Origin of the sequence: Vagococcus sp. WN89Y (assembly GCF_052220145.1) — a bacterium.
Lineage (GTDB): Bacteria > Pseudomonadota > Gammaproteobacteria > Enterobacterales > Enterobacteriaceae > Kosakonia.
In genome coordinates this window covers 1-56866 of record NZ_JBQPOM010000064.1, presented here as the reverse complement: position 1 = coordinate 56866, position 56866 = coordinate 1, and the positions used below count along the sequence as shown (strand labels likewise).

Genomic DNA, 56866 nt, shown 5'->3' with positions numbered 1-56866 from the left:
AAAACAGTTTCCGCGATGTGAATATCGCTTTTGCCAATGAGTTATCGCTCATTTGCGCCGATCAGGGGATTAACGTCTGGGAACTGGTGCGCCTGGCGAATCGCCATCCCCGCGTGAATATTCTTCAGCCAGGACCTGGCGTTGGCGGGCACTGCATCGCCGTCGATCCCTGGTTTATTGTCGCGCAAAATCCTGAGCAGGCGCGGCTTATCCGTACTGCGCGTGAAGTGAATGATTACAAACCACACTGGGTGCTGCATCAGGTAAAAACCACTGTTGCAGACTGCCTGGCGGCGAGCGGTAAGCGCGCCAGCGATATCAAAATCGCCTGCTTCGGGCTGGCTTTTAAACCTAACATCGACGATCTGCGCGAAAGCCCGGCGATGGAAATTGCCCGTAGCATCGCCCAGTGGCACGGTGGCGAAACGCTGGTGGTTGAACCGAATATTCACCAGCTACCGGCAGCGCTTGCCGGGCACAGCCAGCTTGTGTCGACCCGCGATGCGCTGGCACAAGCAGATGTGCTGGTGATGCTGGTCGATCATAATGAATTTAAAGCAATCGACGGTAGTCACATCACTCAGGATTATATTGTCGACACCAAAGGCGTCTGGCGCTAAGGAAACGGCATGACGCTTCACGGTACGGTGGAAGAGCTGGCGTGGGAAAGTGCTTTTTTTGGTCTGCGTAGCGCGATTGTGCGCCTGCGCCCCGAAGCACCGTTACTGAGCCATGCGGATTTTGCCTGCTGGCAACGCGTGCAGGTGAAGCTCGACGCCTCGCAAACCCAGGCGCTTGATGCGTTACAGCAGCTCGGTTTCCAGCTGGTGGAGGGCGAAATTGACCTCTCCGTTCGCGTGCCTGCGCAGGGGCGCGATCCTGGTGCGGAGGTCGCCGGGCTGGCCGATATTCCGGCGCTGCGCCAGATGGCGGCTGACATTTTTGTGCAGAGCCGCTTTCGCGCCCCCTGGTATCCGCCGGACGCCAGCGGGCGTTTTTATGCCCAATGGATTGAAAACGCGGTAAAAGGCGAGTTCGATCACCAGTGTTTGCTGTTTCGCCGGGACAACGGCGATATTTCGGGTTTTGTCTCCATGCGTCAGCTTAACGCGCAGGAAGCGCGAATTGGCCTGCTGGCCGGGCGCGGCATGGGGGATAAACTGATGCTGACGGCGTGCCACTGGGCACGGCTGCGTCAGCTCACTGTTGTGCGCGTGGCGACCCAGCTTGGGAACACCCCGGCACTTAAACGTTATATTGATAGCGGTGCAAATGTGGCAAGCACTGCCTTGTGGTTATACAGGTGACGTTATGATTCCCTTTAATGCACCACCGGTGGTGGGAACGGAACTCGACTATATGCAGTCGGCGATGGGCAGCGGAAAACTGTGCGGCGATGGCGGTTTTACCCGCCGCTGCCAGCAGTGGATGGAGCAGCATTTTCACAGTGCGAAAGTGCTGTTGACGCCATCCTGCACCGCGTCGCTGGAGATGGCCGCGCTGCTTTTGGATATCCAGCCGGGCGATGAAGTCATTATGCCAAGCTATACCTTCGTCTCAACCGCTAACGCGTTTGTACTGCGCGGGGCAAAAATCGTCTTCGTGGATATTCGCCCGGATACGATGAACATTGATGAGACGCGTATCGAAGCCGCCATCACTGACAAAACCCGCGCTATTGTGCCAGTGCATTATGCGGGTGTTGCCTGTGAAATGGACACCATTATGGAGATTGCCAAACGGCATAATCTTTTTGTGGTGGAAGATGCTGCGCAAGGGGTGATGTCGACCTATAAAGGCCGCGCGCTGGGCACTATCGGCCATATTGGCTGTTTCAGTTTCCATGAAACCAAAAACTACACTGCGGGTGGTGAAGGCGGTGCGACGCTGATTAACGATCGCGCGCTGGTTGAGCGTGCCGAAGTCATTCGCGAGAAAGGCACCAACCGCAGCCAGTTCTTTCGCGGGCAGGTAGATAAATACACCTGGCGTGATATCGGTTCCAGTTATCTGATGGCGGACTTGCAGGCCGCTTACCTGTGGGCGCAACTGGAAGCGGCTGAGCGTATTAATCAGCAGCGGCTGGCGCTCTGGCAAACTTACTATGATGCACTGACGCCGCTGGCGTGCGCCGGGCGTATTGAGTTGCCGTCCATTCCTGCCGATTGCCGCCATAATGCGCACATGTTCTACATTAAGCTGCGTGATGAGGCCGATCGCGGCAAACTGATCGCTTTTTTGAAAGAGGCGGAAATTCTCGCGGTGTTCCATTACATTCCGCTGCATGCCTCTCCGGCCGGGGAAAAATTTGGCGAATTCCACGGCGAAGATATTTATACCACGCGTGAAAGTGAGCGTTTGCTTCGCCTGCCGCTATTCTACAATCTGTCATCCGTCAATCAACGCACGGTAATCAGCACACTTCTGAGCTACTTCAACTGATATGTCGCTGGCAAAAGCATCGATATGGACTGCTGCAAGCACGCTGGTCAAAATTGGCGCGGGCTTGCTGGTGGTCAAACTCCTTGCGGTGGCTTTCGGGCCATCGGGTGTCGGGCAGGCCGGTAACTTCCGCCAGCTGATCACTGTGCTGGGCGTGCTGGCGGGTGCCGGTATTTTTAACGGCGTGACGAAGTTTGTTGCCGGGCATCACGACGATCCTGCGCGCCTGCGCGTGGTGGTAGGAACGTCGTCGGCAATGGTGCTGGGGTTTTCCACGCTGCTGGCGCTGATTTTTCTGCTGGCCGCAGCACCTATCAGCCAGGGATTATTTGGTCATACTCAGTACCAGGGGCTGGTGCGTCTGGTCGCGCTGGTGCAGATGGGCATCGCGTGGGCGAACCTGCTGCTGGCGGTGATGAAAGGCTTTCGCGATGCGGCCAGCAATGCGCTGTCGTTGATAATTGGTAGCGTTATTGGTGTGCTCGCATGGTATTTGTGCTTCCGGGTTGGCGGCTATCAGGGCGCATTGCTCGGCCTGGCACTGGTACCGGCTCTGGTTGTTTTCCCCGCGCTGGCGATGTTGCTGCGCCGGGGTTCGATACCGCTCGCCTTTTTTAAGCCCCGCTGGGATAAGGCGCTGGCCGGGCAACTGAGTAAATTTACCCTGATGGCGCTTATCACTTCGGTCACGCTACCGCTGGCTTATGTGATGATGCGAAACTTGCTGGCGGCGCACTATAGCTGGGATGAGGTCGGGATCTGGCAGGGGGTCAGCAGTATTTCAGATGCCTACCTACAATTTATAACAGCTTCATTTAGCGTGTATCTGCTGCCAACATTAGCCAGACTGACGACAAAACAGGAGATCTCCCGCGAAATCGTTAAGTCGCTCAGCTTTGTGTTGCCCGCCGTCGCAGCGGTAAGCCTCTGCGTCTGGCTGCTGCGCGATGTGGCTATCTGGGTTTTGTTTTCCGACAAGTTTATCGCCATGCGCGATCTCTTTGCCTGGCAGCTGGTCGGCGATGTACTGAAAGTGGGTGCTTACGTTTTTGGTTATCTGGTGATCGCTAAAGCTTCGCTGCGCTTTTATATTCTGGCGGAAGTGAGCCAGTTTGCGCTGCTGACGCTGTTTTCTCGCTGGCTGATCCCGGCACACGGCGCTGCCGGGGCTGCGCAGGCCTATATGGCCACATACATTATTTATTTCGCCCTCTGTTGCGGCGTTTTTTTGATTTGGCGTAAGAAGTCATGACTGCACTTATTCACGTACTGGGATCGGATATCCCGCATCATAATCAGACCGTGCTGCGGTTTTTTAACGACCATCTTGCGGCATCAGGCGAGCACGCGCGCGAGTTTATGATAGCCGGGCGTGACGAGGGGCAGAGCGCAGCGTATCCGGCGCTGACGCTGCATTTCTATCCGGGCAAGAAAGCGCTGGCAAACGCCGTGGTGCAAAAAGCCAAAGCCCAACGCCAGCAACGTTTTTTCTTCCACGGCCAGTTTAATTTTAGCCTGTGGCTGGCGCTTCTACGCGGGGCCATCAAGCGCGACCAGTTTTACTGGCATGCCTGGGGCGCGGATCTGTATGAAGTGTCGCGTAGCCTTAAGTTCCGTCTTTTTTACCCGCTGCGTCGCTTAGCCCAGCGCCGCAGCGGCACGATTTTCGCCACCCGTGGCGATCTGGCATGGTTTGCGAGCCGTCATCCGGGCGTACCGGGTGAGTTACTCTATTTCCCGACGCGTATGGACCCGGCGCTGAATTCGCTGGCGCACAAGCAACAACGTGACGGCAAGTTAACGATTCTGGTCGGCAATTCCGGCGATCGTAGCAATGAGCATATCGCCGCGCTGCAAGCGATACACCGCCAGTTTGGTGATACGGTCAATATTATTGTGCCGATGGGTTACCCGGCCAATAACGACAGCTATATTGATGAAGTCCGTCGCGCTGGCCTTGCGCTTTTTAGTGCGGAGAATCTGCGCATTCTCAGCGAAAAGATGGCCTTTGATGATTATCTGCAGCTGCTCGGTCAGTGCAGTCTGGGCTATTTTATCTTTGCCCGCCAGCAAGGTATTGGCACGCTCTGTTTGCTGATTCAGGCCGGTGTTCCTTGCGTACTTAACCGCGAGAACCCGTTCTGGCGCGATATGGTCGCCGAGAATATACCGGTGCTGTTTACCACTGACGCGCTGAGCGAGCCGGTGATCCGTGAGACACAGCGGCAACTGCGGGCGGTGGATAAAAATGCCATCACTTTCTTTAGCCCGAACTATATCGCGCTGTGGCACAAAGCGCTGCGCATCGCCACGGGGAATGCAGCATGAGCCCACTGGAGTTTTGCGGTTTGCTGGTTATCTGGCTGGTGGCGACGCTGTTTATCGCCACCCTGACCTGGTTTGAGTTTCGCCGCGTGCGTTTTAACTTTAACGTGTTCTTCTCCCTGCTTTTTTTGCTGACCTTTTTCTTTGGCTTCCCGCTCACCAGCATCCTGGTGTTTCGCTTTGATGTTGGCGTCGCGCCGCCGGACGTGATGATGCAGTCGCTGCTGGCCGCCGCCTGCTTCTATGCCATTTACTATGTGACGTATAAAACGCGCCTGCGCGCAAAAGCAGACGTGCAGACGCGCCGCCCGTTGTTCACCATCAACCGGGTGGAAGCGCATCTCACCTGGGTGATGCTGGTGGCTATCGCCCTGGTGAGCGTCGGTATCTTCTTTATGCATAACGGCTTTTTGTTGTTCCGTTTGCACTCCTACAGCCAGATTTTCTCCAGTGAAGTCTCCGGCGTGGCGCTAAAACGCTTCTTCTACTTCTTTATTCCCGGCATGCTGGTAGTGTACTTCCTGCGCCAGAACAGCCAGGCGTGGCTCTTCTTCCTGGTGAGCACCGTGGCGTTTGGTCTGCTGACTTATATGATTGTTGGCGGTACGCGCGCCAATATTATTATCGCCTTTGCTATCTTCTTGTTTATTGGCATCATTCGCGGCTGGATTTCGCTATGGATGCTGGTTGCGGCGGGCGTGCTGGGGATTGTGGGTATGTTCTGGCTGGCGCTGAAACGCTATGGGCTGAATGTCAGCGGGGACGAGGCGTTTTACACCTTTTTATACCTGACGCGCGATACCTTCTCGCCGTGGGAAAACCTCTCTCTGCTGCTACAAAACTATGGCAACATTGAGTTCCAGGGCCTGGCGCCGATTGCGCGCGACTTCTACGTTTTCATTCCGACCTGGCTGTGGCCCTCGCGCCCCGGCATTGTGCTGAACTCGGCAAACTATTTTACCTGGGAAGTGCTGAACAACCACTCAGGGCTTGCGATTTCACCCACGCTTATCGGCTCGCTGGTAGTGATGGGCGGCGTCTGGTTTATCCCGCTCGGCGCGGCAGTTGTGGGGCTAATCATTAAATGGTTCGACTGGCTGTACAATCTGGGCAATCGGGAAACGAACCGTTATAAAGCCGCTATTCTGCACAGCTTCTGTTTTGGCGCTATTTTCAACATGATTGTGCTGGCGCGCGAAGGGTTAGATGCCTTTGTCTCCCGCGTGGTGTTCTTCCTCGTGGTGTTTGGCCTCTGCCTGCTGATGGCGAAATTACTCTACTGGCTGTTTGATAGCGTTGGGTTAATACATCAACGCGGCGAACGCGCGGGAAAACCTCTCTCACAGGTGTAAAGAAAAAAGATGACGGACAAAACGGCAGCGCCGCTGTATGACCTGCGGGGTCTGAAACTGATCGGCTGGCGGGATATGCAGCACGCGCTGGACTACCTGTGCGCAGGTGGTGATATCAAACAGGGAACGCTGGTTGCGATCAACGCTGAAAAAATGTTGACGCTGGAAGACGATGCCGGGGTGCGCGCGCTTATCGACGCGGCGGAGTATAAATACGCTGATGGTATTAGCGTGGTGCGCTCCTTGCGTAAGAAATTCCCTGGCGCTCAGGTTTCACGGGTTGCTGGCGCTGATTTGTGGGAAGCGCTGATGGCGCGCGCCGGGCAGACGGGCACGCCGGTGTTTCTGGTTGGCGGGAAGCCGGAAGTGCTGGCGCAAACGGAGCAGAAGCTACGCACGCAGTGGCAGGTTAATATTGTTGGCAGCCAGGATGGTTACTTTAACACGGAGCAACGCCAGGCGTTGTTTGAACGCATTCGGGATAGCGGGGCGAAAATCGTGACCGTGGCGATGGGTTCACCGCGCCAGGAGATTTTTATGCGCGACTGCCGAGCCGTCTACCCAGAGGCGCTGTATATGGGCGTCGGCGGCACTTACGATGTCTTTACCGGGCATGTGAAACGCGCGCCGAAAATCTGGCAGCAGCTTGGGCTGGAGTGGCTCTATCGACTGCTTTCGCAGCCGAGCCGCCTGAAACGCCAGCTGCGTTTACTGCGTTACCTGCGCTGGCATTACAGCGGCAAATTGTGATCTTCGGGCGGCGTATTACGCTGCCTTTTTCCTTTCATCTGCTGTTTTATTGTGCAGTGTAGCGATTTTTTTGCTACATCGTTTGCCATTTCCCGCAATTTAAGAAACCATTCGCTCACTCATTGCAGTGCCGTGGTGTTTTGCGCCAGCCTTTTTCGGTTCGGCGCCGCATGGCCTGTTATGAGATGTGGGAACACACATAACAATAACCCGCGATGTCGGGAAAGAAGCAAATACAACAGAGGTTATATGGCTAACAATAAACCAGAGCTTCAGCGCGGGCTGGAGTCTCGCCACATTGAATTAATCGCCCTTGGCGGCACCATTGGCGTGGGGCTGTTTATGGGGGCCGCCAGTACACTGAAATGGGCGGGACCGTCCGTGTTGCTGGCTTATATTATCGCCGGGATTTTCGTCTTCTTTATTATGCGCTCAATGGGCGAAATGCTGTTCCTTGAGCCGGTGGCCGGTTCGTTTGCCGTGTATGCCCACCGCTATATGAGTCCTTTCTTTGGTTACCTGACCGCCTGGTCATACTGGTTTATGTGGATGGCGGTAGGCATTTCAGAAATCACCGCTATTGGCGTTTACGTCCAGTTCTGGTTCCCGGATCTGGCGCAGTGGATACCCGCGCTTATCGCCGTGGGGCTGGTGGCGCTGGCTAACCTGGCGGCAGTGCGCCTGTATGGCGAAATTGAGTTCTGGTTTGCGATGATCAAAGTCACCACCATCATTGTGATGATTGTGGTGGGTCTGGGCGTTATTTTCTTTGGTTTTGGTAACGGCGGCCAGTCGGTTGGTTTTAGCAACCTGACTGAACACGGCGGTTTTTTTGCCGGTGGCTGGAAAGGCTTTCTGACGGCGCTCTGTATTGTTGTGGCGTCGTACCAGGGCGTAGAGCTGATTGGCATCACCGCCGGTGAAGCGAAGAATCCGCAGGTGACGCTGCGTAGCGCCGTCAGCAAGGTGCTGTGGCGTATTCTGATTTTCTATGTGGGTGCGATTTTTGTTATCGTCACCATCTTCCCGTGGAACCAGATTGGCACCAACGGCAGCCCGTTTGTTCTCACCTTTGCCAAAATTGGTATCACTGCTGCGGCAGGGATTATCAACTTTGTGGTGCTGACCGCCGCACTCTCCGGTTGTAACAGCGGCATGTATAGCTGTGGTCGTATGCTTTATGCGCTGGCCAAAAACCGCCAGTTGCCTGCTTTTGTCGGCAAAGTGACCAAAAGCGGCGTACCGGCGGCAGGCGTGACGCTTTCTATTATTATTCTGCTGGTGGGATCATGCCTGAATTACATTATCCCTAATCCGCAGCGCGTGTTTGTTTACGTCTACAGCGCCAGCGTGTTGCCGGGTATGGTGCCGTGGTTTGTGATTCTGATAAGTCAGCTGCGTTTTCGCAAAGTGCACAAAGAGGCGATTGCCAGCCACCCGTTCCGCTCGATGCTTTTCCCGTGGGCAAACTGGCTGACCATGGCGTTCCTGGTGTGCGTATTAATTGGCATGGGTTTTAATGAAGATACCCGTATGTCGCTGTTTGTGGGTATTATCTTCATTGCCGCCGTCACGCTGGTGTATAAGGTTTTTGGCCTCAATCGCCACGGTGAGACACAGCGGGTGGGGGAATAAGCGACAAAGTGCGCAAAGCATAACCAAACGCGCAATTTCTGCAAAAAAGCACTAGACAGCCGCGCCCGAAGTCCGTACTATCCACCCCCGCAACGGCGCTACGCGCCCGTAGCTCAGCTGGATAGAGCGCTGCCCTCCGGAGGCAGAGGTCTCAGGTTCGAATCCTGTCGGGCGCGCCATTTTAAACCCGGCGCTTGAGCTGCGGTGTTTCGTGAATATCACGAAACCGCGTGAAAAGATTTACAGTGGTGGCTATAGCTCAGTTGGTAGAGCCCTGGATTGTGATTCCAGTTGTCGTGGGTTCGAGTCCCATTAGCCACCCCATTATTTTGCAGTACAAGTTTCGTGGAATGCGAAGGTGGCGGAATTGGTAGACGCGCTAGCTTCAGGTGTTAGTGTCCTTACGGACGTGGGGGTTCAAGTCCCCCCCCTCGCACCACAACTTAGATTGAACGAAAAATTCAAAAAGCAGTAAAACGGCGAGTAGCGCAGCTTGGTAGCGCAACTGGTTTGGGACCAGTGGGTCGGAGGTTCGAATCCTCTCTCGCCGACCAATTTTGAACCCCGCTTTATGCGGGGTTTTTTCTTTTCTGCTTCCCGGCGCTTTCCGCAAGCTCTGTCGTTTTTTGATAATCCCGCAAGATTACACTGTCGCCAACAGGTGACATGCAACTCATTGATTATTCATTACTAAAGAAAATCCTATAATAATTGTCGCTGTGTGGCGACACTTTTGCGCGCCAGGCCCGCTATAACGAGGGCCAACAAGCTGGAAAGCCGCGCAGAATGCCTCGATTCCTAAAAGATTAGTATGCAATGCGTTTGTTAATGCAAACCTGGCACGCTATGTGCAATAATATACGTGTAGATGCTCATTCCACCTCTTATGCTCGCCATCCGGCTTCATAAACTCAGGAATGATGCAGAGCTGTTTACGGTGCTTATCGTCCACTGACAGATGTCGCTTCGGCCTCATCAAACACCATGGACATAACGTTGAGTGAAGCACCAATTATGTTGTCTATCAGACCTGTTTCAACGCCTGCCTTTATGGCAGGCGTTTTTTTTTGCTGCAACCTGAAGCCTTGCCCTTTAGCGCGATGGCGGGAATATGTGATGGGGTATTTATTTATGTCTGAATACCGAATGTAAAATGACGACCGAATTCATTCTATGGACATATTTACCCTGTCGGCAGGAAAGGACGGATAATGAAAGAAAAATTATTGCTGGCCGTGATGCTGGCTGCCAGTTTTTCGGTCGGTGCCGCTGAAAAGCCTCTGCATTGGGGCTATGAAGGCCAGGAAAGCCCGGAGCACTGGGGCAAACTTTCACCCGATTTTACGTTGTGTGAAAGTGGTAAAAACCAGTCACCGGTCAATATCCACGACGCATTGCGTACACATCACAGCAAACTCGCGCTGGCTTTCCGGCAGGGTAAACAGCAAATAATCAATAATGGCCACACTATTCAGGTTAACGTCAGCGATGGCAATACGCTGAGCACAGGCAAAGAGACCTTTACGCTGCAGCAATTTCATTTCCATGCGCCCAGTGAAAACGAGATCGATGGTAAACAGTTCCCGCTGGAAGGCCATTTTGTCTATCAAAATAAAGAAGGTGCTTTGGCCGTACTGGCGCTGATGTTTCAGGAAGGAGAAGCCAACCCGCAGTTAGCAAAAGCCTGGCAGCAGATGCCCGCGAAGATTGAACAAGCGGCGATATTGACGCAACCTGTGGATATAAAAGCTCTATTGCCTGAAAAGTTCAACTACTACCGCTTCAGTGGCTCTTTGACGACACCACCGTGTTCTGAAGGCGTGATCTGGATGGTATTGAAACAGCCTGTAAGCGCTTCTGATGAACAAATCCGGCAATTCCACGCGGTGCTCCACCACGCAAACAATCGTCCGCTTCAGTCTCTGAATGGCCGCGTTATCATTGATTAATGCAGGGCGCTCAACAAAAGTGGTGCGCGCTGAGCATCGCCCTCTTTAAAGCCGTCGGATAAAAAAATTTGAACCCGGCGCTGAGTGTTCAGCGCCGGTTTTTGTGTGCAGAAGATTAAACTGAAGGGGGTGTTTGCAGCGTCAACAGCAGGCCGTCGCGGCGCATAGTAGCGGCTTCTTCCGGCTGATGCATACGATCGAGGCAGTCGGCAAGCCATGCGTAATCAAAAGCATCGGGACGCTGTTTCAGCGCGGCCCGGAACGCCAGGCTCGCTTCCTGCCACTCGCCGTGTTTCATCAGCGACTGGCCCAGCGTGCTCCATAAAATCGGGCGATCGCCCTGTGTTTTGATCTGCTGGCGTAGCACTTTTTCAATCTGCTCTGGATTATTAGTCTTCAGCCGTGGGATCACTTCAACCAGGCGATCGTCGTACTGGCGCTTCAGACCGTCGAGGATGATCGCTTGTGCCGTGTCGTGATCGTCACATTCAATAAGGTGCTCGGCCATCGCCACTTGCAGGCTGACCTGGTGGCGGGTTTTACGATGCTGGTTTTTCCACCAGGCCCGTAACCCTTCACTGCCCTGATCGGCGCGCACCTGATCCATCATGCCGGTCCATGCCAGTTGTTGCAGCGCATCATGATGCTCTTCGTCACCGACGCCCGCTTTCGCCATCGACGGGATAATATCCAGCAGCGACGTCCACGCGCCGGTGCGGATGTAGGCTTGCTCTGCCAGACGCAAAACTTCCGGGTGGCGCGGGGTTATCTCCAGCAGTTTATCCACACCGTGACGCGCAGCATGGTTTTCATTACGCGCCAGTTGCAAACGCACGCGGGTAATTTCTACCGGGATCGGATCTTTTTCCGCCAGCTCCGCGGCGCGTTCCAGATGCTGATTAGCGCGGATTTCATCACCACGCTGTTGGGCCGCTTCTGCCGCCAGCAGATAATTGACCACCGGCTGCTCGGCGTGATCGGCATTCTTCGACATCAGCTTTTCAACCTGCTGATAGTCGCCTTCTGCCAGTTTCAACAGCGCCTGCTCCGTCTGCTTACGGGCGCGGCGACGCTTACGGCCAACAAACCAGCCGCGCGTGTGGGCGCCGGTACGGAAAATACGACGCAGCAGCCACTCCAGCGCAAAGATCGCGACTAACAATAGCACCAGCATGATCACCAGACCGGTCACGCTGGTTTCAACATTGTAATTATCCGTCTGGATCAATACATAACCCTGATGCCCGGCAAGCATTGGCCCAAGGACGATCCCGGCGATTAACAGTGCAAAGAGTAAAAGAACTTTCAGCATCGTTATTCTCCCTGCACGTTTTGGGCGGGCGGGGTCTGCGCCTGCTCAGACTGGACGCCAGGCTGCGCCAGTAGGTTACGTACGCGGGTTTGCATCAGTTTTTCCAGAATGGGTTGGCTTTGCAAAGACTCCGGCAGATCCATCGCGATGCTTTGCTGGCTCAGCTTATCGACCTCTTCAAGGAACGCCTTCGTGGCGGCATCGTCCGTGTCGTAGTAAGCACGCACCCACGTGGAGACATTATCCAGCGCTTGCTTGTAAGTCTCTTCCTGGTGACGCGGTACGGCCTGAGCCGCTACCAGCAGGCGCGAGCGAATATTTTCACGCAGATAGATATCCTGATTCGGCGCGAGCAGCGGTACGGCGGTTTCATCGCGACGGCGAACAGTGATAAAGCTGTCCATAAAGTTCTGCCAGCTTTTTTGCAGGTTTACGCGCCATTCGCTGATAGAACCTGACAGCTCGCCGCTGTCGGCATCCATCGGGGAGTCGTCGTCGTTATTATCCGCCAGACGCAGGTTATCGATTTGATTGGAAAGCTGATTAAGTTTGAGGATTGCGCCGTCGTAGTCCACCTGGGTAACGGCAGAAAGGCTGGCGATATCGTCGGTGATCGCCCGACGCGCGCTAATCAGGCTCGGGTCATTCATATCCGCCAGGCTGGCGTCGGCGCTTTTGAGCAGCGCGGCGGCGGTCGTCACATCCTGATCGCTCCATAATTTGCGACCGGCGAGTTTCACCAGAAAATCGGCCTGCGCCAGTTGCCACGTCCTGGCATCTGCGCCCGAAATCGTCGCCACTTTCTGCTGCACTTCATCAAGCTGCTTTGCCAGCGTCTCTTGCTGGCGTTTGGCTTCTTCCAGCGCGCTAGCCTGCTGTTTGATTGTCTCTTCAAGCGCGGTACGTTCTTTATCCTGCGCCTGTTGCAGCGCGATGACCTGGTTTGCCATCTGACCGTTATCACTGTGCAGATGTGCCGTCTGCTGTTTGACCCAGCCATATAGCCCAACGCCCGACGCCAGCGCAATAGCGATGGCAATCGCGCTTAGCGCAAGGCTGGTCCTGCTAGCACGGTTGCGCTTCTCAGCGTTGACCGGCGGTGGCGGGGTGCCGTCTACCGTTTTGGTTTCTTCAACCGCGGCGGAGGAGTTTTGTTGTTCCGTCATCATGGCTTCCCATTATGAGAGTTATTGTAATGCGCGAAGCAGCGCATCGTTATCAGCATTGTCAGCGACCTGAATATCCCGCCAGCCCAGCTCCCGGGCGAGGCACGCCAGACGTTCGCTAACCACGACCAGGCGGCAGCGAAGTAACCAGTTTTCCCGATACCAGGGAGGGATAAGTGAAAAGAGTTGCTGCATCATTTCACCGCTGGTGACCACAATGGTGGTCACGCCGCGTGTATGCCAGCGCATCGCTTCTTCTGCGCCGTCATAAAATTTTGCGCCGCGCTGATAACATTCGCAGATTTCAACCTCTGCGCCGCGAGACGCCAGTGTTTCAGCCAGCAATTCGCGCCCACCATTACCCCGTAAGATTAGCGCATGTTTCCCCTGAACACTTTGTAATTCAGGTAATTGTAGTAAAACTTCGCTGACTTCCCGATCGTGCGGATAGCGAACATGCAGACCGCTTACGGTGTGTAACGCCAGCGCTGTCGTGCGCCCGATGGCAAAATAGTGTGGCTCGCCTGGCCAGACTGCCCCGATTTGCTGCAAGTGCGCATGGGCAAATGTCACCGCGTGCCGGGAGAGCACAAAAACCATATCATCGGGCGAGAGTGCGGCGAGCCGGGCGGGCAGCGAGGGTAATTCGCGGCCCGCTGAAAATTCAATGAGCGGAAAGCTCCATGCCACCCGGCCCAGTGTGCGCAGACGGCTCACTAATTCTTCCCCGGCAGGGGACGGGCGAGTGACAAGGATACTCATGCGGGCGCCTCTCCGTTATAAACCTCGGCCAGAATGGCACGCGCGCCATTATCCAGCAGCTCTTCCGCCAGCGAGACGCCAAGCGCATGGGCATCCGCTGGATTACCGCGACGCTCGCCGCGCACCATTAATGTGCCATCCGGCGCGCCAACCAGCGCACGCAGCCAGATTTCACCGTTAATTAGCTCCGCATAGCTGCCAATCGGCACCTGGCAGCCGCCCTCAAGGCGCGTATTCATCGCCCGCTCGGCTTTCACGCGCACGGCGGTATCGTCATGGTTCAGCGGCGCCAGCAGCGCGCGGGTGCGGGCATCGTCCAGTCGGCACTCAATACCGACCGCGCCCTGGCCCACGGCGGGCAGCGAGACTTCCGGCGGCAGCGCCGCGCGAATGCGGGATTCCAGACCCAAACGCTTCAGCCCGGCGACGGCCAGAATGATGGCGTCATAGTCGCCATTATCCAGCTTGCTCAGCCGTGTACCGACGTTCCCACGCAACGAGCGGATCACCAGATCCGGGCGGCGCTCCGCCAACTGACATTGACGGCGTAAACTTGACGTGCCAACCACGCTGCCGGCAGGAAGCTCCTCCAGCGAGTTATAGTGGTTTGACACAAAAGCGTCACGCGGATCGTCGCGCTCGCAAATCGTGACCAGACCCAGGCCATCGGGGAAATCCACCGGCACATCTTTCATCGAATGCACGGCGATATCGGCACGGTTCTCAAGCAGGGCCAGCTCAAGCTCCTTAACAAACAAGCCCTTACCGCCCACTTTAGCCAGCGGCGTATCCAGGATAACGTCGCCGCGGGTAACCATCGGCACCAGCTCTACACGCAGATCCGGGTGAAAGGCTTCCAGGTTATCCTTAACGAAGTGTGCTTGCCAGAGCGCCAGGGGGCTTTGCCTTGTGGCAATTCTTAAAACTTTGTCTACCATGCTTGTTACCGTATTTATCGTCCGTTGACCATCCTAACATTGTTGCTCTGGGGTGTCAGTGTTCCCGGTCGATTGCAGAAAGCAGAAAGGTTTAGCCCGGCGCGCGGAGCGTATTTAGGAATTTACAGATTACGTTTGCTGCTACACTGCTATGTAGCGCATCTTTCTTTACGGTCAATGTGCAAGGTGTTAAATTGATCACGTTTTAGACCATTTTTTCGTCTTTAACCCTACAAAGTCCAGGACGAAATAGGGTGACGGCTACTTTGGATTTTCTGTATACGCTTATCCTTCAGGCCGCCGGGCAGTTTGAAGCGTGCTGTTTGAAGAATAACGTGTATAAACATCAGGCGATATGTCTTGTACCTCTATATTGAGACTCTGAAACAGAGACTGGATGCCATCAACCAACTGCGCGTAGATCGCGCGCTTGCTGCCATGGGCCCTGCTTTTCAGCAGGTTTACAGTCTGCTGCCGACATTGTTGCATTATCATCATCCGCTGATGCCGGGTTATCTTGACGGTAACGTTCCCCAGGGCATTTGCCTCTACACGCCCGACGAAAACCAACTTTATTACCTGAACGAACTCGAACTGCATCGCGGTATGCCTGCGCAGGAGTCGCCAAAAGGCGAGCTGCCTATTACCGGCGTGTACTCCATGGGCAGCACCTCCTCCGTCGGGCAAAGCTGCTCGTCGGATCTCGACATTTGGGTCTGTCATCAATCCTGGCTGGATAACGAAGAGCGCCAGCTATTGCAGCGTAAATGTAGCCTGCTGGAAAGCTGGGCTGCGTCGCTGGGCGTTGAAGTCAGCTTTTTTCTGATAGACGAAAACCGCTTCCGCCATAACGAAAGCGGCAGTCTCGGCGGCGAGGATTGCGGTTCGACGCAGCACATCCTGCTGCTTGACGAATTTTACCGCACCGCTGTGCGTATGGCCGGTAAACGTATTCTGTGGAATATGGTGCCGTGCGATGAAGAAGAGCATTACGACGATTATGTGATGACGCTCTACGCGCAGGGTGTGCTGACGCCAAACGAGTGGCTGGATTTGGGCGGGCTAAGCTCGCTGTCGGCGGAAGAGTACTTCGGCGCCAGCCTCTGGCAGCTCTATAAAAGCATCGACTCGCCCTATAAAGCGGTGCTGAAAACCCTGTTGCTCGAAGCCTATTCCTGGGAATATCCCAACACGCGCCTGCTGGCCAAAGATATCAAACAGCGCCTGCACGATGGTGAGATCGTGTCGTTCGGCCTTGATTCGTACTGCATGATGCTGGAGCGCGTCACTCATTATCTGACGGCAATTGAAGACACCACGCGTCTTGACCTCGTGCGCCGCTGTTTCTACTTAAAAGTGTGCGAAAGGCTGAGCCGTGAGCGCGCCTGCGTTGGCTGGCGCCGCGAAGTGATCACCCAACTGGTTAAAGAGTGGGGCTGGGACGAAGCGCGCGTTGCGATGCTGGATAACCGCGCAAACTGGAAGATTGACCAGGTGCGCGAGGCGCACAACGAGCTGCTCGATGCGATGATGCAGAGCTATCGCAACCTGATTCGTTTCGCTCGCCGCAATAATCTAAGCGTTTCCGCCAGCCCGCAGGATATCGGGGTGCTCACCCGTAAGCTGTATGCGGCGTTTGAAGCGCTACCGGGGAAAGTGACGCTGGTGAACCCGCAAATTTCACCGGATCTCTCCGAGCCAAACTTAACCTTTATTCATGTGCCGCCGGGCCGCGCCAACCGTACGGGTTGGTATCTGTACAACCGCGCGCCGAATATGGATTCCATCATCAGCCATCAGCCGCTGGAATATAACCGCTATCTGAATAAGCTGGTGGCCTGGGCCTGGTTCAACGGTCTGCTGACGTCGCGCACGCACCTTTATATAAAAGGCAACGGTATTGTTGATTTGGCGAAACTGCAGGAAATGGTCGCGGATGTGTCGCATCACTTCCCGTTGCGCCTGCCCGCGCCCACGCCAAAAGCGCTGTACAGCCCGTGCGAAATCCGTCATCTGGCGATAATTGTTAACCTGGAGTACGACCCGACAGCGGCGTTTCGTAACCAGGTGGTGCATTTTGATTTCCGCAAGCTGGATGTGTTCAGCTTTGGCGAGCAGCAAAATTGCCTGGTCGGCAGCGTCGATCTGCTCTATCGCAACTCGTGGAACGAAGTGCGTACCCTGCATTTCAACGGCGAGCAGGCGATGATCGAGGCGCTGAAAACGATTCTGGGCAAAATGCACCAGGATGCCGCGCCGCCGGATAGCGTGGAAGTGTTCTGCTACAGCCAGCATCTGCGCGGCCTTATTCGCACCCGCGTGCAGCAGCTGGTTTCTGAGTGTATTGAGCTGCGTCTTTCCAGTACGCGCCAGGAAACCGGGCGCTTTAAAGCGTTGCGCGTAGCCGGGCAGACCTGGGGATTGTTCTTCGAACGGCTGAATGTCTCGGTGCAGAAACTGGAAAACGCTATCGAGTTTTACGGCGCGATTTCACACAATAAACTGCATGGCTTGTCGGTGCAGGTAGAGACTAATCATGTCAAGCTACCGGCGGTGGTGGATGGCTTTGCCAGCGAAGGCATAATCCAGTTCTTCTTTGAAGAGACCGGTGAAGAGGGCTTTAACATCTATATTCTGGATGAGAGCAACCGCGCGGAAGTTTACCATCATTGCGAAGGCAGCAAAGAGGAGCTGGTGCGCGACGTCAGCCGGTTCTACTCGTCGTCCCATGACCGTTTCACCTACGGCTCAAGCTTTATCAACTTCAACTTGCCGCAGTTCTACCAGATCGTAAATGTCGACGGGCGCGCGCAGGTGATTCCGTTCCGCAGCCAGGCTATCAACGCCGTGACCCCGGCCAACCAGGATCACGACGCGCCGCTGTTACAGCAGTATTTTTCGTGATGGTTAGCCCGGTGCGCCGGGCTAACCTGCTTAACGAAAGCTAACCGTTTCACCTGCCTGCTGAGTGGCCGCTTGTTCCAGCAGATCCCAGAAGGTTTCGCCGCTACGGTCGCAGACCCACTCGTCGCCTTTCAGGTCGAAATGGTAGCCGCCCTGTTTGGTCGCCAGCCATACCTGGTGCAGCGGCTCCTGGCGGTTGATGATAATTTTGCTGCCGTTTTCAAAGCTCAGGGTGAGTACACCGCCGTTGATTTCACAATCGATGTCGCTGTCGCCATCCCAGTCATCAAGGCGTTCTTCAATGGTGAGCCACAGGCCGTCGGCGAGGCGATGAAATTCACTGTCGTTCATTCTGCTTTCCCGTTTTTTATGATGGAGGCAGTATAACGCGAAATATTTCCCGATGCGCTAAGCGCGCAAACTCTTGCTTTTGTGTCTTCTCCTGCGATGATAGGTAGCAGAAAGAATGAACTTACAGGCAACTTACAATGAAAGATGTTTCTCGCACGCTGGCTATACTGCTGACGCTGTTCAGCCTGACGGGTTGTGGTCTGAAAGGGCCGCTCTATTTCCCGCCCGCCGATAAGAACGCGCCGCCGCCAACCAAAGCGCAGGAAAGCACCATTCAGTCAACGACGCCGGATCGTCACGATCGCGGTGACACGGGTGCGCCAACGCAGGTGAATTACTAACGTTACCGTTCTGTATCCGCGTAAATGGAGTAGATGATGCAGTTCTCTAAAATGCATGGCCTTGGCAACGATTTTATGGTCGTCGACGCGGTGACGCAGAATGTCTTTTTTTCCCCAGAGCTGATCCGTCGTCTGGCGGATCGCCATCTCGGGGTTGGTTTCGATCAACTGCTGATCGTGGAACCGCCTTACGATCCCGAGCTGGATTTCCACTACCGAATTTTTAACGCCGATGGCAGCGAAGTCTCGCAGTGCGGAAACGGCGCGCGCTGCTTCGCGCGTTTTGTGCGTTTGAAAGGTTTAACCAATAAACGTGACATCCGCGTCAGTACGGCGAATGGCCGTATGGTATTGAGCGTTACGGAAGATGAGTTAGTGCGCGTCAATATGGGCGAGCCGAACTTCGAGCCTTCGCAGGTGCCGTTTCGCGCAAACAAAGCGGAAAAGACCTACATCATGCGCGCGGCGGAGCACACCGTATTGTGCGGCGTGGTTTCCATGGGCAATCCACACTGTGTTATTCAGGTGGATGATGTGGAGAGCGCGCCGGTCGAAACCCTCGGGCCGATGCTGGAGAGCCATGAGCGTTTTCCGGAACGCGCCAACATCGGCTTTATGCAAGTGGTGAAGCGCGACCATATCCGGCTGCGGGTGTTTGAGCGCGGCGCGGGGGAGACGCAAGCCTGCGGCAGCGGCGCCTGTGCGGCGGTTGCGGTGGGTATTCAGCAAGGTTTACTGGCGCAAGAAGTGCGCGTTGAATTACCAGGCGGGCGACTCGATATCGCCTGGAAAGGTCCGGGTCAACCGCTGTTTATGACTGGCCCGGCGGCACATGTCTACGACGGATTTATTCACCTATGAAGCAAGTTGGAGAAGAGCAACAGGAAACCCAGGCCGGGCTGGACGATAGTTCGGTGGCGGCGTATTTACTGCAGAATCCTGAGTTCTTTATCCGCAATGCGCGGCTGGTAGAACAGCTGCGCGTGCCGCATCCGGTGCGCGGTACCGTATCGCTGGTGGAGTGGCATATGGCGCGCTCTCGTGACCATATTAATGCGCTGGAAGAGAACATGTCGCTGCTGGCGGAGCAAGCCAGCGCCAACGAAGGCCTGTTCTATCGCCTGCTGCGTTTGCAAAGCCAGCTGGTGTCGGCCAGTAGTCTCGACGAGATGCTCAGCCGCTTTCACCGCTGGGCGCGTGAGCTGGGCCTGGCAGGTGTGGCCATCCGCCTGTTCCCCGACCGCTGGCGGCTTGGCGCTCCGTCCCGTTTCACCGACCTTGCGTTATCCCGCCAGGCGTTTGAGCCGCTGCGCATTCAACGGCTGGGGCATCAGCATCACTACCTGGGGCCACTGAACGGGCCGGAACTGTTGCTACTTTTGCCGGAAGCGAAAGCGGTCGGATCGGTGGCGATGTCGCTGATGGGCGAAGACGGCGACCTTGGCGTGGTGCTCTTTTCCAGCCGTGATGCACATCATTATCAGCAAGGGCAGGGAACTCAGCTGTTACAGGAGATCGCGCAAATGCTGCCGGGTCTTCTGCAACGCTGGATTGAACGCGTATGAATGAGGCTTTATTAGCAACAGAGGTGGCGCGGTTTATCCGCTACCTCGGTGTCGAACGCCAGCTTAGCCCCCTCACACTGCTCAATTATCAGCGCCAGCTTGATGCCATCATTGCGCTGGCCGATGAAATCGGTCTGAAAAGCTGGCAACAGTGCGATGCGGTGATGGTGCGTGCCATTGCGGTGCGCAGTCGGCGTAAAGGCCTGGGGCCAACAAGCCTTGCGCTGCGGCTCTCGGCGCTGCGCAGCTTCTTCGACTGGATGGTCAGCCAGGGGGCGCTTCCCGCTAATCCGGCGAAAGGCATATCCGCGCCGAAAACGCCGCGTCATCTGCCTAAAAATATTGATGTCGATGATATAAATCGTCTGCTGGATATCGATCTTAACGATCCGCTGGCGGTGCGCGACCGCGCGATGCTGGAGGTGATGTACGGTGCCGGGCTGCGTCTGTCTGAGCTGGTGAACCTGGATATCAAACATCTGGATCTGGAAAGCGGCGAAGTGTGGGTGCTGGGTAAAGGGAGCAAAGAGCGGCGCGTACCCATCGGGCGCAACGCGGTCAGTTGGGTGGAGCACTGGCTTGACCTGCGCGGGCTGTTTGGTGCCGAGGAAGAGGCCCTGTTTTTGTCGAAACTGGGCAAACGTATTTCAGCGCGCAACGTGCAAAAACGCTTTGCCGAGTGGGGCATAAAACAGGGGCTGAACAGCCATGTACACCCACATAAACTGCGTCACTCATTTGCCAGCCATATGCTGGAGTCAAGCGGCGACCTGCGCGGCGTGCAGGAGTTGCTCGGCCATGCCAATTTATCCACGACACAAATCTATACGCATCTGGATTTCCAGCATCTTGCCACGGTGTACGATGCGGCTCATCCGCGCGCAAAACGGGGGAAATAATGCGTTTTTACCGCCCTTTAGGCCATATCGCTGCGCTAACTTTTGACCTGGACGACACACTTTATGACAACCGGCTCGTTATTCAGCGAACAGAGCAGGAAGCGCTGGCGTTTGTGCGAAGCTATCACCCGGCTTTAAAAGGCCTGGAAAACACGGAACTTCATCGCCTGCGCCAGTCGCTGCGCGAAAGCGAGCCGGAAATTTACCACGATGTGACCGAGTGGCGTCGCCGTTCGGTGGAGCGTGCCATGCTGGAGGCGGGGCTGACGCCGGAAGAAGCCGCCGCTGGCGCAAACGCGGCGATGGTCAATTTTGCCAAATGGCGCAGCCGTATTGATGTGCCGCAGGAAACCCACGACACGCTCGCAAGGCTTGCGAAAAAGTGGCCGCTAGTGGCTATCACCAACGGTAATGCCCAGCCGGAGCTGTTCGGTCTGGGAGAATACTTCAAATTTGTGCTGCGCGCCGGGCCTGACGGGCGTTCCAAACCCTTTAGCGATATGTATCACCTGGCCGCCGGGCGCCTGGATGTGGCTATCGGCGACATCCTGCACGTGGGCGATGACCTGACGACGGATGTGGCGGGTGCTATCCGCAGCGGAATGCAGGCGTGCTGGATCAAACCGCAAGGCGCCGACCTGTTGCAGGCCGCCGACAGCCGTTTGTTGCCGCACATCGAAATTTCACGGTTGGCATCCCTGACTTCGCTGATATAATCACCAGCAGTATTGTATAAATCCCCAGGGTTGGCTACGCGTCACCCTTCGGCCCGCAAGTGTGCTGTGTTTGCTTGCTTACCTCGTGCGGCAAGGGTGAGCAAGTCTCGCCTTTGCGCTGGCCGAACAGGCTGGCGTAGCTGCTCCTGACTATTTTTGGCGGTGCCCATGGACGTTTCTTATCTGCTCGACAGCCTCAATGACAAACAGCGCGACGCCGTTGCCGCGACGCGCAGCAATATGCTGGTGCTGGCAGGGGCGGGCAGTGGTAAGACGCGTGTGCTGGTTCACCGCATCGCGTGGTTGATGAGCGTCGAAAACTGCTCGCCCTACTCGATTATGGCGGTGACCTTCACCAACAAAGCGGCGGCAGAAATGCGCCACCGTATCGGCCAGCTAATGGGCACCACACAGGGCGGTATGTGGGTCGGCACCTTTCACGGTCTGGCGCACCGCCTGCTGCGCGCGCACCATATGGATGCGAAACTGCCGCAGGATTTTCAAATTCTCGACAGCGAAGATCAGCTCAGGCTGTTAAAGCGTCTGATAAAAGCCATGAACCTTGATGAGAAGCAGTGGCCGCCGCGCCAGGCGATGTGGTACATCAACGGTCAGAAAGATGAAGGCATTCGCCCGCACCATATTCAGAGCTTTGGTAACCCGGTGGAGCAGACCTGGCAGAAAGTCTATCAGGCGTACCAGGAAGCGTGCGACCGCGCCGGGCTGGTGGATTTTGCCGAGCTGCTGCTGCGCGCCCACGAGCTGTGGCTCAACAAGCCGCATATTCTTCAGCATTATCGCGAGCGCTTTACCAACATCCTGGTGGATGAGTTCCAGGATACCAACAATATCCAGTACGCATGGATCCGCCTGCTGGCGGGCGACAGCGGCAAAGTGATGATCGTCGGCGACGACGACCAGTCTATCTACGGCTGGCGCGGCGCGCAGGTGGAGAATATCCAGCGCTTCCTCAACGATTTTCCCGGCGCGCAGACCATTCGTCTGGAGCAAAACTATCGCTCCACCAGCAATATCCTGAGCGCCGCTAACGCCCTGATTGAGAACAATAACGGGCGTCTGGGTAAAAAGCTGTGGACGGAAGGCATCGACGGCGAGCCGATTTCGCTTTACTGCGCGTTTAACGAGCTGGACGAAGCACGTTTTGTCGTCAACCGTATCAAAACCTGGCAGGACAACGGCGGGGCGCTTGAGCAGTGTGCGATCCTTTATCGCAGCAACGCCCAGTCGCGCGTGCTGGAAGAGGCGTTGTTGCAGGCCAGTATGCCGTATCGTATTTATGGCGGCATGCGCTTCTTCGAACGCCAGGAGATCAAAGATGCGCTCTCTTATCTGCGCCTGATTGCCAACCGTAACGATGACGCGGCGTTTGAGCGCGTGGTCAATACGCCGACGCGCGGCATCGGCGATCGCACGCTGGATGTGGTGCGCCAGGCCTCGCGCGACCGGCAGCTTACGCTGTGGCAGGCGACGCGCGAGCTGTTGCAGGAAAAAGCGCTGGCAGGCCGCGCGGCAAGCGCATTACAGCGCTTCCTTGAGCTGATTGAAGCGCTGGCGCAAGAGACCGCCGATATGCCGCTGCACGTGCAAACTGACCGGGTGATTAAAGATTCCGGCCTGTGGATGATGTACGAGCAGGAAAAGGGCGAGAAAGGCCAGACGCGCATTGAAAACTTAGAGGAGCTGGTGACGGCAACGCGCCAGTTCAGCTATAACGACGAAGACGAAGATTTGATGCCGTTGCAGGCGTTTTTATCCCACGCGGCGCTGGAAGCGGGCGAAGGGCAGGCGGATACCTGGCAGGATGCGGTACAGCTGATGACGCTGCACTCGGCGAAAGGTCTGGAGTTCCCGCAGGTGTTTATTGTCGGCATGGAAGAGGGCATGTTCCCCAGCCAGATGTCGCTGGATGAAGGCGGTCGCCTGGAAGAGGAGCGCCGGCTGGCGTATGTCGGCGTCACGCGCGCGATGCAAAAGCTCACCTTAACCTATGCGGAAACCCGCCGTCTGTACGGCAAAGAGGTTTACCACCGTCCGTCGCGCTTTATCGGCGAGCTGCCGGAAGAGTGTGTCGAAGAGGTGCGTTTACGCGCCAGCATCAGCCGCCCGGTCAGCCATCAGCGTATGGGCACGCCGGTGGCGCAGAGCGATACGGGTTACAAACTCGGCCAGCGCGTGCGCCATGCTAAGTTTGGCGAAGGCACGGTGGTCAATATGGAAGGCAGCGGCGAGCACAGCCGCTTACAGGTGGCTTTTCAGGGGCAGGGCATCAAATGGCTGGTTGCCGCCTACGCCAAGCTTGAGGCCGTATAACATTCAGAAAAACATCATGTTTTTGTAATAATCTGCTAGCCTTATACGTTGAAAGGCAAATAATGCTTTTTGACGTTTCGTTGCATGTTGACGCTTTATATGTGCTGGCGTAACATGCGCGCACGATCACGCTAAGAGGACATTCGCCTTGGACACACCCAGTAGATACTGGCTCAATTTCCTGTTTTTCAGGAACAACTCCTAAGGCTATTCCTCGTGCTGATAGCCTTAGCGGTTGTCAGCGACCTGCACTACTTCCCGTCGCGCTGAGTCAGGCTGTTTAATGGTCTGAAACGCCATCTGTTTCTTGTGTGCCCTGTGAACTGTCCGATATTTTTTGCATTGGGAGTCCCGGCCATGCTGAGCGCATTTCAACTGGAAAACAATCGTTTAACCCGCCTTGAGTCGGACGAAATCAAGCACCTCGCCAGCTCGGTTTGGGTTGATTTGGTCGAGCCGGACGATGAAGAACGTTCCCGCGTGCAAACGGAATTGGGTCAGAATCTGGCCACCCGTCCTGAACTGGAAGACATCGAAGCATCGGCGCGTTTCTTTGAAGATGAAGACGGTTTACACATCCACTCCTTCTTTTTCTATGAAGATGCGGAAGACCACGCTGGTAACTCAACGGTTGCATTCACCATCCGCGAAGGGCGTCTTTTCACCCTGCGCGAACGCGAGCTACCCGCTTTTCGTCTCTATCGTATGCGCGCCCGCAGCCAGGAAATGGTCGATGGCAACGCCTATGAGCTGCTGCTCGATCTGTTTGAAACCAAAATCGAACAGCTGGCGGATGAAATAGAAAACATCTACAGCGATCTGGAAAAGCTCAGTCGCGTCATTATGGAAGGGCAGCAGGGCGATGAGTACGATGAAGCGCTCTCGACGCTGGCAGAGCAGGAAGATATCGGCTGGAAGGTGCGTTTGTGTCTGATGGATACCCAGCGCGCGCTGAATTTCCTGGTGCGCAAGGCGCGTTTGCCGTCCGGCCAGCTTGAGCAGGCGCGTGAGATCCTGCGCGATATCGAATCCCTGCTGCCGCACAATGAGTCCTTGTTTCAGAAAGTGAACTTCCTGATGCAGGCGGCGATGGGTTTTATCAATATCGAGCAGAACCGCATCATTAAGATTTTCTCGGTGGTGTCGGTGGTGTTTCTGCCGCCGACGCTGGTGGCCTCCAGCTACGGGATGAACTTTGAGTTTATGCCTGAGCTGCACTGGAGCTTCGGCTATCCAGGGGCGATTATCTTTATGATCCTCGCCGGGCTTGCGCCGTATCTCTACTTCAAACGCCGTAACTGGTTGTAACACGCAATTTTACGGGCGGGATCTCCGCCCGTCATATCACCGTCTTTTACGCAATCCGCGCTGGGTATAAATCGCATCCATAACAAAAATGGCCAGCGCCACCCAAATAAAGCCAAAGGTCACCATCTTATCTGCGCCAGGGTGTTCGTCGTAAAACGTCACCGCCAGCACGAACATCAATGTCGGGCCAATATACTGGAAAAAGCCCAGCGTGGAGAGCCGCAGGCGTGTTGCCGCGCCGGTAAAGCACAGCAGGGGGATCGTGGTGACGATTCCGGCGGCAATCAGCAGCAGGTTCAGCGACAGCGTGTTTTGCGCCATATGGCTGGTCGGGCTATCGGTGATGCCGAACAACCATATTGCGGCGACCGGCAGCAGCCAGAGTGTTTCTACCAGCATCCCTGTTTGCGCATCGACCGCGATTTTTTTGCGGATCAGGCCATAGAAAGCAAAACTAAAGGCCAGGCCGAGCGCGATGATGGGCAGCGAGCCGAAGGTCCACAGCTGCACCAGCACACCGATGGCGGCAAGCAACACGGCCAGCCACTGCATGCGGCGAAAACGTTCGCCCAGAAACAGCATCCCCAGCAAAATATTCACCAGCGGATTGATAAAGTACCCCAGGCTGGCTTCCAGCATATGGTTATGGTTCACCGCCCAGATAAATAACAGCCAGTTGCCGCCAATCAGCAAGGCGGATAAGGCCAGCAGGAAGATTTTTTTCGGCGTTTGCAGCAGGGCTTTAACACTGCTCCACTGACGGCTGATGCTTATCAGCGCCAGCATAAAAAAGAAGGACCAAATAACGCGGTGGGTCAGGATTTCATCGGCCGGAACGTACCAGATAATCTTAAAATAAGCCGGGGCAATACCCCAAATAAAATAAGCGGCCAGGGCAAGGAAAATGCCCAGCCGCGTCTGTTTTGCATCCATCAGGAAAACTCATTACGGGAACGTTAATGCATGGTAACCGATTTTTGCAGCTGACTCACCCCACCATATAAGTGGCTGTCGCGCTGGCGATATGCAGCAAGTCTTCGTTATGCAGCTCCACGCGGGCGACGGCGACCTTATTTCCGGCACGCAGCAAAGCGGCGCTGGCGGTGAAGCGATTACCGCGACCAGGCCGCAGGTAATCCACCCGTAAATCAATGGTGCCCATGCGTGATAACCGCTGGCGCAGCTCCTCTTCGGCAATCGTTTCATGCCGGGTGAGCGTGCTGCCCACGCAGACCAGGCCTGCGGCCACGTCCAACGCTGAGGCGATTACGCCGCCATGCATAATGCTTTGCGCCCAGTTGCCGACCATCATCGGTTGGTTAGTAAAATTCACCTCGGCAAACGCTTTCTCATAACGCCCCAGCTCCAGGCCTAACGCGCGGTTAAAAGGCATATGATAAATAAACATTTCACCAACCAGTTTTAGCGCTTCTTCGGCTGTGAGAACGGCTGACATAGTTATCTGATCCGATGAGTTAATGAAATGTTGATTTTATGCTTATTGTTTGTTGAGCGCCAGTTTAAGCAGAGAGACCTGCGCAGTTTCGCAATATGTATGTAGAATACGTTTCGGAAGATTCATCAATTCAACACAATGATTTGGGAGCACAAAACCGATGCGGACCGCTCTGGGTTGGGTTTTCGCAGCATTCGCTTTGCCGTCTATGGCATTAGCCAGGGAAGCCACAATAAAAGAAGTGCATGACGCGCCAGCCGTGCGCGGCAGCATTATCGCTAACTTATTGCAAGAGCATGATAACCCTTTCACGCTCTATCCTTATGAGTCCAATTATGTGCTCTATACCTATACCAGTAGCCTGAATAAGGACGCGATTAATTCCTATAGCTGGGCGGATAACGCACGTAAAGACGAGGTCAAGTTCCAGCTAAGCCTCGCGTTCCCTCTCTGGCGCGGCATTCTGGGGCCAAGCTCAGTGCTGGGCGCGGCGTACACACAAAAGTCCTGGTGGCAGCTTTCCAACAGCGGTGAGTCCAGCCCGTTTCGTGAAACGAACTATGAGCCGCAGGTCTTCCTCGGTTTTGCGACAGATTACTCTTTCGCGGGCTGGACGTTGCGCGATGTGGAGTTTGGTTATCACCATGATTCAAACGGGCGTTCAGATCCCACGTCGCGAAGCTGGAACCGCGTCTATACGCGCCTGATGGCGCAAAATAATAACTGGCTGGTGGAAGTGAAACCCTGGTATGTGGTCGGTGAAACCAATGACAACCCGGACATCACGAAATATATGGGCTATTACCAGCTAAAAATTGGCTATCAGATTGGCGATGCTATTCTGAGCGCCAAAGGGCAGTACAACTGGAATACCGGCTACGGCGGCGCGGAAGTCGGGCTGAGCTACCCGGTAACCAAACATGTCCGTTTTTATACTCAGGTATACAGCGGCTACGGCGAATCGCTGATTGATTATAACTACAATCAAACGCGTGTCGGCGTGGGCGTTATGCTCAACGATTTGTTTTAAACATTGCAGTTTCTGTCGCAGGCGCTGAAAATAGCGCCTGTTTTTATTTCAGGCAAATGGGGTCAATGTGGCGCAGGCGGAAGTATTGAATCAGGGATCGCTGGCTAAACAGGTTTTACAGGAAACCTTTGGCTACCAGCAGTTCCGCCCTGGCCAGCAGGATATTATCGACACGGTACTCGGTGGTCGCGACTGCCTGGTGGTGATGCCGACCGGCGGCGGGAAATCCCTGTGCTATCAAATCCCGGCGCTGGTATTAGATGGCCTGACGGTAGTGGTTTCACCCCTCATCTCGCTGATGAAAGATCAGGTTGATCAGCTGCTTGCCAACGGTGTTGCGGCGGCATGCCTGAACTCGACGCAAAGCCGTGAACAGCAGCAGGACGTGATTAGCGGCTGCCGTAACGGGACGATTCGGCTGCTGTACATTGCACCTGAGCGCCTGATGCTCGACAACTTCCTTGATCAACTGCGCCAGTGGAACCCGGTGCTGCTGGCCGTGGATGAAGCGCACTGTATTTCCCAATGGGGGCATGATTTCCGCCCGGAATACGCAGCACTCGGCCACCTGCGCCAGATGTTGCCCGCTGTGCCGTTTATGGCGCTGACCGCCACGGCGGACGACACCACCCGCCGCGACATTGTTAACCTGCTTGGCCTGCACGATCCGCTGATTCAGGTCAGCAGTTTTGACCGTCCGAACATCCGCTACATGCTGATGGAAAAATTCAAGCCTCTCGACCAGCTACTGCGCTACGTGCAGGAGCAGCGCGGCAAATGCGGCATCATCTATTGCAACAGCCGGGCCAAAGTCGAAGACACCGCCGCGCGCTTGCAGAGCCGTGGCTTTAGCGCAGCGGCGTACCATGCGGGGCTTGAGAACGAGGTGCGTGCGCGGGTGCAGGAACAGTTCCAGCGCGACGATCTGCAAATCGTGGTGGCGACGGTGGCTTTTGGTATGGGCATCAACAAGCCGAACGTGCGTTTTGTGGTGCATTTCGACATCCCGCGCAATATCGAATCCTATTATCAGGAGACGGGGCGCGCCGGGCGCGATGGCTTACCGGCCGAAGCGATGCTGTTTTACGACCCGGCCGATATGGCGTGGCTGCGCCGCTGCCTTGAAGAGAAACCCGCCGGGCCACTACAGGATATCGAGCGGCACAAGCTGAATGCGATGGGAGCGTTTGCCGAAGCGCAAACCTGCCGCCGCCTGGTGTTGCTTAACTATTTTGGCGAAGGGCGTCAGGCGTCGTGCGGCAACTGTGATATCTGCCTGGACCCGCCGCGCCAGTACGACGGTTTACAGGATGCGCAAAAAGCGCTGTCGGCGATTTACCGCGTCAACCAACGCTTTGGTATGGGTTATGTGGTGGAAGTGCTACGCGGTGCCAACAACCAGCGCATCCGCGAGCTGGGGCACGACAAACTGCCGGTGTACGGCATTGGCCGCGAGCAGAGCCACGAGCATTGGGTAAGCGTCATTCGCCAGCTGATCCACTTAGGGTTTGCCACGCAAAATATTGCTCAGCATTCGGCGCTGCAACTCACAGAAGCCGCACGCCCGGTGCTTCGCGGCGAGGTGCCGCTGATGCTGGCGGTGCCGCGTATGGTGGCGCTAAAACCCAAAGTTATGCAGAAAGCAGCGGTGGGGAATTACGATCGTAAACTGTTCGCCAAGTTGCGTAAGTTGCGCAAAGCGATTGCCGACGAAGAGAACATTCCGCCGTATGTGGTGTTTAACGATGCGACGCTGATTGAGATGGCGGAGCAAATGCCGCTCTCGGCGGGCGAAATGCTGAGCGTTAACGGTGTGGGCACGCGTAAGCTCGAACGTTTTGGCCAGGAGTTTATGGCGCTGATCCGCGCGCATGTCGATGGCGACGAAGAGTAGCCAGCCTGGTAAAAAGGTGCGAGGATAGTGACTCTCAAAACGCTTTCTTCGCGAGTCATTTATGTTGATGCTATTTCTTACGGTCGCACTGGTCCATTTTGTCGCGCTGCTAAGCCCCGGCCCTGATTTCTTTTTTGTCTCCCAGACTGCCGTCAGCCGCTCACGCAAAGAGGCGATGATGGGCGTGCTGGGTATCACCGCAGGCGTGATGATATGGGCAGGCGTGGCGCTGCTCGGGCTGAACCTGATCCTGCAAAAAATGGCGTGGCTGCACAGCATTATTATGGTCGGTGGCGGCCTTTATCTGTGCTGGATGGGTTATCAGATGCTGCGCGCGGCGCTAAAAAAAGAGACGGCTTCGGGCGGCGCGCCGCATGTTGAACTGGCGACCGGCGGGCGCAGCTTTATAAAAGGCTTACTCACCAACCTCGCCAACCCGAAAGCCATCATCTACTTTGGCTCGGTGTTTTCGCTGTTCGTTGGCGAAAGCGTGGGCGCCAGCGCGCGCTGGGGCATCTTCCTGCTGATCGCCGTGGAAACCTTCGCCTGGTTTACCATTGTTGCCAGTTTGTTTGCCTTACCGGCTATGCGTCGCGGCTACCAGAGAGCGGCGAAATGGATCGACGGCATTGCCGGTGCGCTGTTTACCGGGTTTGGCATCCATCTCATTATTTCCCGCTAAACATTGTGTTCAGGCGTGGCGCGCGGAAGCCAGCAGCGCGCCCACCAGCATAAACAATGAACCAAACACTTTATTCAGCGCTTTCATCTGGCGTGGGCCTTTAATCCACGCCGCTATGCGTTGTGCGAGCGTTGCATAACCAATCATCACAATGATATCGACGACAATCGTTGTCGCGCCGAGCACCACATACTGCATAACCTGCGGCTGGTGCGGCACGATAAACTGCGGGAAGAGGGCGGCGAGAAACACAATGCTTTTCGGGTTCGTCAGGTTAACAAACACGGCTCGCTTAAACAGACGCCCGCGTGAGTGGGTCTGCGCCAGCGTGTTCAGATCGATAGCCCCGGCGGCTCGCCACTGCTGAATACCGAGCCAAATCAGGTAGGCAGCGCCCGCCCATTTCAGCACCTCGAAGGCAAGAACAGAGCGGGAGAACAGCGTTCCCAGACCGACGCCCACCAGCACGATGTGGATACCCAGGCCCGTTTGCAGCCCGGCAATGGACGCCGCTGCACCGCGATAACCGTGGCTAATCGATGTCGTCATGGTGTTAATCGCGCCCGATCCCGGCGACAGGCTCAAAATTATGGACGTCAGCAAGTAGGCGAACCACCACTCGAAGGTCATGAGAAACTCCCTGGTTGTCTGTTTTTATGCCACAATACGCTAATGTCAGCGGAATTTGCTATTGCTTAAAAAAAAACGATTTTACCGAGCTAACAGGGGCGAAATTCCGATGTTTCGGCATAAAAAATCATGGGAAACCAGAGAAAAAGCGTTCGCGGCTTTTACGATGGGGCCGTTGACGGATTTCTGGCGCTCGCGCGAAGAGGCTGAATTCACCGGCGTGGATAATGTCCCGGTGCGCTTCGTCCGCTTCTGCGCGCCAGGTAACGACCGGGTGATTGTCGTCTGTCCCGGGCGCATTGAAAGCTATATCAAATACGCCGAGCTGGCGTATGACTTGTTCCATCTCGGTTATGATGTATTAATCATCGATCACCGTGGGCAGGGGCTTTCCGGGCGTATGCTGGCGGATTCGCACCGTGGTCATGTGGTCAACTTTAGCGATTATGTCGATGACCTGGCGGCGTTCTGGGAACAGGAAGTGGCCAGCGGGCCGTGGCGTAAGCGCTATATCCTGGCGCACTCGATGGGGGGCGCCATCTCCGAGCTCTTTTTACAGCGATCTCCAAACGCGTGCGACGCTATCGCTATGTGCGCTCCGATGTTCGGCATTATTATCCGCCTGCCGGAATGGGTGGTGCGCCCGTTGCTCGACTGGGCGGAAAGCTACCCGCGTTTTCGTGAAGGCTACGCGCTTGGCACCGGAAGCTGGACAGCGTTACCCTTTGCTATCAACATATTAACCCACAGTCGCGAGCGCTACCGGCGCAATCTGCGGTTCTATGCCGACGAGCCGAGGCTGCGCGTTGGCGGGCCAACGATGCACTGGGTGCGTGAAGGTATCCAGGCGGGTGAACAAGCGCTGGCGGGCGCGGCAAAGGATGCGACGCCGACATTAATACTCCAGGCAGAAGACGAGCACGTGGTGGATAACCGCATGCACCAACGTTTTTGTGAAATTCGCGCTGCGGCAGGCCACCCCTGTGAGGGAGGTAAGCCGTTTGTCATACGCGGCGCGTACCATGAGATCCTTTTCGAAAAGGACGCTATGCGCGCGGTCGCGCTCAACGCCATCGTCGACTTTTTCGACAGGCATAACTAATTATTGAGGTTAAATTTTCTTATGTACCAGGTTGTTGCGTCTGATTTAGATGGCACGTTACTCTCGCCCGACCACACACTCTCTTCTTACGCCAAAGAAACGCTAAAGCTGCTCACCGCCCGTGGCGTCAACTTTGTCTTTGCCACCGGTCGTCACCATGTTGATGTTTCGCAAATTCGCGACAATCTGGATATCAAAGCCTATATGATTACCTCTAACGGTGCCCGCGTGCATGATACCGACGGTAATCTGGTCTTTACCCATAATCTGGATAGCGATATCGCCACCGATCTCTTTGCCGTAGTGCATAACGATGAAGAGATAGTGACCAACGTCTACCGCGACGATGAGTGGTTTATGAACCGCCACCGCCCGGAAGAGATGCGTTTTTTCAAAGAAGCGGTGTTCCAGTATTCGCTGTATGAACCTGCGCTGCTGGAGCCTGAGGGGATCAGTAAGGTCTTCTTTACCAGCATCAGTCACGAAAAATTGCTGCCGCTGGAGCAGGCGATAAATGCGCGTTGGGGCGATCGCGTCAATGTGAGTTTCTCGACGCTCACCTGCCTGGAAGTGATGGCGGGCGGCGTCTCGAAAGGGCATGCGCTGGAAGCGGTCGCCGGGGCGCTCGGTTACAGCCTGAAAGAGTGTATCGCTTTTGGCGATGGCATGAATGACGCGGAAATGCTGTCGATGGCGGGTAAAGGCTGCATCATGGGCAACGCGCACCAGCGCCTGAAAGAACAATACCCGGCGCTGGAAGTGATCGGTACCAATGCGGAAAACGCGGTGCCACATTACCTGCGCGAATTGTTTATGAAGTAATCAAACGTAAACTAAATACACAAACGTTGCGCAACTGAGTTCGCTACAATGAATGCTCACTATCTTGCGAGACATTCATTGTGGCGTTACTGATTATCACCACTATCCTGTGGGCATTCTCCTTTAGCTTGATTGGCGAGTACCTTGCTGGCCATGTCGACAGCTATTTCTCCGTGCTGATGCGCGTGGGTCTGGCGGCGCTGGTGTTTTTACCTTTTCTGCGCGCGCGTGGGCACAATCTGAAAACGCTTGGCCTCTATATGCTGGTGGGTGCGCTGCAACTTGGCGTGATGTACCTGTTCAGTTTTCAGGCTTATCTCTACCTGACGGTTTCCGAGTTTCTGCTTTTCACCGTGTTTACGCCGCTCTATATCACCCTGATTTACGATCTGCTGAGCAAACGTCGGCTGCGCTGGAGTTATGCCCTCAGCGCCGGGCTGGCGGTTATTGGCGCGGCGATCATTCGTTATGACAAAGTCAGCGATCACTTCTGGATTGGGCTTATCCTGGTGCAGCTGGCGAATATCAGCTTTGCCATCGGTATGGTCGGCTATAAGCGGCTGATGGAAACGCGCCCGATGCCGCAACACAACGCCTTTGCCTGGTTCTATCTCGGCGCGCTGGTGATTGCGGCGGCGGCATGGCTGGTGATGGGCAACCCGCAAAAGCTGCCGACAACGACGCTACAATGGGGCGTGCTGGTGTGGCTGGGCGTAGTGGCGTCCGGGCTGGGGTATTTTATGTGGAACTACGGCGCCACACAGGTAGACGCCGGTACGCTTGGCATTATGAACAATGTTCACGTTCCCGCCGGGTTGCTGGTTAACCTCGCCATCTGGCAGGAGCAGCCGCACTGGCCGAGCTTTATTATTGGGGGGGCGGTGATAATGGCTTCGCTGTGGGTCCATCGGCGCTGGGTCGCTCCGCGCTGCGCACAAACGGCAGATGATCGCAAGCGTGGTTCCGCGCTGAGCGAATAAACGCTTCGGTTACCGGCTGTCGCTGCTCGCCCTCGCGCACGGCGGCGTACAGCCGGCTCCACAACCCTTCGCCCAGGGTTTTGGTCACAACCAGCCCCTGGCGCTCAAAGCTTTCCACCACCCAGTGCGGCAGCGCGGCAATCCCCATGCGCGCCGCCACCATCTGAATTAATAACAACGTGTTATCCACGCTTTTCAGCGACGGACTGATGCCTGCCGGTTGCAGAAAGTGCCGCCAGATATCGAGCCGACTGCGCTGCACCGGGTAGATAAGCAGCGTTTCGCTGGCGATATCATCCGGCGTGATCCGCGCTTTCGCCGCCAGCGGGTGATCCGGCGCCAGTACCAGCCGCACTTCAAAATCAAACATCGGTGAGTAGTGCAGCCCGCTGCGCGGCAGAATGTCGGAGGTCATCACCAGATCCAGCTCGCCTTGTTGCAGCGCAGGCTGCGGGTCAAACGTCACGCCGGATTTAAAATCCATCTCGACCTGCGGCCAGTGCTGGCGGAAATTCTCCAGCGCAGGCGTCAGCCACTGAATACAGCTATGGCATTCGATAGCAATGCGCAGGGTTGCCTGCTGCGGTTCGTTACAGGCCTGTAGCGCGCGGCTGATCTGCGGCAGCACCTGATTCGCCAGCTGCAACAGAATTTCCCCCTGTGGCGTAAAGCGCAGCGGCTGGCTTTTACGCACAAATAGCCGGAAGCCAAGGCGCTGTTCCAGATCGCTGAACTGGTGGGAAAGCGCGGACTGCGTTTGATGCAGCGTTGCCGCCGCCGCCGCAAGCGACCCGCAATTCCGTAACGCCAGCAGCGTTTTCAGATGTTTAACCTCGATCATGAATGTCCTTCACTTCGCTATGAGCAATTTGCGCTTGAGGTTTATACAGTACCTTTACATTATGGATGTGTAAACATCTGGACGTCTAAAAATCCATTGTCTTTCGAATTGATGGTGCGTTGGCTGCGCTTACTCACACCGGTCACTTACATAAGTAAGCTCCCGGCGATTCATGCGCTTGCCGCCTTCCCTGAATTCGAAATCCTGCGGATTTGTTTAAAAGTGACATTCTTGAATCACACCTTCAGTACGCGCCGGGGGATTCAACCGTTTGTCGCCTTCAATCCTGCGGATTCACTAAAAAGAGGCTAAAAATGACCATTCTGAATCACACCCTCGGTTTTCCTCGCGTTGGCCTGCGTCGCGAGTTGAAAAAAGCGCAAGAGAGCTACTGGGCGGGTAACAGCAGCCGCGAAGAACTACTGGCGACCGGGCGTGAGCTGCGCGCGCGCCACTGGCAACAGCAACAAGAGGCCGGAATCGATCTGCTGCCGGTGGGGGATTTCGCCTGGTACGACCATGTGCTGACCACCAGCCTGCTGCTGGGTAACGTACCGGCGCGCCACCAGAACCCGGACGGATCGGTGGATATCGATACGCTATTTCGCATTGGCCGTGGCCGCGCCCCAACGGGGGAACCGGCGGCGGCGGCAGAAATGACCAAATGGTTTAACACCAACTATCACTACATGGTGCCGGAGTTCAGCAAAGACCAGCAGTTCAAACTGACCTGGACCCAATTGCTCGACGAAGTGGACGAAGCGCTGGCTCTTGGCCACAAAATCAAACCGGTGCTGCTCGGCCCGGTAACCTACCTGTGGCTGGGTAAAGTCAAAGGCGAGTCCTTCGATCGCTTAAGCCTGCTGAACGCCATCCTGCCGGTATACCAACAGGTGCTGGCAGAGCTTGCCAAACGCGGCATCGAATGGGTGCAAATTGACGAACCCGCGCTGGTGCTGGAACTGCCGCAGGCCTGGCTGGACGCGTACAAAACGGCTTACGCGGCGCTGAACGGTCAGGTGAAACTGCTGCTGACCACCTATTTTGAAGGCGTCACGCCAAACCTGGACACCATCACTGCGCTACCGGTGCAGGGGCTGCACGTGGATCTGGTGCATGGCAACGATAGTGTGGCGCAGTTGCATCAGCGTCTGCCCGCCGACTGGCTGCTCTCGGCTGGTCTTATCAATGGCCGTAATGTCTGGCGTGCGGATCTAACCGAAAAATACGCGCAAATCAACGCGATCGTCGGCCAGCGTAATCTGTGGGTTGGCTCGTCCTGCTCGCTGCTCCATAGCCCCATCGATCTGAGCGTGGAAACGCGCCTCGATGCCGAAGTCAAAAGCTGGTTCGCCTTTGCGCTGCAAAAATGCCATGAACTTGCGCTACTGCGTGACGCGCTTAACAGTGGCAACACACAGGCGCTGGAAGCGTGGAGCGCGCCGATTCAGGCTCGCCGCCACTCAACCCGCGTGCATAACCCGGCGGTGGCGAGACGTCTGGCGGCAATTTCGCCCCAGGATAGCCAGCGCCAAAGCCCCTACGCCGAACGTGCCAGGGCGCAACGCGCACGCTTTAACTTGCCTGCGTGGCCAACCACCACCATCGGCTCTTTCCCGCAAACCACTGAAATCCGCGGCCTGCGCCTGGACTTTAAAAAAGGCAAGCTGGATGCCAACAACTATCGCACCGGCATCGCCGGGCATATCAAACAAGCGATAGTCGAGCAGGAGCGCCTGGGGCTGGATGTGCTGGTGCATGGCGAAGCAGAGCGCAACGATATGGTGGAGTACTTTGGCGAGCATCTGGACGGCTTTGTCTTTACGCAAAACGGCTGGGTGCAAAGCTACGGTTCCCGCTGCGTGAAGCCGCCGATTGTGATTGGTGATATTAGCCGCCCGGAAGCCATCACCGTTGAATGGGCAAAATACGCCCAGTCGCTGACCGACAAACCGGTCAAAGGGATGCTCACCGGCCCGGTCACCATTCTCTGCTGGTCGTTCCCGCGCGAGGATGTCAGCCGTGAGACTATCGCGAAGCAGATTGCGTTGGCGCTGCGTGATGAAGTGGCGGATCTGGAAGCCGCCGGTATTGGTATCATCCAGATTGATGAACCGGCGCTGCGCGAAGGCTTGCCGCTGCGCCGTAGCGACTGGGATGCCTACCTGGCGTGGGGCGTGGAGGCTTTTCGTCTCAACGCGGCGGTTGCGAAAGACGAGACGCAGATCCACACACATATGTGCTACTGCGAGTTCAATGACATCATGGACTCTATCGCGGCGCTGGATGCCGATGTTATCACTATCGAGACGTCCCGCTCGGATATGGAGCTACTGGAGTCGTTTGAAGAGTTTGAATACCCGAACGAAATCGGCCCGGGCGTCTATGACATTCACTCGCCGAATGTGCCGAGCGTCGAATGGATTGAAGCGCTGTTGCAAAAAGCCGCGCTACGTATCCCGGCTGAGCGCCTGTGGGTGAACCCGGACTGCGGCCTGAAAACCCGTGGCTGGCCAGAAACACGCAGCGCGCTGGCTAACATGGTGAAAGCGGCGCAAAACCTGCGCCAGCAGTAAGCTACCGCGCCGCCCGTTGCATAACCGGCGGCGCGTTAATTATTTTTTACCGTGCTGCGCAAACCATGCCAGCATCCGCTGCCAGCCGTCTTTCGCGGATTCTTCATGATAGCTCGGGCGGTAATCTGCGTTAAACGCGTGCCCGGCGTCAGGGTAAACAATAATGTCTGCCCTGGCATTTGCCGCACGCAGCGCCTGACGCATGGTCTCCACGCTTTCCAGCGAAATACCCGTGTCCTGCGCGCCGTACAAACCGAGCACGGGCGCGTTCAGATCGGTTGCAATATCAACCGGATGGCGCGGCGAGTTAAGCGTTTTATCCCCTAACAACTTCCCGTACCACGCCACCGCCGCTTTCAGTTGCGGGTTATGCGCCGCATACAGCCAGGCGATGCGCCCGCCCCAGCAAAAACCGGTGATCAGTAATTGATGAGCATCGCCGCCGTTACGCGCAGCCCAGCTGGCGACATGATCGAGATCGGCGAGCACCTGGGCATCCGGCACTTTACTGACCAACTCGCTGAAGAGCGTCGGGATGTCGGCGTAATCATTTGGATTGCCCTGGCGGAAATAGAGCTCTGGTGCGATGGCCAGATACCCCTCCAGCGCCAGGCGGCGGCAAATATCGCGGATATGCTCATGCACGCCGAAAATCTCCTGCACCACTATCACAATCGGTAGCGGCCCTTCGGCATTTTGCGGGCGAGCGTGGTACGCAGGCATATTTTCGCCCTGCGTTGGGATCGTTGTTTCCCCCGCAGTGATGGCGTCTTCCGGTGTGTGTATTGTTGTTGAAGCAAGAGGTGAAGCCGCAGGTGCAAAGCCTGTTGGTCTGTTTGTTGTCATGGCATTCTCCATACCCTTTATTAGCGCTTCACTAACTATAGTCGGGAAGCGGTCGCTGCGCGCAAATCCACTCAGGCCAGGCTATCTTTGCTGCTGAATGAAGCAGTGCAATATCATAATGTGATGTTAGTCACTATTTTACAGAAACGTTATGCAAACATTTACAGTCGGAGTGATATCAATCACGAAACTTAGCCCGCGACTTCTGTAAAGTAGCTTTTTGCCTCTACTGATAAAACCGACCACAGAGGAGTCTGTCATGTCCAAGTCTGATGTTTTTCATCTCGGCCTCACCAAAAAAGATTTACAAGGGGCTACGCTGGCCATCGTCCCTGGCGACCCGGAGCGTGTGGAAAAGATCGCCGCGCTAATGGATGAGCCGGTCAAGCTGGCATCTCACCGTGAATTTACCAGCTGGCGAGCCATGCTGGACGGAAAAGCGGTTATCGTTTGTTCTACCGGTATCGGCGGGCCTTCTACCTCTATTGCCGTAGAAGAACTGGCGCAGCTCGGCATCCGTACCTTCCTGCGAGTGGGCACCACTGGCGCTATCCAGCCGCATATTAATGTTGGCGATGTGCTGATCACCACCGCGTCCGTCCGCCTGGACGGCGCCAGCCTGCATTTTGCCCCGATGGAGTATCCGGCCGTTGCTGATTTCGCCTGTACGACAGCGCTGGTGGAAGCCGCCGACGCTATTGGCGCAACGAAGCATATTGGCGTGACGGCGTCTTCTGACACCTTCTACCCAGGCCAGGAGCGTTACGACACCTTTTCAGGCCGCGTGGTTCGCCGCTTCAAAGGCTCTATGGAAGAGTGGCAATCCATGGGCGTGATGAATTACGAAATGGAGTCCGCGACGCTTCTGACCATGTGCGCAAGCCAGGGGCTACGCGCAGGGATGGTCGCCGGGGTGATTGTTAACCGCACCCAGCAGGAGATCCCGAACGCAGAAACCATGAAGCAGACCGAAAGCCACGCGGTGAAAATCGTCGTGGAAGCGGCGCGCCGACTGATATAAATCGCGCTTTTATTCTTTTTCAACGGCTTCCTGCGGGGGGCCGTTTCTGTTTTTGCGTAATGCTTCACAGGAAAGCTCTTTCAAACTGGACGTTTATACAGCACAATTCTCCGTTGTATGGATGAGCTAACAAGGGGGCGCGGTGGACACGTCAATAATTGTGATGGCAGCGGTTGCGCTGGCGGGAGTACTGGTCGGCTGGCTGGCGGCAAGCTGGCGCGGCGCGCAGCAGCAGGCGGAACTGCTTGCTGAGCAGCGCGACGTTTTCAGTGAACTTAGCGCCGCCAAACAGCAGATTAGCCAGAACGAGCACTGGCGCGAAGAGTGTGAACTGCTTAATAACGAGCTTCGAAGCCTCCAGCATATTAATAGCTCGCTGGAAGCCGACCTGCGCGAAGTCACCACCCGTCTCGAAGCGACCCAGTTGCATGCGGAAGAGAAGCTGCGCCAGATGCACAGCAGCGAGCAGCGTCTGAGCGAGCAGTTTGAAAACCTCGCTAACCGGATTTTTGAGCAGAGCAACCGCCGGGTGGATGAGCAAAACCGCCAGAGCCTCAACAGCCTCCTTACGCCGCTGCGCGAGCAGCTTGATGGTTTTCGCCGCCAGGTGCAGGAGAGCTTCGGCCAGGAAGCCCGCGAGCGCCATACCCTGGCCCATGAGATTCGTAACCTTCAACAGCTCAACGCGCAAATGGCGCAGGAAGCGATTAACCTGACGCGCGCGCTGAAAGGCGATAACAAAACCCAGGGCAACTGGGGCGAAGTGGTGCTGACCCGCGTGCTGGAGGCCTCCGGTCTGCGTGAAGGGTATGAGTATCAGACGCAGGTGAGCATTGAAACCGATAACCGTGCGCGGATGCAGCCGGATGTCATCGTCCGCTTGCCGCAGGGTAAAGATGTGGTTATCGATGCCAAAATGACGCTGGTGGCTTATGAACGCTATTTCAACGCGGAAGATGAATACGCCCGTGAAGCGGCTCTCCAGGAGCATATTGCCTCGGTGCGCAACCATATCCGTCTGCTCGGGCGTAAAGATTACCAGCAGCTTCCGGGGCTTCGCAGCCTCGATTATGTGCTGATGTTTATCCCGGTAGAACCCGCGTTTTTGATTGCTATCGACAGGCAGCCGGAGCTGGTTACCGAAGCGCTGAGAAGTAACATTATGCTGGTCAGCCCGACCACATTGCTGGTGGCGCTACGCACAATAGCGAACCTGTGGCGCTATGAGCATCAAAGCCGCAATGCGCAGCAGATAGCAGAACGGGCAAGCCGCTTATATGACAAAATGCGCCTGTTCGTGGACGATATGTCCTCAGTCGGCCAGTCGCTTGATAAAGCCCAGGATAATTACCGCCAGGCCATGAAGAAACTGAGCAGCGGGCGAGGCAATTTACTCGCCCAGGCCGAAGCGTTCCGCGGGCTTGGCGTTGAGATCAAACGCGAGATTAACCCGGAGCTGGCCGCAGAGGCGTTGGCGCAGGATGAGGAGTTTCGTTTGCGTGAGGGGCGCGCAGAGAATCGTTCAGATGCGCCCGCTGCGTGCGCAGAATCGCCTGTAAAAGCGTCCCCGACTGGTTGAAACGTAGGGCAATTGCGCCCAATCTGTTACACTTCAAATACAAATTCTTGAATAGCAGGCACTAAGATGGCGGAAGATTCAAAAGAGACGACGCACTTTGGTTTTCAGACCGTCGCCAAAGAGAACAAAGCTGACATGGTGGCGCATGTCTTCCATTCAGTGGCGTCAAAATACGACGTCATGAATGATTTGATGTCGATGGGCATTCACCGGTTATGGAAACGATTTACGATCGATTGCAGCGGCGTGCGCCGTGGGCAGAAGGTTCTTGATCTGGCGGGTGGGACCGGCGATCTGACGGCAAAATTCTCGCGCCTGGTGGGTGAAACCGGGCAGGTAGTACTGGCTGATATTAACGAATCGATGCTGAAAATGGGGCGTGAAAAGCTGCGCAACATCGGCGTTATCGGTAACGTTGAGTACGTTCAGGCCAATGCCGAAGCGCTGCCGTTCCCGGATAACACATTTGATTGCATCACCATCTCTTTTGGTCTGCGCAACGTGACCGAAAAAGAGAAGGCGCTGCGTTCGATGTTCCGCGTGTTAAAGCCCGGCGGTCGTCTGCTGGTGCTGGAGTTCTCCAAACCGGTTATCGAGCCGCTGAGCAAAGTCTATGACGCCTACTCTTTCCATGTTTTGCCGCGCATTGGCCAGATGGTGGCAAACGATGCGGAAAGCTATCGTTATCTTGCAGAATCCATTCGTATGCACCCGGATCAGGATACGCTGAAAGCAATGATGCAGGATGCAGGCTTTGAAAATGTAGATTATTACAACCTGACCGCCGGGATCGTTGCCCTGCACCGTGGCTACAAGTTTTGACAGGAGGGCGTATGCCGTTTAAGCCAATGGTGTCCTCCGCAATTGAGCGCGCGTTGAATACATTTTTATACCGCGAGGGCGCGCTGAAATCGGCGCGCGCGCGTTTGCACGGCAAAGTGCTGCGCATCGTGGTGCAGGAGTTTTCCTCGCCGTTCGTGCTGGTCTTTAGCGAGCGTCAGGTCGATGTACTGGGCGCGTGGGAAGGCGATGCCGACTGCTCCGTCATTACGCAACTGCGGGTGTTACCCAAGCTGCGCGACCGTCAACAGCTGACCGCGCTGATTCGCAGCGGCGAGCTGGAAGTGCAGGGCGATATCCAGGTAGTGCAAAACCTGGTGGCGCTGATGGATCAGGCCGAGTTTGATCCTGCCGAAGTGCTTGCTCCCTGGACCGGCGATATCGCCGCCGAGGGGATAAGCAAATTCCTGCGCGGCGGCACGCGTTTTTTGCAAAACGGTTTTCGCCGCCAGAAACATTATGTCTCTGAGGTGCTCACAGAAGAGTGGCGTGTTGCGCCGGGCGCGCTGGAAGTCGCCTGGTTTGCGGAAGAGACCGCAGCCGTTGAACGGGCAGTCGATGCGTTAGCCAAACGCCTGGATAAACTGGAGGGCAAATGACGCCTGGAGAATTACGGCGCCTCTATTTCATCATCCAGACTTTTTTAAGTTACGGTCTTGATGAACTCATCCCTAAAATGCGTATCACCCTGCCGCTGCGCTTCTGGCGGTGGACGCTATTCTGGATGCCGAACCGGCACAAAGAAAAACTTCTGGGCGAGCGCCTGCGCCTCGCGTTGCAGGAGCTTGGGCCGGTATGGATTAAATTTGGGCAGATGCTCTCCACGCGCCGTGATTTGTTCCCGCCGCACATCGCCGATCAACTGGCCATGTTGCAGGATCGCGTTGCACCGTTTGATGGCCAACTTGCTAAAAAACAGATCGAAAAAGCGATGGGCGGCCTGCCGGTTGAAAGCTGGTTTGACGACTTCGACATAGAGCCTTTGGCCTCCGCGTCGATTGCTCAGGTCCATACGGCACGCTTAAAAGAGAGCGGCAAAGAGGTCGTGATTAAGGTTATCCGCCCGGATATCCTGCCGGTCATCAAAGCGGATCTGAAACTTATTTATCGCCTGGCAGGCTGGGTGCCGCGCCTGTTGCCGGACGGGCGTCGCCTGCGCCCGCGCGAAGTGGTTCTTGAGTACGAAAAAACGCTAATCGATGAGCTGGATCTGCTGCGCGAAGCGGCTAACGCTATCCAGCTGCGTCGTAATTTTGAAAACAGCCCGATGCTGTACGTGCCGGAAATCTACTCCGACTACTGTAGCCAGGACATGCTGGTGATGGAGCGCATTTACGGCATTCCTGTTTCGGATGTTGCGGCGCTGGAGAAAAACGGCACCGATATGAAACTGCTGGCGGAACGCGGCGTGCAGGTCTTTTTCACCCAGGTGTTCCGCGACAGTTTCTTCCATGCGGATATGCACCCTGGCAATATTTTTGTCAGTTACGAGCACCCGGAAGATCCGCAATACATCGGCATTGACTGCGGTATCGTCGGCTCTTTGAATAAAGAAGACAAACGCTACCTGGCAGAAAACTTTATCGCCTTTTTTAACCGCGACTATCGCAAGGTGGCCGAGCTGCATGTGGATTCCGGCTGGGTGCCGCCGGATACCAACGTTGAAGAGTTTGAGTTTGCTATCCGTACCGTCTGCGAGCCGATTTTCGAAAAACCGCTCGCGGATATCTCCTTCGGTCACGTACTGCTCAATCTTTTCAACACCGCGCGGCGCTTTAATATGGAAGTGCAGCCGCAGCTGGTGCTGCTGCAAAAAACGTTGCTGTACATTGAAGGTGTGGGTCGCCAGCTCTATCCGCAGCTGGATTTATGGAAAACGGCGAAACCTTTTCTCGAAACCTGGATCAAAGATCAGGTAGGTATTCCTGCTCTGGTGCGGGCGCTGAAAGAGAAAGGGCCGTTCTGGATAGAGAAAATGCCAGAACTGCCGGAGCTTATCTACCACGGGTTGCAGCACGGCAAGCATTTACAACAGAGCGTTGATAAAATCGCCAACGAGTTGCAGGTCAACCACGTGCGTCAGGGGCAGTCACGCTTTCTGTTCGGCATCGGCGCGACGTTACTGTTAAGCGGAACATTACTGCTTATCAACCGGCCGGACTGGGGGCTGCAACCGTTATGGTTAATGGGCGGCGGCGTTTGCATTTGGTGGCTGGGGTGGCGCAAAACGCGCTAACTTAACGTTGCCGTGCAGCAGGCGTACAGATGCAGCGTGGGTCAGAACGTGTATACTGGGGCCTGTTTTTAATATCATCGGCTTGAGGATTATGTATGGGTGGTATCAGTATTTGGCAGCTGTTGATCATTGCAGTCATCGTTGTGCTGCTGTTTGGCACGAAAAAGCTGGGTTCGATTGGCTCCGATCTGGGTGCCTCGATCAAAGGCTTCAAGAAAGCAATGAGCGACGACGAGAAAGAGAAGCAGGATAAGTCTGCGCAGGATGCTGATTTTACGGCGAAATCCATTTCTGAAAAGCCAGACGAAGCCAAAAAAGACGAAAAACGCCACGACAAAGAGCAGGTGTAATTCGTGTTCGATATAGGTTTTGGCGAACTGTTACTCGTTTTCATCATCGGTCTGGTGGTTCTTGGGCCGCAACGGTTACCCGTAGCGGTAAGAACGGTTGCGGGCTGGGTGCGCGCATTACGCTCGCTAGCCACGACGGTGCAAAATGAACTGACGCAGGAGCTTAAGCTACAGGAGTTTCAGGACAGCCTGAAAAAGGTGGAAAAAGCCAGCCTGGAAAACCTGACGCCGGAGCTAAAAGAGTCAATGGACGAACTGCGCCAGGCAGCCGAATCGATGAAGCGCTCCTACAGCGCTGACGATGCGGAAAAAGCGAGTGATGAAGCGCATACGATCCACAACCCGGTGGTTAAAGGGAATGAAGAGCAGCATGAAGGCGTAACGCCTGCGAGCGCTGAGCATCAGGCCGATTCTGTTGCGCAAACCCCGGAAGTTCCCGAAGAGAAAAAAGTACCGGAAGAGAAAAAAGCGCCGGTGTCTGACTCCTTACCTTCTTCAAGTGATAAATCCTGAACATGGCTGTAGACGATACCCAACCGCTGATCGCGCACCTTATTGAGCTGCGCAAGCGTCTGTTGAACTGCATTATCGCCGTCGTTGTGATTTTCCTCGCGCTGGTTTACTTCGCGAATGATATCTATCAAGTGGTTTCTGCGCCGCTGATTAAGCAAATGCCCCACGGCGCAACGATGATTGCAACCGACGTCGCATCACCGTTTTTTACGCCGATCAAACTGACCTTTATGGTGTCGCTGATCCTGTCCGCACCGGTCATCCTTTACCAGGTCTGGGCGTTTATCGCACCGGCGTTGTACAAACACGAGCGCCGACTGGTGGTGCCACTGCTGGTTTCCAGCTCGCTGCTTTTCTATATCGGTATGGCGTTCGCCTATTTTGTGGTGTTTCCCCTGGCGTTCGGGTTCCTCACGCACACGGCGCCGGTCGGCGTACAGGTCTCGACGGATATCGCCAGCTATCTCAACTTTGTGATGGCGCTGTTTATGGCGTTTGGCGTGTCGTTTGAAGTGCCGGTCGCGATTGTTTTGCTCTGCTGGATGGGTGTGACCACACCTGCGGATCTGCGGCAAAAACGCCCGTACGTGCTGGTTGGCGCGTTCGTCGTCGGCATGCTGTTAACGCCGCCGGATGTCTTCTCGCAGACACTACTGGCCATTCCGATGTACTGCCTGTTTGAAGTCGGCGTGTTCTTTGCCCGCTTCTATGTGGGAAAACGGCGCGAGCCGGAAGAAGAAAACGGAACCTCCGAAGAGTAATTAAACCGCCCGCCAGGGCGGTTGTTGTATGGGGAAAGGCATGTTTGATATTGGTGTAAATCTGACCAGCGCCCAGTTTGCCAAAGACCGGGACGAGGTCGTTATACGAGCGCAAGAGGCGGGAGTGTCCGGCATGCTGCTCACCGGCACGAATCTGCATGAAAGCCAGCAGGCGCAGCAACTGGCGCAGCGCTACCGGCATTGCTGGTCCACGGCCGGGGTGCATCCTCACGACAGCAGCGGCTGGACGGAGGATACCGCTCAGGCGCTTCACCGCCTTGCGGCATCAGAACGGGTGGTGGCGATTGGCGAATGCGGGCTGGATTTCAACCGCAACTTTTCCACGCCTGCGCAACAAGAAGCGGCGTTTAGCGCGCAGCTCTCGCTTGCCGCCGAGCTGGCGATGCCGGTTTTTCTCCATTGCCGGGATGCTCACGCGCGCTTTCTCGAATTGCTCGATCCGTGGCTTGATAAATTGCCGGGCGCAGTACTGCACTGTTTTACCGGGTCGGCGCAAGAAGCGCAGGAATGCCTTGCGCGCGGCATTTCGCTTGGGATTACCGGTTGGGTTTGCGATGAGCGCCGCGGCCTTGCCTTGCGTGATGTGGTACCGTTGATCCCGGCCGGGCAGTTATTCATCGAGACCGATGCCCCGTATCTCCTGCCGCGCGATTTACCTAAGCCTGTTTCACGGCGTAACGAACCCGCTCACCTGGGCCATATTCTTGCCACGGTTGCCGGGCTGCGCGGAGACGATCCCGCGTGGCTAAGTACGGTAACGGACGGTAATGTGAAGCGGCTGTTTGGCGTTGCGTTCTGAGTCAGGCTTTGCGAAAAGCGGTGTTCTTGACGCTTTGCAGCACCTGCTTATTGAGTAAATGGAGCAGCAACATCGAGCGCGTTTCGCCATCCGGCTCTTTAAAAATCGCCTGAATGCCTTCAAGCGCGCCTTCCGTGATAACCACATCATCACCAGGATAAGGGGTGGAAGGATCGGTAACGCCTTCCGGTTTATAGATAGAAAGCTGATGGATAACGGAAGACGGAACGGTGGCCGGATTCATACCAAACCGCACAAAGTGACTGACGCCACGCGTGGCATTAATCGTTGTGGTGTGGATGACTTCCGGGTCGAATTCCACAAACAGATAGTTAGGAAAGAGCGGCTCATTGACCGTTGTGCGTTTGCCGCGAACAATTTTTTCGAGCGCAATCATCGGCGTCAGAGAACTGACCCCTTGACGTTCAAGGTGTTCCTGGGCGCGCTGGAGCTGGCCTCGTTTGCAGTAAAGTAAATACCAGGATCGCATAATGGCTCTTTTTTGTAAGTTCGGGCGCAAGAATAACAAAACCTTAGCGCGATGGCTAAAATGATTATAACTCGTACCTATAACGTGTTGTTATTCACCATAATTTAACAAAAAGTCAGCAATATTCGGACGAAAATCGTATAATAAAGCCCTTATCTGGAGGTGATAATACACTGCATGAAATACAACGACCTACGCGATTTTCTGACGCTGCTGGAGCAGCAGGGCGAGCTAAAGCGCATTACGCTTGCGGTTGATCCTTACCTGGAAATGACGGAGATAGCCGATCGCACGCTGCGTGCTGGCGGTCCGGCGTTGTTGTTTGAAAATCCTAAAGGTTATTCGATGCCGGTGCTGTGTAATTTGTTCGGTACGCCGCGCCGCGTTGCGTTGGGTATGGGCCAGGAAGATGTCAGCGCGTTGCGGGACGTGGGCAAGCTGCTGGCGTTTCTGAAAGAGCCTGAGCCACCTAAAGGTTTTCGCGATCTTTTCGATAAGCTTCCGCAGTTTAAGCAAGTGTTAAACATGCCGACCAAACGCCTTCGCGGTGCGCCTTGTCAGCAAAAAGTGATACAGGGCGATGCGGTGGATTTAACGCAAATTCCTATTATGCAGTGCTGGCCGGAAGATGCCGCGCCGCTTATCACCTGGGGTTTGACCGTAACGCGCGGGCCGCATAAAGAGCGGCAGAACCTGGGGATTTATCGTCAGCAATTGATCGGCAAAAACAAACTGATCATGCGCTGGCTCTCGCATCGCGGTGGCGCGCTGGACTTCCAGGAGTGGCAGGCGCAGCATCCGGGCGAGCGCTTCCCGGTTGCGGTGGCGCTGGGCGCCGACCCGGCAACCATTCTGGGCGCGGTGACGCCGGTGCCGGATACGCTTTCTGAATATGCGTTTGCCGGGCTGCTTCGCGGCACGAAAACAGAAGTGGTGAAGTGCGTTTCGAACGATCTTGAAGTGCCTGCCAGTGCGGAAATCGTGCTGGAGGGCTATATTGAGCCGGGCGAAATGGCGCCGGAAGGGCCATACGGCGATCACACGGGTTATTACAACGAAATCGATAACTTCCCGGTGTTTACCGTGACGCATATTACTCAGCGCGAAGATGCTATTTACCACTCCACGTATACCGGGCGTCCGCCGGATGAACCAGCGGTACTGGGCGTGGCGCTGAACGAAGTGTTTGTACCGATTCTGCAAAAGCAGTTCCCGGAAATCGTTGATTTTTATCTTCCGCCGGAAGGGTGTTCATACCGTCTGGCGGTGGTTACCATGAAGAAACAATACGCGGGCCACGCGAAACGCGTCATGATGGGCGTCTGGTCATTTTTGCGCCAGTTTATGTACACCAAGTTTGTGATTGTGTGCGATGACGACGTGAACGCCCGCGACTGGAATGATGTCATCTGGGCGATTACCACCCGTATGGACCCCGCTCGGGACACGGTTCTGGTGGAAAATACGCCAATCGATTACCTGGATTTTGCCTCGCCTGTCTCCGGGCTTGGTTCAAAAATGGGCCTGGACGCCACGAATAAATGGCCGGGCGAAACCCAACGTGAATGGGGGCGTCCTATCAAAAAAGATCCTGAAGTAACGGCGCGAATCGACGCTATCTGGGATGAACTGGCCATCTTGAACGACGAAAATAGACCCGACAGAGGGATCGCATGACAATCTTAAGCTGTAAAGTGACTTCGGTAGACGCTATTACGGATACCGTATACCGCGTTCGTTTAGTGCCGGAAGCGGATTTTTCTTTTCGCGCTGGCCAGTACCTGATGGTGGTGATGGACGAGCGGGATAAGCGTCCCTTCTCAATGGCCTCGACACCAGACCAGCACGATTATATCGAACTGCATATCGGTGCCTCTGAACTTAACCTCTACGCTATGGCGGTAATGGATCGTATTCTGAAAGACCGCGAAATCGTGATCGATATTCCGCACGGCGACGCCTGGTTACGTGAAGACGATGATCGCCCGATGATACTGATTGCAGGCGGTACCGGGTTCTCGTACGTTCGCTCGATTTTATTGACGTCGCTTGCGCAAAACCCGGATCGTGACATCACGATTTACTGGGGCGGTCGGGAAGAGAAGCATCTTTATGATTTGGCCGAGCTGGAAGCGCTAACGGTGACGCATAAAAACCTGCGTATTGTGCCGGTGGTTGAACAGCCGGAAGAAGACTGGCGCGGTCGTACCGGAACCGTGCTGGCTGCCGTTTTGCAGGATTATGGTTCGCTCGCCGATCAGGATATCTACATCGCCGGGCGGTTTGAGATGGCGAAAATCGCCCGCGATCTGTTCTGTAATGAGCGCGGCGCGCGCGCAGACAGGTTGTTTGGGGATGCTTTTGCATTCATCTAATCTATCGTCGCCCTTGTCTGCGTAGCGGTGTTGGCTGCGTTCGCTCACCCTGGTCACATAGTTATCTATGCTTCCAGGGATTCGCTTACTTGCCGCCTTGCTACGGAACCAACGGCTTGATAGAGCAATGAGTGAAAAGACTTAACAGAAAAGTGAGCGAGAAGGGCATCCGAGGTGGCTGAAAAAATCTCACGATAAAAACAAAAAACCCGCCCCTGACAGGCGGGAAACGGCAACCAAATTTTATCTGCGCCATAACGCTGTCATGGCAAAGAAAGCGTGTTAAACCCGTTCGAAAACCGTGGCGATCCCCTGACCTAAACCGATGCACATTGTCGCCAGACCAAACTGTGCGTCTTTGCGTTCCATCAGGTTCAGCAGCGTGGTGCTAATACGCGCCCCGGAGCAACCCAGCGGGTGACCCAGTGCGATCGCGCCGCCGTTAAGGTTGATCTTCTCGTCGATTTGCTCCATCAGCCCCAGATCTTTAATACATGGCAGGATCTGCGCCGCAAATGCTTCGTTCATCTCAAACAGAGAGATATCGCTCGCCGCCAGCCCGGCCTTTTTCAGCGCCAGTTTTGACGCCGGAACCGGGCCATAACCCATAATCGACGGATCGCAGCCGACGACCGCCATTGAGCGCACGAGCGCGCGTGGCGCTAAGCCCAGCTCGCGGGCGCGGCTCTCGCTCATCACCAGCATCGCGGCGGCACCATCTGACAACGCCGACGAGGTGCCCGCCGTTACTGTACCGTTTACCGGATCGAACGCCGGGCGCAGCGAAGAAAGCGCTTCCACCGTTGTTTCCGGGCGGATCACCTCATCATAATTAAACTGTTTCAGCACGCCATCCGCGTCGTGCCCGCCGGTTGGGATAAGCTCGCCTTTAAACGCGCCGGACTGCGTGGCTGCCCATGCTCGCGCGTGCGAACGCGCCGCAAAGGCGTCCTGCATTTCGCGGCTGATACCGTGCATGCGGGACAACATTTCAGCCGTCAAACCCATCATGCCTGCTGCTTTGGCCACATTACGACTCAGGCCAGGGTGAAAATCGATACCGTGGCTCATCGGCACATGACCCATATGCTCCACGCCACCGACCATGCAAACCTGCGCATCGCCGGTCATTATCATACGCGCAGCATCGTGCAGCGCTTGCATCGACGACCCGCACAGACGGTTGACGGTCGTCGCCGGGACAGAATGCGGGATCTCGGCCAACAGCGCGGCATTACGGGCGATATTGAAACCCTGCTCCAGCGTCTGCTGTACACAACCCCAATAGATATCATCGATAGCGCTGGCCTCCAGCGCCGGGTTGCGCGCCAACAGGCTGCGCATTAAATGCGCGGAGAGATCCTCCGCGCGCACGTTGCGAAATGCTCCGCCTTTTGAACGGCCCATCGGGGTGCGAATCGCATCGACAATGACAACTTTTTCCATTGTGACTCCTTAAGCCGTTTTCAAAGCGCCCACCGGGCGTGCAGGTTCAACCGCAGGGTAATAAGGTTCGTTGTGGCTCGCTTTCTCGCGCAGCCCCGCCGGGACGTCATAAAGCGGGCCAAGATGCTGATAGCGCTGCGCCATATCGAGGTACTTCGCGCTGCCCAGCGTGTCGAGCCAGCGGAACGCGCCGCCGTGAAAAGGAGGGAAGCCCAGGCCGTATACCAGCGCCATATCCGCTTCCGCCGGGCTTGCGATGATGCCTTCTTCCAGGCAACGCACGACCTCATTGACCATCGGGATCATCATGCGGGCAATAATTTCTTCATCGCTGAAGTTCTGTTTGCCCTTGCTGACACCGGCCAGCAGCTCATCGACCGCGCTATCTTCTTCTTTCTTCGGTTTTCCTTTGCTGTCTTCTTTATAGCGCCAGAAACCGACACCGTTTTTCTGCCCGAAACGCTTCTCATCAAACAGCGCATCGATGGCATCGCGATAATCTTTTTGCATACGCTGCGGGAAGCTTGCCGCCATCACCGCCTGCGCATGATGCGCGGTGTCGATGCCCACCACATCCAGCAGATACGCCGGGCCCATCGGCCAGCCGAACTGCTTCTCCATCACTTTATCCACTTTGCGGAAATCCGCGCCGTCGCGCAGCAGCTGGCTAAAACCGGCGAAGTAGGGGAACAGCACGCGGTTAACAAAAAAACCGGGGCAATCGTTGACCACGATTGGCGTTTTGCCCATCTTGCTCGCCCAGGCCACCACTTTGGCGAGGGTTTCGTCCGAGGTTTTTTCTCCGCGGATCACCTCAACCAGCGGCATCCGGTGCACCGGGTTAAAAAAGTGCATACCGCAGAAATTTTCCGGGCGTTTCAGCACGCTTGCCAGTTCGCTAATCGGAATGGTCGAAGTGTTGGAGGCGAGCACCGTGTCCGGGCGCACGTGGTCTTCTGTTTCCGCCAGCACGGCTTTTTTCACTTTCGGGTTTTCGACCACCGCTTCAACCACTACATCTGCACGCTCAAAACCGGCGTACTCAAGCGTGGGCTGAATAGTCGCAATGACACCTGCCAGCTTCAGACCATCTATTTTGCCGCGCTCAAGCTGTTTATTCAGCAGCTTGCCCGCTTCATTGATACCGAGGGTGAGGGATTTTTCATTAATATCCTTCATCAATACCGGCACGCCTTTCCAGGCAGACTGATAAGCAATGCCGCCGCCCATGATCCCGGCGCCCAGCACCGCCGCCTGCTTAGGCGTCTCAACGTTTTTGGTCAGTTTCTTTGCTTTGCCTTTGACGTATTGATCGTTGAGGAAAATACCGACCAGTGCACGGGCTTCGTTGGTATGCGCCAACGGTACAAAGCTTTGATTCTCAAGCGCCAGCGCCGCGTCCCGACCGAGCGTTGCCGCAGCTTCGATGGTTTTTACCGCGGTAATCGGTGCCGGGTAGTGTTTGCCGGCCGTTTGCATCACCATGCTTTTCGCAATGGTAAAACTCATGGTCGCTTCGATTTTGCTGAGTTTGAGTGGCTCCAGCTTCGGCTGGCGTTTCGCCTTCCAGTCAAGCTCGCCCTTGATAGCCTGGCGCAGAATCGCCACCGCGCCCTCGCGCAGCTTTTCAGCTTTTACGATGCCATCGACCAGGCCGATTTTCAGCGCTTGCTCTGCGCCAACGTCTTTACCCGCGGCAATAATTTCCAGCGCGCTATCCGCACCGAGCAGGCGCGGCATACGCACCGAGCCACCGAAGCCTGGCATAATGCCGAGCTTCGTTTCCGGCAGACCAATGCGTAAATCTGGCGTTGCCAGGCGATAATCGGTAGCCAGCACGCATTCGCAGCCGCCGCCCAACGCATAACCATTCACCGCAGAAATCGTCGGCACCGGTAAATCTTCCAGACGATTAAAGACGCTATTTGCGAAGTGCAGCCACTGGCTCAGTTGCTCTTCCGGGACGAGGAACAACGAGAGGAATTCGGTGATATCGGCACCGACAATAAAGGCTGCTTTGTTTGAACGCAGCAGCAGCCCTTGTAAATCTGTACGTTTTTCCAGCACGCTCAACGCGTCGCCGAGGCTGGCGACCGTGGCGGTATCCAGCTTATTGACTGACCCGTCGGCATCAAACACCAGTTCGGCGATGCCATCTTCCAGCCAGTCGAGATAGAGGTTATTACCTTTGTAGAGCATGTCAGTCTCCTGAATCCGCAAGGGATCTGGTCATACCAGATGAGAGGGAGTGTGGTTTTTATGTTAAAAAATTGCAAATAACTGTTTAAGGAAATGCTGAGTGGATCACGCTCAGCGGAAATCACCCTGCGATATTCAGGTGTGCTAATATGCCTGGATCTGAGGTCGCAAAAACAGAAGGAAAAATGATGGACTCACTGGCAGCGCTTTATAAAAATCATATAGATACCTTGCAAGAACGCACCCGTGATGTACTGGCGCGCTTTAAACTCGACGCGTTACTTATTCATTCCGGCGAACTGTTGAACACCTTTCTCGACGATCATGCTTACCCCTTTAAAGTCAATCCGCAGTTCAAAGCCTGGGTGCCGGTAACCCAGGTACCTAACTGCTGGTTATTGGTTGATGGCGTCAATAAACCGAAGTTATGGTTCTACCTGCCGGTGGATTACTGGCACAACGTAGAGCCGCTGCCGACTTCCTTCTGGACCGAAGAGGTTGAGGTGCATGCGCTGCCAAAAGCGGATGGGATCGGCAGTTTGTTGCCTGCTACGCGTGGCAACATCGCATACATTGGCCCGGTGGCCGAGCGCGCGCTGAACCTCGGCATTAGCGCTGACAATATCAACCCGCAAGGGGTTATTGATTATCTGCACTACTACCGTGCTTATAAAACGGATTACGAGCTGGCCTGTATGCGCGAAGCGCAAAAAACGGCGGTGATCGGCCATCACGCAGCGTATGAAGCGTTCCAGTCCGGTATGAGCGAGTTTGATATCAACCTGGCGTACCTCACCGCAACGGGCCATCGCGATACCGATGTGCCGTACAGCAACATTGTGGCGCTGAATGAGCACGCTGCCGTGCTGCACTACACTAAGCTCGATCATCGCGCTCCGGCGGAAATGCGTAGCTTCCTGCTGGATGCGGGCGCAGAGTACAACGGTTATGCGGCTGATTTAACGCGCACCTGGGCGGCGAATAGCGACACTGACTACGCGCAGTTAGTGAAAGATGTTAACGACGAGCAACTGGCGCTTATCGGCACCATGAAAGCAGGCGTTAACTACGTCGAGTACCATATCCAGTTCCATCAACGGATTGCCAAACTGCTGCGTCGCCATCAAATCGTGACGGATATCAGCGAAGAAGCGATGGTGGAACAGAACATTACCGGGCCATTTATGCCGCACGGTATTGGCCATCCGCTGGGTTTACAGGTTCATGATGTTGCAGGCTTTATGCAAGACGACAGCGGAACGCATCTCGCTGCGCCAGCGAAATATCCTTACCTGCGCTGTACTCGCGTGCTGCAACCGCGCATGGTATTGACCATTGAGCCGGGTTTTTACTTTATCGAGTCGCTGCTTGTGCCGTGGCGCGACGGGCCGCTGAGTAAACACTTCAACTGGCAGAAAATCGACGCGCTGAAACCGTTTGGTGGTATTCGTATCGAAGACAATGTGGTAGTCCACGAAAACAGTATCGAAAACATGACGCGGGATTTGAAACTGGCGTAATGGAGAGCTGGCTTATCCCGGCAGCGCCGGTCACCTTTTGCGAGGAGATCAAAAAGAGCCGCTTTATCACGCTATTGGCCCATACTGACGGCGTGGAAGCGGCAAAGGCGTTTGTCGAAAGTACCCGGGCGGCGCACCCCGACGCTCGCCACCACTGCGTGGCGTGGGTGGCCGGGCCGCCTGATGATTCTCAGCAATTAGGGTTCTCCGATGATGGCGAGCCCGCAGGCACCGCCGGGAAACCGATGCTCGCACAACTTATGGGCAGCGGCGTGGGTGAAATCACCGCGGTGGTTGTGCGTTATTATGGCGGCGTGCTGCTGGGTACCGGCGGGCTGGTGAAAGCTTATGGCGGCGGCGTGCAACAGGCGCTTAATCAACTGTCAACCGTCCGCAAAATGCCGCTGACTGAATATACTTTGTGGTGCGATTATGCACAGCTGGCCGGTGTCGAAGCGCTGCTTGGGCAATTTGATGGAAAAATTGTCACAAGCGACTATCAGGCATCCGTGCATCTGCGAGTGGCGCTTCCTCACAGCAGAGTAGAAGCGTTTTCGGCAAGGCTTGCTGATTTTAGTCGTGGCACATTGCAATTGTTAAACCCTAAAGAATAATCCCTACCTGATTTTCTGAACACCTAAGGAAGCGGCAGAGATGCATTTTCGCGCCATAACCCGAATCGTTGGACTGCTGGTTATCCTTTTTTCCGGAACGATGATCTTACCCGGACTGGTAGCCCTTATTTACCGTGATGGCGCGGGGCGCGCATTTACCCAGACATTTCTTGTGGCTGTGGTGATTGGCTCCATGCTGTGGTGGCCGAACCGCCGCCAGAAAGGCGAGCTGAAATCCCGCGAGGGTTTCTTGATAGTGGTGCTGTTCTGGACCGTGCTGGGGAGTGTCGGTGCGCTGCCGTTTATCTTTTCAGAAAGTCCTAATCTGACGGTGACGGACGCGTTTTTTGAGTCCTTCTCAGGCCTGACGACAACGGGTGCGACCACGCTGGTGGGGCTGGATTCCTTACCCCATGCCATTTTATTTTATCGCCAGATGCTGCAATGGTTCGGCGGGATGGGGATCATTGTGCTCGCCGTTGCAATACTGCCGATTCTGGGCGTCGGCGGGATGCAGCTTTATCGCGCCGAAATGCCCGGTCCCCTGAAAGATAATAAAATGCGTCCGCGTATCGCTGAAACCGCCAAAACCCTATGGCTTATCTATGTGCTCCTGACGGTTGCCTGCGCGCTGGCGCTCTGGTTCGCCGGTATGCCAGCCTTCGATGCGATAGGGCACAGCTTCTCAACCATTGCGATTGGCGGTTTTTCCACGCACGATGCCAGCATCGGCTATTTTGATAGTCCGACCATCAACACCATCATCGCCATTTTCCTGCTGATTTCAGGCTGTAACTATGGCCTGCACTTTTCTTTGCTCAGCGGGCGTAACCTGAAAGTTTACTGGCGCGATCCGGAATTTCGCATGTTTATTGGTGTGCAGTTGACGCTTGTCGTCATTTGTACCGTGGTGCTTTGGTTCCATGACGTCTACAGTTCAGTAGTGACCACCGTTAACCAGGCGTTTTTCCAGGTGGTGTCGATGGCGACGACCGCGGGCTTTACTACCGATAGCATCGCGCGCTGGCCGCTGTTCCTGCCTGTGCTGCTGTTGTGTTCAGCGTTCATTGGTGGCTGTGCGGGTTCGACCGGTGGCGGCTTGAAAGTTATCCGTATTCTGTTGCTGTTTAAGCAAGGGAACCGTGAACTTAAACGCCTGGTACACCCGAATGCGGTGTACAGCATCAAACTTGGCAACCGTGCGCTGCCGGAACGTATCCTTGAAGCGGTATGGGGGTTCTTCTCCGCTTATGCGCTCGTGTTTATTGTCAGCATGCTGGCGATTATCGCAACGGGCGTGGACGATTTCTCTGCTTTCGCCTCCGTGGTGGCAACGCTCAATAACCTGGGGCCGGGGCTTGGCATTGTGGCGGATAACTTTGCCAGTATGAACCCGGTGGCGAAGTGGGTACTCATCGCGAATATGCTGTTTGGTCGTCTGGAGGTCTTCACCCTGCTGGTGTTGTTTACTCCAACGTTCTGGCGTGAATAAAGGTTGTTTTACGTGAAAACATTGATTCTTTTCTCGACCCGCGACGGGCAAACGCGGGAAATTGCATCTTATTTGGCTTCTGAACTGAAAGAGATCGGTGTGGATACCGATGTGGTGAACCTGAACCGTGCCCAGGAGATAAGCTGGGATAAGTATGAGCGGGTGGTTATCGGTGCGTCGATTCGCTATGGGCATTTCCATCCGGCGCTGGAACGCTTCGTAAAAAAGCATCAACATGTCCTGAATCACTTGCCGAGCGCGTTTTACTCCGTGAATCTGGTCGCGCGCAAGCCTGAAAAATGTACGCCACAAACGAACAGCTATACGCGCAAGTTTTTGATTGCGTCGCCGTGGCAACCGGACCAATGCGCGGTATTTGCAGGCGCGTTGCGCTACCCACAATATCGGTGGTTCGACCGGCTGATGATCCAGCTCATTATGAAAATGACCGGCGGTGAAACAGATTCCAGTAAAGAAGTGGTGTACACCGATTGGCAGCAGGTGGCGAGTTTTGCGCAGGAAGTCGCCCAAATGAAGCAGAAATCGGCTGATTAACCGGCGCTGTGTGTGAAAAATAAACGGTTGAAAACTTTTTTCAAATTAGGGGTTGCCAGCGGAAATTATCTCCCTATAATGCGCCTCCACTGACACGGCACAACGGCAAACACATCGGCCTGTCAGGCGAAGAAATCTGAAATTAATCAG

54 protein-coding genes and 4 tRNA genes (1 of these 58 cut by a window edge) are annotated in these 56866 nt (G+C 55.5%); 45 read left to right on the top strand and 13 right to left on the bottom strand.

What is annotated here, in order from left to right; all coding sequences use genetic code 11:
* The 13 genes from wecC to ACTU3N_RS18325 all read left to right on the top strand — a co-directional run.
* Positions 1 to 620: the 3' end of a UDP-N-acetyl-D-mannosamine dehydrogenase gene (wecC, locus tag ACTU3N_RS18385; protein WP_443087569.1), read on the top strand. It extends 643 nt beyond the left edge of the window; the window shows 620 of its 1263 coding nt (coding positions 644-1263); the start codon falls outside the window, past its left edge; the stop codon is at positions 618 to 620.
* Positions 621 to 629: 9 nt separating this feature from the next.
* A complete protein-coding gene (rffC, locus tag ACTU3N_RS18380) occupies positions 630 to 1307 on the top strand; it encodes a dTDP-4-amino-4,6-dideoxy-D-galactose acyltransferase (protein ID WP_443087568.1) in 678 nt (225 codons plus the stop codon).
* 4 nt (positions 1308 to 1311) lie between these two features.
* Complete coding sequence (gene rffA / locus ACTU3N_RS18375) at positions 1312 to 2442, top strand: dTDP-4-amino-4,6-dideoxygalactose transaminase (protein WP_443087567.1); 1131 nt, start codon at positions 1312 to 1314, stop codon at positions 2440 to 2442.
* A 1-nt stretch (position 2443) separates the two neighbouring features.
* Positions 2444 to 3694 carry a lipid III flippase WzxE gene (gene wzxE / locus ACTU3N_RS18370; RefSeq protein WP_443087566.1) on the top strand — a complete coding sequence of 417 codons (1251 nt, stop codon included), beginning with the start codon at positions 2444 to 2446 and terminating at the stop codon, positions 3692 to 3694.
* A complete protein-coding gene (locus ACTU3N_RS18365) occupies positions 3691 to 4770 on the top strand; it encodes a TDP-N-acetylfucosamine:lipid II N-acetylfucosaminyltransferase (RefSeq protein ID WP_443087565.1) in 1080 nt (359 codons plus the stop codon). The genes wzxE and ACTU3N_RS18365 overlap by 4 nt, the downstream gene beginning before the upstream one ends.
* Complete coding sequence (gene wzyE / locus ACTU3N_RS18360; protein ID WP_443087564.1) at positions 4767 to 6119, top strand: ECA oligosaccharide polymerase; 1353 nt, start codon at positions 4767 to 4769, stop codon at positions 6117 to 6119. Before ACTU3N_RS18365 ends, wzyE begins: the two co-directional genes overlap by 4 nt.
* A gap of 9 nt (positions 6120 to 6128) precedes the next feature.
* A complete protein-coding gene (wecG, locus tag ACTU3N_RS18355) occupies positions 6129 to 6869 on the top strand; it encodes a lipopolysaccharide N-acetylmannosaminouronosyltransferase (RefSeq protein ID WP_443087563.1) in 741 nt (246 codons plus the stop codon).
* 249 nt (positions 6870 to 7118) lie between these two features.
* Positions 7119 to 8504, top strand: a complete 1386-nt coding sequence (gene thrP / locus ACTU3N_RS18350) for a bifunctional threonine/serine APC transporter ThrP (protein WP_443087562.1) — start codon at positions 7119 to 7121, stop codon at positions 8502 to 8504.
* A 102-nt stretch (positions 8505 to 8606) separates the two neighbouring features.
* Positions 8607 to 8683, top strand: a tRNA-Arg gene (locus ACTU3N_RS18345).
* A gap of 69 nt (positions 8684 to 8752) precedes the next feature.
* Positions 8753 to 8828: transfer RNA gene (locus ACTU3N_RS18340), tRNA-His, on the top strand.
* A gap of 28 nt (positions 8829 to 8856) precedes the next feature.
* Positions 8857 to 8943 (top strand) — tRNA-Leu (locus ACTU3N_RS18335).
* A gap of 38 nt (positions 8944 to 8981) precedes the next feature.
* Positions 8982 to 9058, top strand: a tRNA-Pro gene (locus ACTU3N_RS18330).
* Positions 9059 to 9715: 657 nt separating this feature from the next.
* Entirely contained in the window at positions 9716 to 10453 is a 738-nt protein-coding gene (locus tag ACTU3N_RS18325; protein WP_443087561.1) for a carbonic anhydrase, read from the top strand.
* A 115-nt stretch (positions 10454 to 10568) separates the two neighbouring features.
* On the opposite strand, the gene hemY is transcribed toward ACTU3N_RS18325, so the two are convergent.
* The 4 genes from hemY to hemC are packed head-to-tail and all read right to left on the bottom strand — an operon-like array spanning position 10569 to position 14631.
* Positions 10569 to 11765: a protoheme IX biogenesis protein HemY gene (hemY, locus tag ACTU3N_RS18320; RefSeq protein WP_443087560.1), complete on the bottom strand. Its 1197-nt coding sequence runs from the start codon at positions 11763 to 11765 to the stop codon at positions 10569 to 10571.
* Between the two features lie 2 nt (positions 11766 to 11767).
* Positions 11768 to 12934 (bottom strand): uroporphyrinogen-III C-methyltransferase, encoded by a 1167-nt coding sequence (gene hemX, locus ACTU3N_RS18315; RefSeq protein ID WP_443087559.1) that lies wholly within the window; start codon positions 12932 to 12934, stop codon positions 11768 to 11770.
* Between the two features lie 18 nt (positions 12935 to 12952).
* Positions 12953 to 13693 carry a uroporphyrinogen-III synthase gene (gene hemD / locus ACTU3N_RS18310; protein WP_443087558.1) on the bottom strand — a complete coding sequence of 247 codons (741 nt, stop codon included), beginning with the start codon at positions 13691 to 13693 and terminating at the stop codon, positions 12953 to 12955.
* Positions 13690 to 14631 (bottom strand): hydroxymethylbilane synthase, encoded by a 942-nt coding sequence (hemC, locus tag ACTU3N_RS18305; RefSeq protein WP_443087557.1) that lies wholly within the window; start codon positions 14629 to 14631, stop codon positions 13690 to 13692. Before hemC ends, hemD begins: the two co-directional genes overlap by 4 nt.
* Positions 14632 to 14991: 360 nt before the next feature.
* On the opposite strand from hemC, the gene cyaA reads away from it, so the two are divergent.
* Positions 14992 to 17535 (top strand): class I adenylate cyclase, encoded by a 2544-nt coding sequence (gene cyaA, locus ACTU3N_RS18300; protein ID WP_443087556.1) that lies wholly within the window; start codon positions 14992 to 14994, stop codon positions 17533 to 17535.
* Between the two features lie 30 nt (positions 17536 to 17565).
* On the opposite strand, the gene cyaY is transcribed toward cyaA, so the two are convergent.
* A complete protein-coding gene (gene cyaY, locus ACTU3N_RS18295; protein WP_443087555.1) occupies positions 17566 to 17886 on the bottom strand; it encodes an iron donor protein CyaY in 321 nt (106 codons plus the stop codon).
* A gap of 137 nt (positions 17887 to 18023) precedes the next feature.
* Between cyaY and lptM the strand changes: the two genes are divergently transcribed.
* The 8 genes from lptM to corA all read left to right on the top strand — a co-directional run bounded on the left by lptM (position 18024) and on the right by corA (position 25046).
* The gene (gene lptM, locus ACTU3N_RS18290) at positions 18024 to 18227 is read left to right on the top strand and encodes an LPS translocon maturation chaperone LptM (protein WP_443087554.1); all 204 of its coding nucleotides are present in this window, start codon (positions 18024 to 18026) and stop codon (positions 18225 to 18227) included.
* Positions 18228 to 18260: 33 nt separating this feature from the next.
* Entirely contained in the window at positions 18261 to 19088 is an 828-nt protein-coding gene (gene dapF / locus ACTU3N_RS18285) for a diaminopimelate epimerase (protein ID WP_443087553.1), read from the top strand.
* Positions 19085 to 19792, top strand: a complete 708-nt coding sequence (locus ACTU3N_RS18280; RefSeq protein ID WP_443087552.1) for a DUF484 domain-containing protein — start codon at positions 19085 to 19087, stop codon at positions 19790 to 19792. Before dapF ends, ACTU3N_RS18280 begins: the two co-directional genes overlap by 4 nt.
* A complete protein-coding gene (gene xerC / locus ACTU3N_RS18275; RefSeq protein WP_443087551.1) occupies positions 19789 to 20691 on the top strand; it encodes a tyrosine recombinase XerC in 903 nt (300 codons plus the stop codon). The genes ACTU3N_RS18280 and xerC overlap by 4 nt, the downstream gene beginning before the upstream one ends.
* Positions 20691 to 21407, top strand: a complete 717-nt coding sequence (gene yigB / locus ACTU3N_RS18270; RefSeq protein ID WP_443087550.1) for a 5-amino-6-(5-phospho-D-ribitylamino)uracil phosphatase YigB — start codon at positions 20691 to 20693, stop codon at positions 21405 to 21407. Before xerC ends, yigB begins: the two co-directional genes overlap by 1 nt.
* 168 nt (positions 21408 to 21575) lie before the next feature.
* Positions 21576 to 23738: a DNA helicase II gene (gene uvrD, locus ACTU3N_RS18265; RefSeq protein ID WP_443087549.1), complete on the top strand. Its 2163-nt coding sequence runs from the start codon at positions 21576 to 21578 to the stop codon at positions 23736 to 23738.
* A gap of 148 nt (positions 23739 to 23886) precedes the next feature.
* The gene (gene ysgD, locus ACTU3N_RS18260) at positions 23887 to 23943 is read left to right on the top strand and encodes a YsgD/CorL family protein (protein ID WP_369407361.1); all 57 of its coding nucleotides are present in this window, start codon (positions 23887 to 23889) and stop codon (positions 23941 to 23943) included.
* 152 nt (positions 23944 to 24095) lie between these two features.
* Entirely contained in the window at positions 24096 to 25046 is a 951-nt protein-coding gene (corA, locus tag ACTU3N_RS18255; RefSeq protein WP_443087548.1) for a magnesium/cobalt transporter CorA, read from the top strand.
* A gap of 36 nt (positions 25047 to 25082) precedes the next feature.
* Here the strand turns inward: corA and rarD are convergent, their stop codons facing one another.
* Together rarD and yigI are read right to left on the bottom strand one after the other, a co-directional pair.
* Positions 25083 to 25979, bottom strand: coding sequence for an EamA family transporter RarD (gene rarD / locus ACTU3N_RS18250; RefSeq protein WP_443087547.1), 897 nt, complete (start codon positions 25977 to 25979; stop codon positions 25083 to 25085).
* Between the two features lie 55 nt (positions 25980 to 26034).
* Positions 26035 to 26502 carry an acyl-CoA thioesterase YigI gene (yigI, locus tag ACTU3N_RS18245; RefSeq protein ID WP_443087546.1) on the bottom strand — a complete coding sequence of 156 codons (468 nt, stop codon included), beginning with the start codon at positions 26500 to 26502 and terminating at the stop codon, positions 26035 to 26037.
* Between the two features lie 160 nt (positions 26503 to 26662).
* Here yigI and pldA point away from each other — a divergent pair, with 160 nt between their 5' ends.
* The 3 genes from pldA (at position 26663) to rhtC (ending at position 30108) form a co-directional block, all read left to right on the top strand.
* Entirely contained in the window at positions 26663 to 27532 is an 870-nt protein-coding gene (pldA, locus tag ACTU3N_RS18240; protein WP_443087545.1) for a phospholipase A, read from the top strand.
* 67 nt (positions 27533 to 27599) lie between these two features.
* A complete protein-coding gene (gene recQ / locus ACTU3N_RS18235; protein ID WP_443087544.1) occupies positions 27600 to 29426 on the top strand; it encodes an ATP-dependent DNA helicase RecQ in 1827 nt (608 codons plus the stop codon).
* Positions 29427 to 29487: 61 nt separating this feature from the next.
* A complete protein-coding gene (gene rhtC / locus ACTU3N_RS18230; protein WP_443087543.1) occupies positions 29488 to 30108 on the top strand; it encodes a threonine export protein RhtC in 621 nt (206 codons plus the stop codon).
* A 9-nt stretch (positions 30109 to 30117) separates the two neighbouring features.
* On the opposite strand, the gene rhtB is transcribed toward rhtC, so the two are convergent.
* Positions 30118 to 30738, bottom strand: a complete 621-nt coding sequence (gene rhtB, locus ACTU3N_RS18225) for a homoserine/homoserine lactone efflux protein (protein ID WP_443087542.1) — start codon at positions 30736 to 30738, stop codon at positions 30118 to 30120.
* A gap of 109 nt (positions 30739 to 30847) precedes the next feature.
* Here rhtB and pldB point away from each other — a divergent pair, with 109 nt between their 5' ends.
* The 3 genes from pldB to ACTU3N_RS18210 all read left to right on the top strand — a co-directional run bounded on the left by pldB (position 30848) and on the right by ACTU3N_RS18210 (position 33642).
* Complete coding sequence (pldB, locus tag ACTU3N_RS18220; RefSeq protein ID WP_443087541.1) at positions 30848 to 31840, top strand: lysophospholipase L2; 993 nt, start codon at positions 30848 to 30850, stop codon at positions 31838 to 31840.
* Positions 31841 to 31861: 21 nt separating this feature from the next.
* The gene (gene yigL, locus ACTU3N_RS18215) at positions 31862 to 32662 is read left to right on the top strand and encodes a sugar/pyridoxal phosphate phosphatase YigL (RefSeq protein ID WP_443087540.1); all 801 of its coding nucleotides are present in this window, start codon (positions 31862 to 31864) and stop codon (positions 32660 to 32662) included.
* A gap of 80 nt (positions 32663 to 32742) precedes the next feature.
* Positions 32743 to 33642 carry a carboxylate/amino acid/amine transporter gene (locus ACTU3N_RS18210; protein WP_443087539.1) on the top strand — a complete coding sequence of 300 codons (900 nt, stop codon included), beginning with the start codon at positions 32743 to 32745 and terminating at the stop codon, positions 33640 to 33642.
* Here ACTU3N_RS18210 and metR read toward each other — a convergent pair.
* Positions 33530 to 34483 (bottom strand): HTH-type transcriptional regulator MetR, encoded by a 954-nt coding sequence (metR, locus tag ACTU3N_RS18205; RefSeq protein ID WP_443087538.1) that lies wholly within the window; start codon positions 34481 to 34483, stop codon positions 33530 to 33532. The two genes, ACTU3N_RS18210 and metR, sit on opposite strands and share 113 nt — an antisense overlap.
* Here metR and ACTU3N_RS18200 point away from each other — a divergent pair.
* Both ACTU3N_RS18200 and metE read left to right on the top strand, forming a co-directional pair.
* Complete coding sequence (locus tag ACTU3N_RS18200; RefSeq protein ID WP_443087537.1) at positions 34466 to 34795, top strand: hypothetical protein; 330 nt, start codon at positions 34466 to 34468, stop codon at positions 34793 to 34795. The genes metR and ACTU3N_RS18200 overlap by 18 nt on opposite strands.
* A 2-nt stretch (positions 34796 to 34797) precedes the next feature.
* A complete protein-coding gene (gene metE / locus ACTU3N_RS18195; protein WP_443087536.1) occupies positions 34798 to 37059 on the top strand; it encodes a 5-methyltetrahydropteroyltriglutamate--homocysteine S-methyltransferase in 2262 nt (753 codons plus the stop codon).
* A gap of 39 nt (positions 37060 to 37098) precedes the next feature.
* Here the strand turns inward: metE and ACTU3N_RS18190 are convergent, their stop codons facing one another.
* Positions 37099 to 37905, bottom strand: a complete 807-nt coding sequence (locus ACTU3N_RS18190; RefSeq protein WP_443087535.1) for a dienelactone hydrolase family protein — start codon at positions 37903 to 37905, stop codon at positions 37099 to 37101.
* 259 nt (positions 37906 to 38164) lie between these two features.
* On the opposite strand from ACTU3N_RS18190, the gene udp reads away from it, so the two are divergent.
* The 9 genes from udp (at position 38165) to tatD (ending at position 46025) form a co-directional block, all read left to right on the top strand.
* Entirely contained in the window at positions 38165 to 38926 is a 762-nt protein-coding gene (gene udp, locus ACTU3N_RS18185; RefSeq protein WP_443087534.1) for a uridine phosphorylase, read from the top strand.
* A 142-nt stretch (positions 38927 to 39068) separates the two neighbouring features.
* Positions 39069 to 40505, top strand: a complete 1437-nt coding sequence (gene rmuC, locus ACTU3N_RS18180) for a DNA recombination protein RmuC (protein ID WP_443087533.1) — start codon at positions 39069 to 39071, stop codon at positions 40503 to 40505.
* Between the two features lie 66 nt (positions 40506 to 40571).
* Complete coding sequence (gene ubiE / locus ACTU3N_RS18175; RefSeq protein ID WP_443087532.1) at positions 40572 to 41327, top strand: bifunctional demethylmenaquinone methyltransferase/2-methoxy-6-polyprenyl-1,4-benzoquinol methylase UbiE; 756 nt, start codon at positions 40572 to 40574, stop codon at positions 41325 to 41327.
* Between the two features lie 11 nt (positions 41328 to 41338).
* Positions 41339 to 41944 (top strand): ubiquinone biosynthesis protein UbiJ, encoded by a 606-nt coding sequence (gene ubiJ / locus ACTU3N_RS18170; RefSeq protein ID WP_443087531.1) that lies wholly within the window; start codon positions 41339 to 41341, stop codon positions 41942 to 41944.
* The gene (gene ubiB, locus ACTU3N_RS18165) at positions 41941 to 43581 is read left to right on the top strand and encodes a ubiquinone biosynthesis regulatory protein kinase UbiB (protein ID WP_443087530.1); all 1641 of its coding nucleotides are present in this window, start codon (positions 41941 to 41943) and stop codon (positions 43579 to 43581) included. Before ubiJ ends, ubiB begins: the two co-directional genes overlap by 4 nt.
* Before the next feature lie 95 nt (positions 43582 to 43676).
* Positions 43677 to 43931 (top strand): Sec-independent protein translocase subunit TatA, encoded by a 255-nt coding sequence (gene tatA / locus ACTU3N_RS18160; RefSeq protein ID WP_443087529.1) that lies wholly within the window; start codon positions 43677 to 43679, stop codon positions 43929 to 43931.
* A gap of 3 nt (positions 43932 to 43934) precedes the next feature.
* Positions 43935 to 44444, top strand: a complete 510-nt coding sequence (gene tatB, locus ACTU3N_RS18155; protein ID WP_443087528.1) for a Sec-independent protein translocase protein TatB — start codon at positions 43935 to 43937, stop codon at positions 44442 to 44444.
* A 2-nt stretch (positions 44445 to 44446) separates the two neighbouring features.
* Positions 44447 to 45205: a Sec-independent protein translocase subunit TatC gene (gene tatC / locus ACTU3N_RS18150; protein WP_443087527.1), complete on the top strand. Its 759-nt coding sequence runs from the start codon at positions 44447 to 44449 to the stop codon at positions 45203 to 45205.
* A 40-nt stretch (positions 45206 to 45245) separates the two neighbouring features.
* On the top strand, positions 45246 to 46025 hold the full coding sequence (gene tatD, locus ACTU3N_RS18145) for a 3'-5' ssDNA/RNA exonuclease TatD (protein ID WP_443087526.1): 780 nt from the start codon (positions 45246 to 45248) through the stop codon (positions 46023 to 46025).
* A 1-nt stretch (position 46026) separates the two neighbouring features.
* On the opposite strand, the gene rfaH is transcribed toward tatD, so the two are convergent.
* Entirely contained in the window at positions 46027 to 46515 is a 489-nt protein-coding gene (gene rfaH, locus ACTU3N_RS18140; protein WP_443087525.1) for a transcription/translation regulatory transformer protein RfaH, read from the bottom strand.
* 177 nt (positions 46516 to 46692) lie between these two features.
* Between rfaH and ubiD the strand changes: the two genes are divergently transcribed.
* Entirely contained in the window at positions 46693 to 48192 is a 1500-nt protein-coding gene (gene ubiD / locus ACTU3N_RS18135) for a 4-hydroxy-3-polyprenylbenzoate decarboxylase (protein ID WP_443087524.1), read from the top strand.
* Positions 48189 to 48890 carry an NAD(P)H-flavin reductase gene (gene fre, locus ACTU3N_RS18130; protein ID WP_443087523.1) on the top strand — a complete coding sequence of 234 codons (702 nt, stop codon included), beginning with the start codon at positions 48189 to 48191 and terminating at the stop codon, positions 48888 to 48890. Before ubiD ends, fre begins: the two co-directional genes overlap by 4 nt.
* 282 nt (positions 48891 to 49172) lie before the next feature.
* Here fre and fadA read toward each other — a convergent pair whose 3' ends face one another.
* Together fadA and fadB are read right to left on the bottom strand one after the other, a co-directional pair.
* Positions 49173 to 50336, bottom strand: a complete 1164-nt coding sequence (gene fadA / locus ACTU3N_RS18125) for an acetyl-CoA C-acyltransferase FadA (RefSeq protein WP_443087522.1) — start codon at positions 50334 to 50336, stop codon at positions 49173 to 49175.
* 9 nt (positions 50337 to 50345) lie between these two features.
* Complete coding sequence (fadB, locus tag ACTU3N_RS18120) at positions 50346 to 52535, bottom strand: fatty acid oxidation complex subunit alpha FadB (protein WP_443087521.1); 2190 nt, start codon at positions 52533 to 52535, stop codon at positions 50346 to 50348.
* 185 nt (positions 52536 to 52720) lie between these two features.
* Here fadB and pepQ point away from each other — a divergent pair, with 185 nt between their 5' ends.
* From pepQ to hemG, 4 genes are read left to right on the top strand one after another with little or no spacing between them, the layout of a single operon-like run.
* Positions 52721 to 54055 carry a Xaa-Pro dipeptidase gene (gene pepQ / locus ACTU3N_RS18115; RefSeq protein ID WP_443087520.1) on the top strand — a complete coding sequence of 445 codons (1335 nt, stop codon included), beginning with the start codon at positions 52721 to 52723 and terminating at the stop codon, positions 54053 to 54055.
* Positions 54055 to 54669 carry an IMPACT family protein gene (locus tag ACTU3N_RS18110; RefSeq protein ID WP_443087519.1) on the top strand — a complete coding sequence of 205 codons (615 nt, stop codon included), beginning with the start codon at positions 54055 to 54057 and terminating at the stop codon, positions 54667 to 54669. Before pepQ ends, ACTU3N_RS18110 begins: the two co-directional genes overlap by 1 nt.
* Before the next feature lie 40 nt (positions 54670 to 54709).
* Positions 54710 to 56161 (top strand): Trk system potassium transporter TrkH, encoded by a 1452-nt coding sequence (gene trkH, locus ACTU3N_RS18105; protein WP_443087518.1) that lies wholly within the window; start codon positions 54710 to 54712, stop codon positions 56159 to 56161.
* A 12-nt stretch (positions 56162 to 56173) separates the two neighbouring features.
* The gene (gene hemG / locus ACTU3N_RS18100) at positions 56174 to 56716 is read left to right on the top strand and encodes a menaquinone-dependent protoporphyrinogen IX dehydrogenase (protein ID WP_443087517.1); all 543 of its coding nucleotides are present in this window, start codon (positions 56174 to 56176) and stop codon (positions 56714 to 56716) included.
* The last annotated feature ends 150 nt before the right edge of the window (positions 56717 to 56866 follow it).

Bases quoted from the DNA above. Each gene is read 5' to 3' on its own strand.
- rffC (WP_443087568.1), top strand. From the start codon at position 630: ATGACGCTTCACGGTACGGTGGAAGAGCTGGCGTGGGAAAGTGCTTTT.
- rffA (WP_443087567.1), top strand. From the start codon at position 1,312: ATGATTCCCTTTAATGCACCACCGGTGGTGGGAACGGAACTCGACTAT.
- wzxE (WP_443087566.1), top strand. From the start codon at position 2,444: ATGTCGCTGGCAAAAGCATCGATATGGACTGCTGCAAGCACGCTGGTC.
- ACTU3N_RS18365 (WP_443087565.1), top strand. From the start codon at position 3,691: ATGACTGCACTTATTCACGTACTGGGATCGGATATCCCGCATCATAAT.
- wzyE (WP_443087564.1), top strand. From the start codon at position 4,767: ATGAGCCCACTGGAGTTTTGCGGTTTGCTGGTTATCTGGCTGGTGGCG.
- wecG (WP_443087563.1), top strand. From the start codon at position 6,129: ATGACGGACAAAACGGCAGCGCCGCTGTATGACCTGCGGGGTCTGAAA.
- thrP (WP_443087562.1), top strand. From the start codon at position 7,119: ATGGCTAACAATAAACCAGAGCTTCAGCGCGGGCTGGAGTCTCGCCAC.
- ACTU3N_RS18325 (WP_443087561.1), top strand. From the start codon at position 9,716: ATGAAAGAAAAATTATTGCTGGCCGTGATGCTGGCTGCCAGTTTTTCG.
- hemY (WP_443087560.1), bottom strand. From the start codon at position 11,765: ATGCTGAAAGTTCTTTTACTCTTTGCACTGTTAATCGCCGGGATCGTC.
- hemX (WP_443087559.1), bottom strand. From the start codon at position 12,934: ATGATGACGGAACAACAAAACTCCTCCGCCGCGGTTGAAGAAACCAAA.
- hemD (WP_443087558.1), bottom strand. From the start codon at position 13,693: ATGAGTATCCTTGTCACTCGCCCGTCCCCTGCCGGGGAAGAATTAGTG.
- hemC (WP_443087557.1), bottom strand. From the start codon at position 14,631: ATGGTAGACAAAGTTTTAAGAATTGCCACAAGGCAAAGCCCCCTGGCG.
- cyaY (WP_443087555.1), bottom strand. From the start codon at position 17,886: ATGAACGACAGTGAATTTCATCGCCTCGCCGACGGCCTGTGGCTCACC.
- lptM (WP_443087554.1), top strand. From the start codon at position 18,024: ATGAAAGATGTTTCTCGCACGCTGGCTATACTGCTGACGCTGTTCAGC.
- dapF (WP_443087553.1), top strand. From the start codon at position 18,261: ATGATGCAGTTCTCTAAAATGCATGGCCTTGGCAACGATTTTATGGTC.
- ACTU3N_RS18280 (WP_443087552.1), top strand. From the start codon at position 19,085: ATGAAGCAAGTTGGAGAAGAGCAACAGGAAACCCAGGCCGGGCTGGAC.
- xerC (WP_443087551.1), top strand. From the start codon at position 19,789: ATGAATGAGGCTTTATTAGCAACAGAGGTGGCGCGGTTTATCCGCTAC.
- yigB (WP_443087550.1), top strand. From the start codon at position 20,691: ATGCGTTTTTACCGCCCTTTAGGCCATATCGCTGCGCTAACTTTTGAC.
- uvrD (WP_443087549.1), top strand. From the start codon at position 21,576: ATGGACGTTTCTTATCTGCTCGACAGCCTCAATGACAAACAGCGCGAC.
- corA (WP_443087548.1), top strand. From the start codon at position 24,096: ATGCTGAGCGCATTTCAACTGGAAAACAATCGTTTAACCCGCCTTGAG.
- rarD (WP_443087547.1), bottom strand. From the start codon at position 25,979: ATGGATGCAAAACAGACGCGGCTGGGCATTTTCCTTGCCCTGGCCGCT.
- yigI (WP_443087546.1), bottom strand. From the start codon at position 26,502: ATGTCAGCCGTTCTCACAGCCGAAGAAGCGCTAAAACTGGTTGGTGAA.
- pldA (WP_443087545.1), top strand. From the start codon at position 26,663: ATGCGGACCGCTCTGGGTTGGGTTTTCGCAGCATTCGCTTTGCCGTCT.
- rhtC (WP_443087543.1), top strand. From the start codon at position 29,488: ATGTTGATGCTATTTCTTACGGTCGCACTGGTCCATTTTGTCGCGCTG.
- rhtB (WP_443087542.1), bottom strand. From the start codon at position 30,738: ATGACCTTCGAGTGGTGGTTCGCCTACTTGCTGACGTCCATAATTTTG.
- pldB (WP_443087541.1), top strand. From the start codon at position 30,848: ATGTTTCGGCATAAAAAATCATGGGAAACCAGAGAAAAAGCGTTCGCG.
- yigL (WP_443087540.1), top strand. From the start codon at position 31,862: ATGTACCAGGTTGTTGCGTCTGATTTAGATGGCACGTTACTCTCGCCC.
- ACTU3N_RS18200 (WP_443087537.1), top strand. From the start codon at position 34,466: ATGTTTAACCTCGATCATGAATGTCCTTCACTTCGCTATGAGCAATTT.
- metR (WP_443087538.1), bottom strand. From the start codon at position 34,483: ATGATCGAGGTTAAACATCTGAAAACGCTGCTGGCGTTACGGAATTGC.
- metE (WP_443087536.1), top strand. From the start codon at position 34,798: ATGACCATTCTGAATCACACCCTCGGTTTTCCTCGCGTTGGCCTGCGT.
- ACTU3N_RS18190 (WP_443087535.1), bottom strand. From the start codon at position 37,905: ATGACAACAAACAGACCAACAGGCTTTGCACCTGCGGCTTCACCTCTT.
- udp (WP_443087534.1), top strand. From the start codon at position 38,165: ATGTCCAAGTCTGATGTTTTTCATCTCGGCCTCACCAAAAAAGATTTA.
- ubiE (WP_443087532.1), top strand. From the start codon at position 40,572: ATGGCGGAAGATTCAAAAGAGACGACGCACTTTGGTTTTCAGACCGTC.
- ubiJ (WP_443087531.1), top strand. From the start codon at position 41,339: ATGCCGTTTAAGCCAATGGTGTCCTCCGCAATTGAGCGCGCGTTGAAT.
- ubiB (WP_443087530.1), top strand. From the start codon at position 41,941: ATGACGCCTGGAGAATTACGGCGCCTCTATTTCATCATCCAGACTTTT.
- tatA (WP_443087529.1), top strand. From the start codon at position 43,677: ATGGGTGGTATCAGTATTTGGCAGCTGTTGATCATTGCAGTCATCGTT.
- tatC (WP_443087527.1), top strand. From the start codon at position 44,447: ATGGCTGTAGACGATACCCAACCGCTGATCGCGCACCTTATTGAGCTG.
- tatD (WP_443087526.1), top strand. From the start codon at position 45,246: ATGTTTGATATTGGTGTAAATCTGACCAGCGCCCAGTTTGCCAAAGAC.
- rfaH (WP_443087525.1), bottom strand. From the start codon at position 46,515: ATGCGATCCTGGTATTTACTTTACTGCAAACGAGGCCAGCTCCAGCGC.
- ubiD (WP_443087524.1), top strand. From the start codon at position 46,693: ATGAAATACAACGACCTACGCGATTTTCTGACGCTGCTGGAGCAGCAG.
- fre (WP_443087523.1), top strand. From the start codon at position 48,189: ATGACAATCTTAAGCTGTAAAGTGACTTCGGTAGACGCTATTACGGAT.
- fadA (WP_443087522.1), bottom strand. From the start codon at position 50,336: ATGGAAAAAGTTGTCATTGTCGATGCGATTCGCACCCCGATGGGCCGT.
- fadB (WP_443087521.1), bottom strand. From the start codon at position 52,535: ATGCTCTACAAAGGTAATAACCTCTATCTCGACTGGCTGGAAGATGGC.
- pepQ (WP_443087520.1), top strand. From the start codon at position 52,721: ATGATGGACTCACTGGCAGCGCTTTATAAAAATCATATAGATACCTTG.
- ACTU3N_RS18110 (WP_443087519.1), top strand. From the start codon at position 54,055: ATGGAGAGCTGGCTTATCCCGGCAGCGCCGGTCACCTTTTGCGAGGAG.
- trkH (WP_443087518.1), top strand. From the start codon at position 54,710: ATGCATTTTCGCGCCATAACCCGAATCGTTGGACTGCTGGTTATCCTT.